Genomic DNA, 53527 nt, shown 5'->3' with positions numbered 1-53527 from the left:
TAACGGGCGACTCGAACACCTCCGCGGCTCAGCACTCGGATTCCGCAACCTAACCAACTACATCGCCAGATCACTACTCGAAGCCGGAGGATTCAGACCCGGATTACACTCTCGATTCCGATGAGCCGGCAAACCATTGACCCCGGCTGCACCCGGGGGTACGAATGAGGGACGCCAACTAGTTGGAGGTATGGCCATGTCGTCCGAGTCGACCAACACATCAGAGATTCCCGGTTACAACTACGGAACCGCCGCACATTCGCCCGTCACGCTGACCGAGTTGGAGGAACTCAAGGCCAGTGTGATGCTCGATGAACGCGATGCGGCGCTGCTGCAACGGGCGGGTGAACTGCTCGATGACCAGGTCGATGACATTCTCGATGTCTGGTACGGCTTCGTCGCCAGCCAACCGCAACTGGTTGCCCACTTTTCCCAGCCCGGCGGCCCACCCATCGATGAATACCTCGCGGCAGTCCGTCCGCGCTTCGGGCAATGGATCCGCGACACGTGTTCCCGCTCCTACGACCAGGAGTGGCTGGATTACCAGAACGAGATCGCGCTCCGGCACACGCCCGCCCACAAGAACGAGACGGACCATGTCGGGTCCACTTCGGTAGTGCCGCTGCGGCACCTCATCGCGTTGACCGGGCCGGTCACGATCACCGTCCGTCCTTTCCTGGCGCGCAAGGAGGACGACGGCGAACAGGTTGACGCCATGATGCAGGCCTGGCTCAAAGCGGTGCTGCTTCAAATTGCCCTTTGGTCGCGGCCGTACACGCGGGAAGGGCAGTGGTAGAGATGGTCAACGAAGCCAAAGATGTGAACAGCGACCAGCAGGCCATTGCCGCCGTCGAGCACCATCACGGACAGATGCTGACCCGGCTGAGCCACTTGACCCGCGCGTTGGTTGACGCCGTGGAAAGCGGAAAGAAGCCGGCCGAACATGACGCACATGCGCTGCTGGTGGAGTGGTGCGAAAACGACCTCATTCCGCACGCCCTCGCAGAAGAATCAGCCCTTTATGAACGTGCCCGTTCCCGGCCGGAGGCGAGCCTCCTCGTTGAGGGCATGCTCGCCGAACACCGGGTGATCACCAATACGCTGGAGGAGCTGCGCGGTGCACAGGGAATCCAGGCCGCGGCGCTGGCCACCGCGATTGAGCGCCTCTTCGCGCAGCATCTGGACAAGGAAAACACGCTGCTGCTGCCCTTCATTGCTTCACAGCCGGATCTGTCCCTGGTCGAGGCAGTCGAAGGGCTGCATGAAATCGTCGGCGAAGCCCATCCCCATGGCGGGGAGCACCTGCACACAACCACCGAATCCCGGCTGACCTGAGAGGACACCTATATGGCTGCATCGTTCAAGACCGGCGACCACGTGCGGTGGAACTCAGAAGCCGGCGAAGTTTCCGGCAAGATCACCAAGATCCACACCAAGGACTTCGAACTCAATGGCCGCACCCGGCACTGCTCGCCGGAGGAACCGCAATTCGAGATCAAGAGCGATAAAACGGATCACGTAGCAGTCCATAAAGGATCGGCGCTGCACAAGATCGGTTGAGCGGGCGTTACTCCCCGGACTGCGGCATCCAAGACATGCAGTAGTTGAGATTAGCGTTGACGGTAGCCACCGCCGCGTCCTCGTCGCCGGCGGCGATGGCGGCAACGAGCGCCTCATGCCCGGCTTCCAGACAGCCGTCGAAACCGTTGCGCAACCGCTGTGCCATTTTCGTGCCGTGGAAGACGTCACCGAAACTGCCGTAGAGCTCATGGAGCAACCGGTTGCCCGAGGATTCTGCCACCTTCAGGTGAAAGTCCCAGTCGGCCGCAATCCACTGTTCCAGATCCTCCGCCGCCCAGGCCTTGCGGCGCTTGGCGAGCATCGTACGCATAGCCGCGATGTCGCCGTCGTTAGCTAATCGGGCTGCCAGACGCGCGGCCTTCGTGTCCAGAGCGAAGCGGACCTGCAGCACATCCTGGTCTTCGTGCTCCCGGTAGGCCTTGCGGGCGGCGCCATGGATTTCGCTGGCCGCACGGACGTAGGTGCCGTTCCCGCGCCGCACCTCCAGCATCCCGGCGTGGGCCAGCGCCTTGATGCCTTCGCGCAGGGTCCCCCTCGAAACGCCGAGTTGCGCCATGAGCTCGGGCTCGGGCGGGATCCGTTCCTGCAGCGGCCATTGGCCGGAGACGATCGCCTCGCGCAGCCGCTCGGTGACTTCGTCGGCCAGTTGCGGGCGGTGGACTGAACCGAGTGTCATGCTTGGCTCCTCTCGCCGCGACGCCCAAGCAAACGCCCACCTCCACCCGAGCGGGCCCGGCCCCGGCCACGCCCACGCCCACCTCCACCAGCGGTGCCGGCGCCGCCACCGGCGCTGAGCCAGTATGCCAGGAACAGTTGCAGCACTGCCACGGCCACCATCAGCTCCAGCGACAGCGTCCACCCACCGGTGGCCGCGTGCAGCAGCCCCAAGCCGAACGGTCCCGCGGTTGCCACGAGATAGCCCACCGACTGGGCAAGAGTGGACATCGCCGTGGTTTCCGCCGCGTTGCTTCCGCTGCGGCTGATCACCACCATGACGATCGGGAACACCGAGAACCCGATGCCGATCAGCAGCACCGGCACAAGGACCAGCTGGTTGGGCATAACCAGCAGGCTCACGTAGCCCAGGAAGCTGGAGCCGGTGGACACCATGAACGCCGGGCGCAGCAGCCGCGGCCTGCTGGCCATCGCCAGCACCAGGACTACGGCGGGAATGCTGATCAATTGCACGGCGCCGAGCATCAATCCCGCGGACGCCGGATCCAGGCCGCGGGCGATAAGGATGGAGGGCAGCCAGCTGATGATCGTATAGACCAGCAGCGCCTGCACGGTGAAGAGACCGGTGATCAGCAGGCCTTTGCGGGTGAGCAGCAACGGCCACGGTGAAACGCTCGCGCCGGTTTCGGCCACCGGGCGCGGCTTGCCAGCCACAGCCAGCGGAAGGAACGCGAGCAGGGCGACGACGGCCAGGAGCGACCACGACGCAAGACCCATAACCGGCGAGTTCAGCTGCATCGCCACCGGCACACTCAGCGCAGCGGCAGTGGTCGCGCCGATCGACATGGTGATGGTGTAGACGCCCGTCATCGTCGAAGTCCGGTGCGCAAAGTGCTTGCGGATGAAGGAAGGCATCGCCACGTTGCAGATGGCCAGCCCGGACATGCTCACCACGGTGCCCAGCAGCAGCATGCCGACCGAATCCACCAAGCGCAGCGCCAGCCCCGCGGTGAGCAGCGTCAAGGCAACAGCAATCGCCCGCTCTAGGCCGACGAGTCTGGTCAGCCAGGATGTGGCGGCACCGGCAACGGCGAAGCAGATGACGGGAATCGACGGCAATGTGGCGGCCACCAGCGGTCCGTACCCCAATAGGAGCTGCAGATCGTGGAACAGGGCGGCGGCACTGGCCACCCCCACGCGCAAGTTCAGACCAATAAGTACGACGGCGGCAATCGCCAAGAAGGCCGCAAGCCTTTTCGTCGGGGCCGGCTTCGGCGCCATCTGCTGTTCGTCCAACTCCGGAGCAAGAGTTTCGTCCAAAACCTCGCCCAAGCTTTCATTCGTAGGTGCATGAGGAGCTTGAGTAATCCGGGACGACATACGTAAACATTAGACGTCTGATGTCTCCGGGGCAAACCTCCTGGACACAACTCGGGACGCACGGCTGCCAAAGCTCTGAGGAAAAGCGGATAAAGATACTGCGGAACGGTCGTCGCCGTTTGGTAGCTGAACTGTCAGAAGTATCCGATAGGTTCGCGTCAGGAACTTTCTCATGAGGGGAAAACACAGACCATGGAATCGAAGGGCACTGAACAATCCACGGCTCGTTCGAACACGACCTTCGAAAAACCGCCTGGACGATCCGCTATGCCTACGTGGTACCCGGATCTATTAGACTCCGTTGCCTCGAGGGTGGCTGCGGGACGCGTCAGAGCAATCAATGCCGCAAACCAGGAACTTGTGCGTACCTATTGGGCCATCGGAAACGACATACTCAATCGTCAGGAACAAGAGGGTTGGGGCGCCAAGGTCATCGACCGACTTTCGGTCGACCTCCGAGACCGCTTTCCCGAGGCAAAGGGGTTTTCTTCCCGCAACCTCAAGTACATGCGGTCGCTGGCTGAGGCCTGGCCGCAGACGGCAATTGTGCAAGCGCCACTTGCACAATTGCCCTGGTATCACCATCTGGCTCTCTTGGACAAAGTTCGGGAACCTGCAACGCGCCTCTGGTATGCCGAGAAGGCGGTCAAGGGCGGCTGGTCCCGCAACGTCCTTACCCACCAGATCGACTCCCGTCTCCATGAGCGGGCGGGGAAGGCTACGTCGAATTTCAAGACGACCCTGCCGCCGTCGGACTCCGACTTGGTGCAGCAGGCGACCAAGGATCCGTACGTCTTCGATTTCGTAGCGATGACCGGTCAACGGAATGAACGCGAACTGGAGTCCCAACTGATCGACCATGTACAGAAGTTCTTACTGGAATTGGGCCAAGGCTTCGCCTTCGTCGGACGGCAGATCCAACTGCACGTTGCTGGCGACGAGTTCTTCGCCGATTTGCTGTTTTACAATTTCAAGCTGCGGCGCTTCGTGGTTATCGAACTCAAGGCCGGGAAGTTCGATCCGGGCTACCTCGGCCAACTCGGCGTATACATGAGCGCGGTGGACGACCTACTGGCGCAGGATGGCGACAAGCCCACAATTGGTCTATTGCTCTGCAAATCAAAAAATGAACTAGTTGCTGAATACGCGTTACGCGGCTACAACTCACCCATCGGCGTCGCGAACTGGGCCGCAGAACTGGAGGAGTCTATGCCCGAGGAATTCGCCGGCGCTTTGCCCACCGTCGATGAGCTTGAGGCCGAGCTAACTGCGGCTACGGACGATAGACCGGTTAGGGACGAAACGAAATGATTTAAACTACAGCCAAAGGCCCGACAACTACTGTTGACTTTCAGAGACCCGCATTCTTCAGCGATTGAATATCGCGGCGGCGTTCACTCTCGATAATTTTCATCATCTGCCGTTGGACCTTGTCCACGGTGTGTCTATCGAGTTCCTTGCGCAGCGCGGCGAGTTCCTCGGAAGCAATCTGCCGACGGATACTGTCGCGCTCTGCGACAGACGAGGCCTGTCCCAGCGCCTTTAGATAGCGCTCTTCCACAACAAGATTTTAGTTCGCGCAGCCCCGCACCGGCCAGAGCCCAGGCTGTAGCCAATTAGGACAGCACGTCTTTGGTAGCGAAGCGGCTGTAGGCGAGCCCGCAGAAGACGACGATGTAGCCGCCTTGCAGCAGGCCGTTGGCGGCGAAGGAGTCCCAGGAGATCGGCTGGCGCAGCAGGTCCGCGAAGCCGAGCCAGTGGTGGCTGAACAGCCAGGGGTGGAGCCATTCGAGCTGCGGTAGGTTGTCGAGGATCTGGGACACGACGGCGAGCACTGCGGTCGCAGCCATGGCACCGACAGGGACCTCGGTCAGGGTGGAAATGAACAGACCAATGGCCGCGAGTCCGAGCAGGGACAGGCCGACGTAGCAGGCCACGAGGAACAGCCGCAGCAGCGACTCCCCTACGCTGATGGTGTCGCCGGAGAGCAGCGTGATCGGCCCTACGTCGAAGAGCGCTGAACCGATCAGTACTCCCGCCGTCGCCACGGAGAGCGCTGCGGCAAGGCAGAAGACGACGGCGGCAGCATACTTCACCGCCAGCAGACGGACCCTGCCTGCTGGCGCCGCCAACAGATACCTCAGGGTTCCGTGGCCTGCCTCGCCCGCGATGGTGTCCCCCGCCGCCACGCTGACAGTCAGCGGCAGGAAGAGCGGGATGGAGACGACCATCCCGGTCAGCGCGATGAACAGTCCGTTCTGGGATACGCGGTCCAAGAACGGCGGACCTTGGCCGGGACCTGGATCGCGCGAGGAAAGCCGGACGGCCAGCGCTATCAGGACCGGGACGGCAGCGAGCGCCGCCAGCATGGCCCAGGTCCGCCAGCGACGGAAGAGAACCTTCAACTCGGATCCTAGGAGTGACCAGCCGGCCGAGGGCCGGGATGCGGCTGCTCGTGACCGGGCGTTCCCAAAGGACGGTCCGGTTGGTGCAGATGCGGGCAGCTTATTGGACAACGTCGAACCCCTCCCCCGTCAATGCCACGAACCGATCCTCGAGACTGCTGCTTTCCACCGCGAAGCCGCGGACGCGGACACCTTCGGCGACGAGAGCGGCGACAATCGATTCCGGTGCCACCGTGTGGTCGGCGAGCGGGGCGCGGACTGTACTGCCGCCGTCGTTGTTTGAATGTGGCGGCTCAGGTGCGAGACCCAACCGCTGGAGGACGCGGCCGGCATCCTCGGTATCGGGAGTCTGGACTTTGACGTGGGCGAGGCCTACCCGCCGGAGTTCGTCGACAGTCCCCTGCGCCACCAGTTTGCCGGCGCTCATGACGGCGGCGTGCGTGCAGATTTGCTCGACCTCCGCGAGCAGATGGCTGGACACGAAAACCGTGGTGCCTTCAGCAGCCAGCGAGCGCACCAGGCTGCGGACCTCCCGCGTACCCTGCGGGTCCAGGCCGTTGGTGGGCTCGTCCAGCACCAGCAGTTCGCGCGGCATCAGCAAGGCGTTGGCGATGCCCAGGCGCTGTTTCATGCCAAGGGAGTAGGCTCGGACTTTCTTGCCGGCGGCGTGGGACAGCCCAACACGGTCCAGCGCCTGGTTAACGCGTGCGCGCCGGGTGGCCGAGGACGCGTGGCGGTCTGCGGTATCGAAGCGCTGCAGGTTGGCGGTCCCGGAGAGGAAGGGGTAAAAGGCCGGCCCTTCGATCAGGGCTCCAACGCGGGGAAGCACGTCGCGCAGACTCGCCGGCATGTCCTGCCCCAATACCCGGACATACCCACTTGTGGCGGCTGCGAGGCCGAGCATGACCCGAATGGTGGTGGTCTTCCCCGAACCGTTCGGACCAAGGAAGCCGAAGACGGAGCCATGCGGAACCGCCAGATCAATGCCGTCGACGGCTGTCTGGTGGCCAAAGCGTTTGGTCAGCCCAGTGGTTTCAATCGCGAGTTCGGTAGCTGGGAGGGCGCCGCTCACCGGCCCTCCGCTGCCGCCTGCAACCGCTCCAACGGCACCGATCCGGCGAACGCCCGGCCATCGTCGGTCACGAGGACGTTCACCAGCGCCGAGGAAAGCAACCGGCCGCCGTCGACCTCTTGGGCGGTTTCGGCGATGAGCGGCGAGTCCATCAATTCCGCAGGCACTTCATCTGCCGGCAGGCCGATCACCGTTTCCCACCCGGATCCGTACTTGGTGTAGTCCTTATCGTGCTTGCCATCGCCCTGGTGGCGGTCGCCATGGTCACCCTGGGCATGCTTTGCGTGATGGTCCTCGACGACGCGCTCCGTGACGGTGGCGCCGGGCGGCGGCGTGAAGTTGAAGAGATCGTCCGACGGCGCTTCAAGGCTCAGCTCCGTGAAGCCAACCTCGAAAGCCGGGGCGTCCTGACCGCGGGCTTGGACGTCCACGCTGAGCGGCAACCCTGTTTCCGAATCCACCGCAATCGAGACGGACCCGACCAGCGTCTCCGAACTATCAGGAGTCAGCACCAGTTCATAAGCCGCACGACCGGCAACCTCCGAGTCCGAGCCCACTGTCACTTCCGTGCTGGGCTCGACCGAGGACAGGAAGTGCTCGCTCAGGCTCTCGGGGGTCCAGGCTTTGTCGCTGTGATGGCCCTCGGACTCCGAGTATTCCGGAAGGATCAGATGGGTGGCGGCATTCTGCTTGGAGCTGTAGAACCAGACGTCCCGGCCGTTGCGGATGACATCCCGCTCGGCGAGCCGGTCCATAACCTGCACCCGTGCCTGTGAATGGCCGTCCAAATAAACGCGTGCAGTGTGGGATCCGCCGAGGAGTTCAAGGGCGGAGGCTACACCGGAAGGAACGCCGGACGAAGCATCAGACTCCGCGGACGGTCCGTCTGTGGGCAACTGCGGCAGGCCCAGCTCGGATGTCTGCTCTACAGTTCCGGACAGCGAACGGACGGAACTGTCCGCTACCATTTCCAGGACTTCCTGCGGCGTCTTATCCGGGAGATCCGTCGCCGCGCCTGCCTGGACGGCGCCCAGCACGGCGCCGCCCGCTATGACCGCAGGAACGACGGCGGCAGGGAGCCAGCGCTTCCATACAGGTGTCATGACAACCTCCGACGTTGCAAGTCTTCTTTCCAGACTACGCTCAATCGATCAGGTGTTCACGGGGCAGTTTCTTCTGCCCCGGGGTCAGGCTGCGGTCTTGAGAACCCGGGACTCCGTATCGAGTTCAAGCAGTCGGCGCGCCTCTTCGAGTGCGGACTTTGAATCCTTCTTATCCATTTGGGCCAGCGTCAGCAGATTAGCGATCCGCTGCTCGCGCCGCATGCCTGAGACTTCGTCGGCGAATTCGATCATGGCGATGACACGCGCATGAGCCCGACGTCCGCGGGCATCGTTGCTCGCGTCGTCGGCCTCGATGTCGCCCAAGATGGCGATAGCTTCCGCCAGTCGCTCGTTCATGTATTTCTCCCCTATATGCGTCTTTGTACAAACAGAAAGGACGTTTCCCCTCGCCGATCCTGTTTGATTGCTTTATCGAACCATAGGCGGTTCAGCCGGAAGTTGGAATAGTGCATTGTAATTTACGTCATAGTGACCTTGATTACAAAACGGAATGTCCTCGCAGGTCACAAAGCTAGGGCCATGTCCGGCGGCTTGGTATCAGGCGAAGCCACACCCCCTTGGCAGAAGCACTGAACTGTGCCACGTTGGAAATTGGATCTACCAACAATTCAAGGAGGGTGATCCTGATGCCCAAGACAGACAAGAGCGGGAAGCCGAAGAAGAGCGAACTGCCCAGCACTCTCAAGCGTTCCGGCAAGAAGGCCCAGGAAACCTTTGCCGAGGCGCATGATTCGGCGGCCGAGAGCTACGGCGACGAGGAGCGCGCACATCGGGTGGCCTACAGTGCCCTAAAGCACACCCATGAAAAGGTCGGCGACCATTGGGAACCCAAGGAAAAGGCCGGCCCCTCGGACAAGCAGGCCAAAGGCGGCAAGGACACTTCCCGAAAGACTGCCGGTGGCGTGGATGCCAACGCATCCAAGGAGCATCTGTACGACCTGGCCAAGAAGCTCGATGTCCCGGGACGCTCCAACATGAACAAGTCCGAATTGGTCGACGCCATACAGAAGGCCAACGACAAGGAGACACGGAAGGCCCGCTAATCCCGCCTGTTATGCCGGCACGATCTTAATGGGGATGGACTCCCAGCCCCGGAGTGTGTTGTGCAGGTAGGGCACTGCGTCACCCGCAGATTCTATGGCTTTGACCCGCGCGGCGAGCGTGGTCAGCAGCACGTCCATTTCCAGCCTGGACATCGGTTGTCCGACGCACTGGTGGATGCCCATGCCGAACCCCAGATGCCCACCGGCCTGGCGTTCGATGTCATACCTGTCGGCATCCTCGCCCCAGTGCCGCGGATCTCGGTTGGCCGCACCGACAAAAACTGCCAGCTTCGAGTCAGCCGGGATCTGCATCCCGTGGAAATCAACATCACGGCTCGTGGTGCGGTAGAAGGACTGGAACGGCGATTCCAGCCGAAACGATTCATCTATGGCGAACTTGGTCAGCCTGGGGTTCACATGCACCTTTGACCACTCGCCGGGGTGTACGGAGAGCAACCGCATGACGTTACCTATCGAGAAGATGGTCGTGTCCAGGCCTGCAGACAACATGGCCCGTACAAGCAGGGCAGCCTGATCGGAACTGATCTCTCCTTTGTCCGCACAGTCCCAGATTTGCTGGCCCAGGCTACCCTCTGCCAGTTTCTCGCGCGCACAATTCGCCATCGCCCAGTCGTTGGTGCCCTGGCCCATGCGGAAGTATTCCTTCGCCCGCTCATCGTCGGGGCCGAAAGTGCTGAAGTTCATTGCACCCAAGGCCAGGAGATTCTCGGCCCGGCCCTCGCGGGGAATGCCTACGGCGTCGCCGAACACCCGCAGCGGGAATACTTCAGCGAAGTCTTTCGCAGCGTCGAATTCCCGCATATCGAGAATGCGATCGACAAGTTCGTCTGCGAACTGCTGAAACTGGTTTCGCAGCGCACGCATGCCGCGCGGCGAGATGACACTTCCCATGGCCTGGCGCATGGTCGTGTGAATCGGCGGGTCGGACTCCATGATCCCTTGGGCACGCCAAGATTTCTCGTGATGCAGATTCTTGGGACCGGCCCCGGCACTGGATATGAACGTGGAGTAGTCCTCGAGAATTTCCTTACATACATCAAAGCGCGTGAAGGCGGGCACTCCGTATCGCTCCAGCCATACCGCCGGGCCCGCGTCGCGCATCCGAGCAAAAAGCGGGTAGGGATCTCTCAAATTGTCGTCAGAATAAGGGTCTTCCGTGAAGACAGGGGCAGTTGCTGTGGACAAATCGAGTGCCATTGGTGCCTCACAAGTCGATGGGGGAGCTGGACTCCAAACAACGTAACGGCGCGGACTCACACGACTAAATTCCATTCTCGCAATGCGAGAATGCGAGTTGTCGTGAATCGAGATTTGGTGGAGCATCGCAGTGTCGCGTAGCTCACACGGGATAAGTCTGGAGGTTGAAAGTGTCATCGTTTGAACGTGGTCTTAAGATTCTTGCTGAAATTGCGACCTGTGGGGACGCAACAGTTGATGTCGTCGCGACCCGTCTCGGCATCCCGCAAAGCACGACATACAGATATTTCAAGACCCTTAAAGAGCATGGCTTCGTTCAAGAAGACGACGGCCGCTACCGGCCGGGCCGTGCCCTGCTGGAAATGAGCGGCCGTAACCATTCACAATCGCTCCTGGCGGATATCGGCACCGCAGTCCTGAAGAGCATTGTTGATGAGGTAGGAGAAACCGCCGTCATGGTAATTCGGGTCGGGACCCAAGGTATGTGCCTGCGCCGTGCGGAACCGGACAAATCGCTGAAATACAGCTTTGCCGTCAACGAACTGCTCCCTCTGCATGCCGGTGCCGGCCAGCGCATCCTGCTTGCATGGGCTCCGGCCGATGTCGTCCGGCAGGTACTCGAGCGCGACCTGCCCCGCTTTACCGACAACACCCTCACGGCTCAACAGATCCAGGCCAGCCTGCCCCAGATACGTTCAGCCGGCCGGCTGATTTCGCGGGGCGAACTGGATGTTGGGTCGATATCCCTTGCCGTGCCTGTTTTCTGCCGCGGCGAAATAGTCTGCTCATTGAATATCGCAGGCCCGGAGACCAGGTGCGGTTCCAAGTCCTGGATAAATTCTGCCTTCAACGCCATGGAGGAGGCGGCTCTGTGCCTAACTTCGTCGCTGGAATCCGCCACGAGTTTCCAATCAAGTAGGGAGATACTGAATGAACACAGTTACGCTGGCTGAGACTCAGACCGTCCTCATCGGCATGGATCCGGCCTCGTTGGAGGACCTGATCCAGGTAGCCCGGCACCGCCGCCCGGTCGCCCTCGACCCTGCCGTCCTTGAACGCATGAAACCGAGCCAGCAGTGGCTGGACGGAGTAGTCGACGGAATGCAGGCGGACACTGATACGCCGCCGATCTATAGCATCAACACCGGCTTCGGGTCGCTGGCAGGCCGCCAGGCCTTCGCCGACCCCTCGGACGCGGCCGAACTGTCACGGCGGCTGGTACTTTCCAACGCCGCCGGCGTTGGCCGCTACGTCGATGAAGAAGTTGTGCGCGCAACCATGTTCATCCGCATCGTCAGCCTGACTCAAGGCTACTCAGGTGTCCGCGGCGACATTGTCACGCTGCTGGTCGACATGCTCAACCACGGCGTCTACCCCGCCATCCCCGAATACGGGTCCCTCGGAGCCTCAGGCGACCTGATCCCACTGGCCCACATCGCCATCGTGATGACCCGTTCGCACACAGGAGATGACGAAGAACTGGATTCCGGCGAAGCGTTCCTCGACGGCAAGATCATCAGTGGAATAGCAGCCATGGCCAGCGCTGGCTTGGACCGACTGCCGCTGGGCGCGAAGGATGGTCTCGCGCTGCTTAACGGAACCTCCTTTTCCTGTGCGCAAGCTGCGCTGGCGCTCTTCGATGCACAGAACCTATTAGAGACGGCACAAGTCACCGCAGCCATGACCATCGAGTCACTCATGGGATTCGGCGATGCATTCATCGCCGAACTGCACGAGGCCCGTGGCCAGAGAGGGCAGATCGCAGTGGCGGCCCGACTGCGCGAACTTCTGGCGGGCAGCACGCTGGTCGACGGCAACGCTTCCACGGACCCCGTCCGCCAGCCGCCGCAGGACGCGTATTCCCTGCGTTGCATACCGCAGGTGTTCGGCCCCATCAAGGAAACGCTGGACTTTGCCGCCGGCATTATCAACAACGAAATTAACGCGGCAACCGACAACCCGCTGATCTTCCCTACGCTCCCGGACACCCGCAAGCTCAAGGCCGTATCCGGCGGAAACTTCCACGCCGAGTACGTCGCCTTCGCAGCGGACTTCATTTCGATCGTTGTTACGGAGATTGGCAACATCACGGAACGCCGCTTATTCCGCTTGGACGACGGCACCCTAAACCGCGGCTTACCTGACATGCTCGTGGCCAGCGAACAGGTCGGCATGGACTGCGGCTACATGCTCCCTCAGTATCTGGCTGCGGCACTGGTTTCGGATTCGAAAACCCTCTCCCATCCGGACAGCGTGGACTCCATCCCAACGTGTGCCAACCAGGAGGACCACGTCTCCATGGCAAATAACGCCGGCCGACATGCCCGGCAAATAGTTGCCAACATCGAGATCGTAGTCGGCATCGAACTGCTAATGGCGGCCCAAGCCATCGAACTGCGGCTGGGTCTGCCCGAAACCGCCGGGACCCCGGGGCCTGCCAGTGCCGCAACCGTCGACCTCCTCCGCAACACTGCATCCGCCGATGGGCGGAGGATTGATCACCTGCGCCGCGATGTGGTGATGTATCCGCGCGTCCGAAAGGCTGTGGAGCTAGTGCACAGCGGAGCCGTCGTCGATACCGCCAATGCTGCCGTCGCCGGGACCTATGAGCGAAATTCGCTCCGATAATTTTCCGAGAAATACCCCAGAGAAGGAATTGCAGGCCGCCCCAAATTCAGATTGAGGCGTATCAGGAAAAAGATATGAGCCTTTCGTAGGCCCCCATTCCGCGGCATCGTCGCCAAAGAATAGTGGTCGCACTTGTGATTTAGCGGAGAGATCCTCACCCGCTAGTGCTTCTTAGCGCCCGAAAATCGCGCGAAATGCGTCGCAGAATTAGTTGGCTAATCAGATATGTCCTTTCCTTGTGAAATCCTCATTTACTTTCTAGGCTGTTCTCACCTCGTTTGAAGAAGACTTTTCAAACGGGCACACGATATAGCTTTATTGTCAGGTTTTTAAACATAGCTAGGAGCAAAAGAAATGATCTCATCAGCTGTTTTTAAACGTACTTTTAACGTTGCCGCCTTCGGGTTGGCTGCTTCCCTCGCACTGGCGGGTTGCTCGGGTTCAGCCGATGCTAAGGCAGAATCCGAAACCAGTGGCTCAGCGGCGGCCGGGGCGAAGGCGCCCTTGTTCTCAGAGCTGCCTCAGTCCGTCCAGGAAGCCGGCACGATCAACGTCGCCAGCAACGTGGAGTATCCGCCATTCGAATCCTTCGACACCGACGGGACCACGATCGTCGGCATTGACCGGGACATCGCAGACGAATTGGAGAATCAGCTCGGAGTGACCCTGGAGTTCAACAACATTGCCTTCGACGCCATCATTCCTGGATTGGACTCCGGTCGCTACGACATGGCGATGTCGGCTATGTCAGACACCGTGGAACGGCAGAAGCAGGTTGACTTCGTCGACTATTTTTCGGCTGGTGGAGGAATCATGACTGGTACGGCCAACGCGGAATCGATCAAAACCTTGGATGACCTATGCGGCAAGGCTGTCGGAATTGTGAAGGGCACTACGGAGGACGCCGACGCCGCCGAGCAGTCGGCCGAATGCGAAGCCGCAGGCAAGGATCCGCTGAAGGTAACGGTGTTCGCTGGCCAGAACCAGGCGGTCCTCGCACTGCAAAGTGCGAGGACCGATGCTTTCTTGGTCGATTCGACGTCAGGATCCGTCATTGCAGCCGGTTCCAAGGGCCAGCTTGTTCAGGGTCCGCGCTACCAGGACCTCGCTTTCGGCATCGTCTTCCCCAAGGAAAGCGACCAGTTGACGGAGGCCGTGCAGCTGGCCATGGGCGAAATCAAAGCGAACGGGGCCTATGACCGGATCCTGGCTGACTACGACATGGCTGACCATAGCGTAGACGATTTCCCGATCAACGGAGTCACCGAATGAACCGGCTCGTAGACGTCGACCGCGCCGATGACCTGCCAATTCTGCCGGCAAGATACACGGGACGGTGGGTAGCTGCCGGGGTGGTCCTGGTCGCCGTCGTTCTGATGGTCTATGCGGCCTTCACAAACGAGCGCTTCCAGTGGAACGTCGTTGGTCAGTACCTCTTTGCACCGCAGGTATTGACCGGCTTGGGCAGGACTCTGATGTTGACAGGCATAGCTATGGCCATCGGTGTGCTGCTTGGCATCCTCGTAGCCGTCTGCAGAATGTCCAGCAATCCCATCCTGTCCTACTCAGCGTGGGCCTATTCCTGGTTCTTCCGGGGCACGCCGCTGATGGTGCAGCTGCTCTTCTGGTTCTTTATGGCTGCGCTCGTTCCCACGATCGCATTCGGCATACCGTTCGGACCAAGCTTTTTCGAGATTGAAACCAACGCCATAATCTCCCCGTTTACGGCAGCATTGCTGGGCTTGAGCCTGAATGAGGGCGCCTACATGGGCGAGATTGTTCGCTCTGGAATCAGGTCCATTCCGAGGGGCCAGACGGAGGCAGCCCAGGCCATCGGCATGTCGCGGGCACAAAACATGCGGCGTGTGGTCCTGCCTCAGGCGATGCGGGTGATCATCCCGCCAACCGGCAATGAGACGATCGGCATGCTCAAATACACGTCGCTGGTCATTGTCATCGGTTACGGGGAACTGCTGACGTCGGTTTCGATCATCTACTCGCGGACATTCGAGACGATCCCGTTGCTGATTGTCGCTGCCATCTGGTACCTCGCCGTCACCGCGGTGTTGTCCATAGGCCAATATTTCGTCGAGCGGCACTTCGAACGAGGGTTCTCCCCCATCCGTCCTGCCAGGGAAGGGCGGATTACAAGCCGCCCGGCTGGCGTGCACGTTTCATCCGGCCACGCCACATTGCCTGCCGCCGTCCCCGCCGTCGAACTGGAGAGACTGAAATGAATGATCCGATCGTCAGTGCCAGGCAAGTGCGCAAGTCTTTTGGCCACGTCGAGGTCCTCAAAGGCATCAGCATGGACGTGAAGGCGGGTGAAGTCGCGTGCCTACTCGGTCCCTCCGGCTCGGGTAAGAGTACCTTCCTGCGCTGTATTAACCATTTGGAAAAGATCGACGGTGGCCAGCTATGGGTGCAGGGTGAACCCATAGGCTACCGCCAGGTCGGCAATCGACTGCGCGAACTAAAGGAGCATGAAACCTCCCGCCAGCGCGCTTCCGTTGGCATGGTCTTCCAGCAGTTCAATCTCTTCCCCCACCGGACCGCCTTGGAAAACGTCGTTGAAGGCCCTACCGTGGTCCAGCGGCGCCGCCGGGCAGCAGCCATCGAGGAGGGCATGGACCTGTTGGAACGGGTCGGCCTGGCGGACAAACGCAATCATTATCCGGGCCAGCTCTCCGGCGGGCAGCAGCAGCGGGTTGCGATTGCCCGGGCCCTCGCGCTCAAGCCTACTGTGATGCTTTTCGATGAGCCGACGTCCGCCTTGGATCCGGAGCTTGTTGGGGAAGTGCTGGACGTCATGGTCTCGCTGGCCGCATCGGGAATGACCATGATCGTCGTGACCCACGAAATGGGCTTCGCCAAAGAAGTGGGTGATGTGGTGCACTTCATGGCTGATGGCTGCCTCGTTGAAAGCGGCGATCCTCGGCAAGTGCTCGAAGACCCGAGGGAGGCCCGTACCCAGGCCTTCCTGTCCAAGGTGTTGGCATGAACCCGGGAAAGGTGTAGAGCCATGATGGTTATAACGCTTGGCTGCGCTGCGGGGGCTGCGGTATGAAACTTGCTCAAGCAGTGAGGCTGATCTCGGTCAACCTCCCCACGGGTTCGTCGGTTGAACGGGCGCTGACCCGGTGCCACACCGTCGAGGACCTGCGGCAGCTGGCAGCGCGAAGCCTGCCACGGCCGGTGATGGAGTACATCGACGGCGGAGCCGACGGCGAACTCAGTGTGGCTAATAATACCGCGGCGTTCGAACGTCACCGCTTCGTTCCCGTTGCACTGGCGGATGTCAGTGCCGCTGATACCAGCTCTGGCATCCTCGGTCGGTGCGCTGCGGCGCCACTGGGCTTTGCACCGACCGGCTACACCCGAATGGTCCATACCGCTGGCGAACCCGCAGTGGCCCGCGCCGCTGCTGCTGCCGGCCTACCCTATGTGCTCTCCACGATGGCCACCACCGCCTTGGAGGAGCTGGCCGTCGGGCCTGCTCCGGAGGCGGAACGCTGGTTCCAGCTCTACGTCTGGAAAGACCGGGCACGGGCCCGCGAGCTGGTCCGCCGCGCGGCGGGTGCGGGTTACCGAGTCCTCGAGATAGCGGTGGATACCGCAGTTCCCGGCAACCGGCTGCGAGACATCCGCAACGGGTTCACGATTCCGCCGCGGCTCACACCAGCAACCTTGCTGGAAATCGGCTCCAAACCCGGATACTGGATGCGGATGCTCCGCGCTCCCGTCTTGGAATTCGCCAATGTCTCCGAAGGTGCACACGGCAATGCCTACACCATTGAGAACATCGGCTCGCAGTTCGACTCAGGCGTGACGTGGAGTGATCTAGCGGAGCTGCGTGCGATCTGGGACGGCGACCTGCTGTTGAAAGGCCCGATTAGCCCGGCCGACGCCGTCCGTGCACGGGATCTCGGAGTTGACGGAGTGCATCTATCCAACCACGGTGGCCGTCAATTGGACCGCACCATTGCCCCCGCCGATCTGATCGCCCCGGTTCGGCGGGCTGTTGGCGACGACTTCACCATTGTCGTTGACTCGGGTATCCGGCATGGTGCAGACATTGCCACCGCGATCGCTCTGGGTGCGGACCTGGCCATGATCGGCCGACCGTATCTGTGGGCGCTGGCAGCCGCCGGTGAACCCGGCGTCGCGCATTTGGCTGACCTCCTTGTTAGCCAATTACGCCGCACTATGCAACTGCTCGGGGTCGCCAGCGTCAGCGAGCTGCGACGCCGCGGCATGCAGCTTCTCGATGAAGAGCACGTGCGTCCCCTGCCCCATGCATCCAGGGAAATCCCCGGATTACTCCTGCCCCAGCCATGACAGCGGAAGGAATAGACATGAGCACGAACATCACCAGTCCCCTGCCGCCTCTGGAACCGTCCGACCATCGGGGCGCAAGCCGGGGTGCAAGCGGCCCATCACCACGGCCAGGCATTGCCACACTGCCTGAGTACTCTCGTTCACAGGGCAAGGCGAGTGTCCGCTGGATTGCCTCGTCGAACGAGCTGCCAGTGCCGCCGTCGCCTGCGGTCCAAGATGCGGTCGCGGCAGCTGCGGCCGATGCCAACCGCTACCCAAGTCTCGCAGGTGACAATCTTGTGGCGACCGTGGCCGGGAGACTAGGACTTGAGCCCGGCCAGGTGGTCGCAGGAGCTGGATCGCTTGCCCTGCTCCAACTGCTGCTCTCCACCTACGCCGCCAGTGGTGATGAAGTCATCTACGCCTGGCGCAGCTACGAGGCGTACCCGATACTTGTCGGAGTCACCGGTGCTGCTGCCGTCGAAGTACCGCTCACCGGCGGTTCCCGGCACGATCTGAAGTCCATGGCCGCCGCTATAACAACAGCCACCCGTGCCGTTATCGTCTGCTCGCCGAACAATCCAACAGGAACAACCGTCGACCACGAAGAGTTGATGGACTTTCTTGACCGAGTACCAGCGCAGGTGCTGGTGATCCTGGACGAGGCATACCGGGAATTCTCCTTGCCCGAGCACGACAGCACGCACCTCCTAAAAAGATTCGCCAACCTAGCTGTCCTGCGTACATTTTCCAAGGCATACGGTTTAGCCGGACTCCGGGCAGGGTATTTGGCAGCCGGCCAGGATATCGCGGCGAACTTGCGGCGTGCCGCTCCACCTTTCCCTGTGAGCCGGGTTGCTGAAGCCGCCGCTATTGCCGCTTGGGACGAACCCGATCTGACCGCGCAGACTATCTCGCGGATCGTGGACGAGCGCCGTTATCTGAGTGCACAGCTGCGCAACCGAGGCATCGAGTTGCCGGCAAGCGGAGGGAACTTCGTGTGGATCCCCGTCGGCGGCCGCGCCCTGGAACTGGAGGCCGCCTGCCTTGCCCAGTCCGTTTCGGTCAGAGCATTCGACGGCGAAGGAGTACGCGTCACTCTTGGCGAACGCGGCGCAACAACGGCAGTACTGGCCGCAGTTGATTCCATGGCGCGGCTGACCATACCACCAGCGGCGCCGATTGCACGCTGACTTAATCACCAGCATCCGGCTGCCAATTTTCTAAGGAGAACGACTTGAATACCCCGATGCATGACGAATTCTTCGATGTAGAGGTCACTGAGACCGATCCGGCGTCCGATTCCGTACTGGCGTTGCGGCTTGAACACCCTCGCGGCGAGGCGCTGCCCCCCTGGGAGGCTGGCGCGCATGTGGACGTCATGCTGCCCAACGGCCTGTTACGCCAATACTCACTCTGTTCCCGGCCAGAGGATAGCTTCTGGCGTCTCGGCGTACTGCGGGAGCCGCAGGGACGCGGCGGATCTGCCTGGATACACAACGAACTGCGTCCCGGTACCAAGTTGCAGGTGCGCGGTCCGCGGAACAACTTCAGTCTGAAGGCTGCACCGCTGTATCTCTTTATTGCCGGCGGCATCGGTATCACCCCGATCCTGCCCATGATCCGGCAAGCCGACGCGACAGATCTGGACTGGAAACTCATCTACCTGGGCAGGAATCGTACGTCCATGGCATTCCTGGAGGAACTCGCCGTTTACGGCGACCGTGTCCACATCCACACAGACGACGTGTCCGGACTTTTCCCCCTTGAACCGCTCCTCGATGGGCTGGATGCATCCACACATGTATACGCCTGCGGGCCGGGACCGCTGCTAAATGCCCTCGAAAAACTGACTGGGGAATGGCCAGGACCTAACCGTTACCATTCCGAGCGGTTCGTCTCCCGCTTGATTACCGATTCCGACTCCGACTCCGACTCCACGACATTGGACACCGAGTTCAGCGTAGAAATTGCAGACGGCACAGAGGTGCTGGTTCCGCCGGGCACCTCCGTTTTGGAGGCGCTGATGGAAAGTGGCATACCCGTTCTTAATTCATGCCGCGAAGGCATCTGCGGCACTTGCGAAACCCCAGTGATCTCCGGGGAGATTGATCACCGGGACACGCTGCTGTCGGAGGAAGAACGCAAGGCAGGGGACACGATGATGATCTGTGTCTCGCGGTGTCTAGGTAAACGACTTGTCCTGGACATTTAGCTGGCTGGGCGAACACCAAGGAGGCGGTGACCCTCAGCGGACTCCGTGCGTCCCCTTGTCGGTTGCGACTTGATCATCGATTCCGCTTCCCCAGCGGTAGAGGCGCATCGCCCAGTAACCCGCCGCGCCCATTACCAGGAAGCCGCCGACACCCACGACGATCAGCTGCGTGGCCACGCCGATGATCAACAAGACCAAACCGACAATCCAGGCAAGCACCGCTAGAACAAGCTGTCCATGGTCGGGTCCCAAAAGGCCGGACCGCATTACCTGGGCCAGCGCCGGGTCCTCGGCGGCCAACTGCAACTCCAGTGCATGAAGCTGCTCCCGCTCCTCATCCGACAGCGGCATAACGCACCCCCTTGATCAGAAGTCCGGAGAAACAAAAGCGCCGACCATGAAGTCCGGGCTTTCGCCGGTATAGCTATCATCCGCTTCTAAATCGGAAATTGCTAGTTTTAGAGCGCGCTTTCCCTACTAGCTGATTTCAGGCAGGTAAAGGCAAACAAAGCAGTACTTTGCGGCACTCTCGGAACCGGCTCCTAGCGGGCAGGGTCCTTGACCGGTTCGGGAGTTTCCGCGGGCTTCGCGACATCCTCGATGTACCGCGGCCGGTTGATCATCACGGCTCCGGTCATCATGACCAGCAGGCAGACGCCGAGCATGGCGAAGGAGGCGTTCCAGCTGCCGGTAGCCTCCTGGACAACGCCGAACAGCAGCGGGGCGATGCCGGCGCCGGCGTAGCCGATGCCCTGGCTGAACCCGGCGAGCACCGAGGCGCCATGCGTGGTCCGTGAGCGCAGGTTCATCATCAGCAGCGCGGTGGCGAAGGTGCCCTGGCCCAGGCCGGCGAGGGTGATCCACCACCAGGTGCCATCCATCGGCGCGAGGAACAGGCCCAGGTGTCCCCCGGCCCAGCACGCCGCGAAGATGCTGATGGCGATGATCGGGTTGCGCATGCGGGGCACGATCAGCGGCACCAGCAAGCTGACCGGCAGGCCGAGGATCGCGAAGTATGCCAGGGCCGATCCGGCTACGGCCGCGTCCACGTTCTGCCCGGTCAGGTACGGCGGAAGCCAGGTGAAGTAGACGTAGGTCTGGGCAGAGTTGCCGGCGAGGAAGATCGCCAGGCCCCAAGCCACCGGCGAGCGCCACGGATTCAGATGCTCCGGGGTGGGCTTGGCCGGCGGCATCTTGACGGAACTCGAAACGGACGTCGAGGCAGGCAGCGAATCCGACGTCGACGGCGCCCCGGGACTTGTGCGAGCGGCCGCGGCGTCGTCGTCGTTCTTCTCGCGTTTTGCCCGCCGGTCGTGCAGCAACTGGGCTGCCCATGGCACCAGGACCAGCGCGCTGATCGAGGCCCAGACGCCGATCGAGACGCGCCAACCGGCAAGGTCCGCTACGGGCACGGCCAGCTGCGGACTGGCCGCGGTTCCCACCGCGAGCAGCGTGACATAGCCGGCCGTGACCACGCCCATTCTGTCCGGGAAGTACTTCTTCACGAGCGGCGGCAGCACCACGTTGCCGATGCCGTAACCGGCCATGACGACGGCGGAGAGGCCCAGGAACGGCCAGACCTCGCCCATGAAGGCGCGCCCGACCTGCCCGGCGACGGCCAGCAGTACCGCGAGGGTGAGGACCTTTTCCAGGCCCAGCCACCGGATCAGGATGGGCGTGCCCAGGCCGCCGGCGGCGAAGATCAGCGGCGGCAGCATCGCCAGCAGGCCGATGGTGGCGGCATCGAAACCGAGCTCCGGGCTGACCGAACCGAGCAGCGGCGGCACCACGGAGACGGCGGCGCGCAGGCTCAGGGCCATGATCAGGATGCCCAGCAGGGCGCCGATCCGGCCACGCCAGGGCTTGCGCAGGAAGTAATTAGTCACCAGCTAACCCTAGCCAACGGCGGAGCCCGGGCGAGTCATAAAACCCACCCGGGCGCCGCCGTCGTTGTTTGAGGTCAGCGGGATTTAGCGCCGGCTTGCAGCGGCAGAACCGGTTCGGCCGGAGCCACGCTTTGGCGGAATTTGAACCGGCTTTCGCCGTTCATCCGGTAGGCGGCGACGATGTACAGAGCCACGATCCAGTCGAAGCTCACGCACGCGATGGCCCAGCTCTCGGGCGCGAACTCGTGCCCCCCGCCGAAGTAGTGGAGCGGGACGTCCCAGATCGGATGCAGCGCCCAGCCCGCGGCGAGCCAGTAGGGCGAACGGCGCAGGCCGATGATGCCCAGCGCGCCGAGCCCCAGCGCCTGCAGGAGTTCCGCGAGGGCCCAGGGTCCGCTGGCCTCGCCCGCGATGGCGAATCCGAGGTAGGCCCCGCCCGCGATGATCAGGAAGATGGCGAGCAGGGACCGCCCGGCGGCGTCTTTCACGAACCGCGACAGCAGGAACGCGATGGCCACCAGGAGCACGGCGTTGATGACGCCGCCCAACAGATAATTGCCGATGATTGTTGAAGTAGTCATGGCAGGAAAATTACCGGGGCGCGGGGTTGCTCGAACCGGTGAAATTACCGGGTTTGGCACCGGAAACTGCGACTAACTACCAACTGCTAACTACCAACGACGACGGCGGGGGTGCGGCCGAGGTGCTGGCGTATCAGTTCGGTGCGGGTACTGATGCCGAGCTTGACGTACACGTTGCGGAGGTGGAAGTCGATGGTGCGCGGGCTGAGGAAGAGGAGGGCTGCGACATCGCGGTTGGTCATGCCCTGCTGGACCAGGCCGGCAACCTGGAGTTCCTGCGGGGTCAGTATTGCAGCGGTGGACGGATCGCGCTTGCGGGCCGTCTTGCCGGAGGCGCGCAGTTCCTGGCCGGCGAGCTCCTCCCAGCGGACGGCGCCGAGGTCCGCGAAGATGTCCATGGCGGCTTGCAGCTGGGCGCGGGCGTCGACCCGGCGGCGCTCGCGGCGCAGGAACCGGCCGTAGGCCAGCTGGGTCCGAGCCCGGTCGAATACTCGGGGCGACGAGCCGTGGTGTTCCAGGGCCAGCTGGTAGAGCTTTTCTGCGTCGGCCTGGTTATCCGCCAGCAGCGCGCGGCCGTGCGCGGTGCTGGCAGCCGCCCATGCGTTGCCCGTGGCTGCGGCAAACTCCTCCAAGTCAGCCAGCCGGTTGGCGGCCTCATCCTGATGTCCGGCCGCGACGGCGGACTCGAAGAAGTCGATGGCGGCCAGCCTGCGCGTCAGCGGCAGTTCCAGCTGGGCCAGATGGTGGTAGGCGGCTTCGGGCTGGCCGCTGTGGACGGCCTTTGCCCACAGCCGTAAGTCGTGGGTCAGGCCGGCGACGATGCCCAACGGATGGTTCGCCGCAACGTCGTCGGCCGCTGCCAGATGACGCGCGTAGCCGTCGTCGTTCTGGAAGGCATCGAGCAGAGCGAGCAGTGTCAGCGGTGAGGCGGTCAGGCCCCGTTGCCCGGTGCCGTTGGCCAATTGCAGGGCTTCGGCCGCGCCGGCCCGCGCCTCGTCCCAGTTGCCGGTGGCCACGTCGGTGATGCTGCGCCGGGTCAGCGAGTAGAGCACCATGATCAGCGCGCCGGTGCCGCGCGCCCGGGCCAGCAGCAGGTTGTGGTACCTCAGCGAGGCCTCGTCATCGCCCAGATGCAGGGCGGCGATGCCCAGGTTGGGCAGCAGATCCTGGTCCGCGTTCTCCAGCGACACCCCGTCTGCGAAGGCCGCCCTGAGCACCGGCACGCCCTGCTCCATCTCGCCGCGGGACACGTGGTGCAGGCCCACCAGCAGGTGCCAGAAGCTGTGCTCCCGGGCGGGCGCGCCGGCCTCCGGAGGGACCGCGACGTCGACGGGAGTGATGCCGATGCCGGAGTCGCCGCCGAAGGAGGCCAGCGCGGCGGCGAACATGGCCATTTCCCGCGCGCGCACCGGATCCGTTTGGGCGACGTCGCGGGCGCCCTGCAGGATCATGTGGTGGCCCAGCTGGAGGGAACCGGTGTTCCACTCGATCCGGGCACGACGGCGGACGGCATCAGCGCGCAGCCCCGGGCTCCCGGCCAGAGCTACCGCGGCATCGCTCAGGGCCCGGGCGCGCGCAGCCTGGCCTGCCAGCCATGCGCTGCCGGCGGCCTCGTACAAGCGCCGGGCCTTGGCTTCGGCGTCGAGGGTTAGCTCGGCGGCGCGCTCCCAGGCAGCGCTGGCGGCCTCGTGCCCGCCGCGGCTGCGCGCCCTTTCGGCCACCTGGTCCAGCTCCGCGGCCACCGCTTCGTCGTCGTCCTCCGCCGCAGCGGCCAGGTGCCAGACCCTGCGGTCAGGGCTGGGTTCCTGCGCAAGCACCTGCGCCAGGGCAGCATGAGCCTGCCGCCGCCGGTAGGCCGTGGCGGCGCCGTAGACGGCCGAGCGCACCAGCGGATGGCGCAGCTTCAGCTTGCCGTCCTCCACCTTCAGCAGGCCGGATTGTTCCACCGCATCCAGCGCATCATCGCCGGCGCCGAGGGATTTCGCAGCCTGCCGCACGGTGGTGAGCTGGCCGGCGTCGTCCGCCGCTGCCACGAGGAGCCAGGTTTGTGCGTGCTCAGGCAGGCGCCGGCAGCGGTCCAGAAACGCGCGCTCCACGCCCGCAGTGAGCGGTAGATGGTGCGGTAGTCCCGACGTGCCGGCCAGCTGTTCGGGCGACAAGGACCCGGCCAGCTCCACGAGGGCCAGCGGGTTGCCGGCAGTGCTGCGCACCAGTTCGCCGGTGACTTCGGCCGGAACAACGACGCCGGAATGCTCTGCCAGCAGTTCCGAAGCGGTCTGTTCATCCACGCCCGCGAGCGCCAGAGCCGGCAGATCGCCGTAGTCGAACTGGCGCTCGTCGCCGTCGCGGGCGGCAAACAGGACGGCAACCCGTTCCGCGTCGAGCCGGCGGGCAACAAACAGCAGCGCCGCGGCCGAGACGTCGTCCAGCCACTGCGCGTCGTCGATGACCGCCAGCACTGGTTGATGCTCGGCGGCCTCGGCCAGCAGGCTCAGCGCCGCGAGGAAGATGAGGAACCGGTCCACGCTCTCGGTGGCGATTTCGCCAAAGGCTGCCTTGAGCGCGTGGGCCTGCGGTTCGGGGAGCCGCTCTGTGTAGGACATGACCGGGCGCAGCAGCCGGTGCAGCGCCGCGAAGGCCAGCGGGGATTCGGACTCGATGCCCCGGGTCCGCAGCACGCGCAGGTCCTCGGCGTCGGCAACGGCGTCGCTGAGCAGCGTCGACTTGCCCACGCCCGGCAAGCCATGGATGACAAGGGCGTTGCCCCGTGAAGCACGGGCTTCTTCGATCAGCCCGGCAATGACCGCGCGCTCCCGCGCCCTCCCCTGAATCACCGCACGATTCTACCAACGTCGGTTGGGAAAACCCGGTGGTTTTACCGGTCCGAAGCACCCCTCCCGAGCCGGAAACTCGACATACCGAAACGCAGAAAACCACAAGTCAAACCTCATTTCCACAAGGAGCCACGATGTCCCTCCGATTCCGCCGCAGCCAACCGGACGAAGTCCAACTGATCCGCACCACGTACCAGGTAGCCGGCATGTCCTGCGGACATTGCGAGACCGCGGTCAAGACCGAGATCGGGAGCCTGGCATCGGTTACCGGCGTCGACGTCGACCTCTCCTCGGGCGCCGTCACCGTTGTAAGCCAGCGTCCGCTCGCCCGCAACGACGTCGCCGCCGCCGTGACCGAGGCCGGCTACACGCTCATCTGACCGCCCGCCCCCTTGCTACTCCCCCTCCTCCCATCCCATCTCCACAACTGAAGGCAAAAACAATGAACAACACTGAACTTCACGCTTCCACTACCGGCACCTCCACCTCCACCTCCACGTCCGCGTCCTCCGCTAGCCGCGGCAGGCGTGTCTGGCTTTTCACCCGGCACTACCTGGAAATGGTGGTCGCCATGATCCTCGGCATGGTCATCCTGGACCCCGTCTGGAACTGGCTGACCGGCACCGCCGGCGTCTCCGCCGTGTTCGACCGGCCGGACGTGGCCTCCCTGGTGATGGCGACGAACATGACGGTGGCGATGGGTGCCTGGATGAAGTTCCGCGGGCACAGCTGGGCACCGATTATCGAGATGGGCGCGGCCATGTACCTGCCGTTCATCGTGCTCTTCGTCCCGCTATGGATGGGCCTGATCGACGGCCACACCGTGATGGCCGCCGGACATCTGCTGATGCTGCCGGCGATGGCCCTCGCGATGCTGCTGCGGCTGGACGAATACACCCAGGACCATGCGCACCACCGCCAGCACTCCGTCGACAAGGCACACGAGCACCACACGCACGAACACGCTTGAGCCGTCTTACCGCTCCCTCGCCGGGCTGCCGCTGCTTACCGAAGTAGCCGCGGCCCGGCGCAACCACTTGAACAAAACAGACGGAAAGGAAAGACCGTGAGCACCTCGGTTCTGGCCGAATGCACGCTCGATATCGGCGGCATGACCTGCGCCTCCTGTGTAGGCCGGGTGGAAAAAGCCCTGACAAAGCTCGACGGCGTGGCCTCCGCCCGCGTCAACCTCGCCACCGAAGCGGCCCGGGTTTCGTACGATCCGGACGCGGTCCGGCCCGAGGACCTCACCGCCGCGGTCACCGCCGCCGGCTACACCGGCAGCCTCCGGCAGGTCGCGCAGACGCCGGCCCCCGACGTACGCAAGGCGGCGGAGCCGCCGTCGTCCGTTGACGATGACCGCGAGGCCCGCCGCGACGCGGAACTGGCCGGGCTCAAACGGAAGTGGCAGGTCGCGCTGGCGGCCGGGCTGTCCCTGATGGCCGTGATGTATGTGCCGCTGCCGATCGACGCGATGGACTGGCTGATGCCGCTGCTGCTGGTGGTAGCCACCGCGGTGCAGTTCTGGGCTGGCCGCGGGATCTACGCCGCAGCGTGGGCCGCCGCCCGGCACGGCAGCACCAACATGAACACGCTTGTGGCCCTCGGAACCGGGGTGGCGTACGGCTACAGCGCTTTCGTCACCCTGTGGCCGGGCGTGGCCGAGGGCTGGGGCCTGCCGCTGCACGTCTACTTCGAGACGTCGCTGGTCATCATCGCGCTGGTGCTGATGGGCAAGTGGCTGGAAGGCCGGGCGAAGAAGCAGACGGCGGCGGCGATCAAGGCGCTGGCCGGGCTGTCGCCCAAAACGGCGCGCGTGATCCGCGGCGGCGTCGAATTGGACGTGCCCGTTGACGACGTCGTCGTTGGTGACCTGGTGCGGGTCCGCCCGGGCGAAAAAGTCCCGGTCGACGGCGTGGTCACCGAGGGCGCGTCCGCGGTGGACGAGAGCATGCTGACCGGCGAGAGCATGCCGGTGGACAAGCGGCCCGGCGACACCGCCATCGGCGCGACCATCAACCGGACCGGCTCCCTGGTACTGCGCGCCACCGCCGTGGGCGCCGACACCGCACTGGCGCAGATCATCCGCCTGGTCGAGGACGCGCAGGGCTCGCGGGCGCCGATGCAACGGCTCGCTGACAAGGTGTCCGCCTGGTTTGTCCCCGCGGTGCTGCTCATCGCCGCCGGCACGTTCGCCGGCTGGGCGCTGTTCGGTCCGGACACCGGCCGGCTGACGCTGGCCATCGGCACCGCGATCGCCGTCCTCATCATCGCCTGCCCGTGCGCGCTGGGCCTCGCCACCCCGACGGCCGTCATGGTGGGCACCGGCAAGGCTGCCGAGCTGGGCATCCTGATCGGCAACGGCGAAGCGCTCGAGCAGGCCCGCCGGCTGACCGCCGTCGTCCTGGATAAAACCGGCACGATTACCACCGGCCGTCCCCGCCTGACCGGAATTACGACGGCGGGGGCTTGGGACGGCGACGAGATCCTCGGCTTGGTGGGGGCTGCCGAGCGCGGCAGCGAACACCCGCTCGGCGAAGCCATTGTTGCCGCCGCCCGCGAGCGCGCGGTGGAGCGCGGCCTGGAGCTGCCGGACGCCGACAAGTTCGAGGCGCTGCCGGGCCATGGGATCGACGCGGAAGTGGCCGGCCGGCACATCCTGATCGGCAACCGGGCGCTGGTGGTTTCGGTCGACCACGCCGGCACCGCGAACGCCCGCCACGATGGTACTGCCACCGCGAATGCCCGGCTCGACGCCGCTGCCACCGCCGCCGCACAGCAAGGCCAGACTCCGGTCTACGTCGCCATCGACGGCGAGCCCGCCGCGGTGCTCGCCGTCGCGGACAGCGTCCGGCCCGAATCCGTGGAGGCGATCGCCCAGCTCAAGGCGCTCGGCATCGAGGTCTGGATACTGACCGGCGACAACACCGCCACGGCCGCCGCGATCGCCCGCTCCGTCGGCATCGAGCACGTGATGGCCGAGGTCCTGCCCGGCGAAAAGGCAGACCGGATCAGCGCCCTGCAGCGCGAGGGCCATGTGGTCGCCATGGCGGGCGACGGCATCAACGACGCGCCCGCGCTGGCGCAGTCCGATCTGGGCATCGCTATCGGCACCGGAACGGACGTCGCCATCGCCGCCTCGGACATCACGCTGGTCGGCGGCGACCTGCGCGGCATCGTGTCCGCGATCGCCCTCTCCCGGCGCACCGTCGCCACCATCAAGCAGGGCCTGTTCTGGGCCTTCGCCTACAACGCTCTGCTCATTCCCGTGGCGGCCGGGGCGCTGTACTTCGCCGGCGGTCTCCTGCTGGACCCCATCCTGGCCTCGGCCGCGATGGCGATGAGTTCGGTCAGCGTGGTCACCAACGCCCTGCGGCTGCGCGGCTTCCGCCGACCGGCCGGCGTGCAGGGGATCCTGCATCCGCCGCTGCGGGCCCGGGTCGGCCAGTACGCGTACCTCGCCGGCGTGGCCGCCGTCGCCGTCGCACTGGGAACCGCCTTCACCCTGCTCAGCCACACCGATGCGGCCCAGCGCGGCATGAACGGCGTGCTCGCCTGGACCCAATCCACCGGCATGCCGATGCGGCCGGCCATGAGCACCATGATGACTACCGACGTCGACCCGCTCCCGGCGGAGGAAGCCAACGTCAACGTCCGGCTAGTCCTGCCCACCGCCACGCGGCCGGGCGAGCCCACGCGGGTACTGGTGGAGCTCACCGACGCCGGAACCGGCGCGCCGATTGACGACCTGGGCCTGAGCCACGAAGTCTGGATGCACCTGATTGTCACCCGCGACGATCTGGGCAGCTTCGCCCACGTCCACCCCGAGCCGACAGGCCAGCCGGGACAGCTCGCCGTCGAGCTCAACTTCCCCACCGCCGGCACCTACCTGGTCAACACCGAGTTCCGCCGGCAGGGCCAGATGCAGGACATCCACGCCGTCCAGCAACTGCGCGTCGGCGCCACCGCCACCCCGAATCCGCAATCCCTCGCCGAAAGCCCGCGCACCCAAAATAACGACGGCGTCCGCGTCACCTTGGACGGCGAGGCTACGGCCGGAGAAACCAGCGAGCTCTCCTTCGCCTTCGCCGATGCCGCCACCGGGCAGCCGCTCAGCAACCTGAAGCCGTATCTGGCAGCCGCCGGGCATGTGGTGATCATGGATGCCGCGGGCAAAGAGTTCGCGCACGAGCACGCCGACGTCGAAGACGCCAACGGCAACCCGGTCTTCGCCCTCCCCGGCCAGCAGTTCGGACCCGAACTCGCCGTCCACGCCCACTTCGACGAGCCGGGCCTGTACCGGCTGTGGGGCCAGTTCCGGCTGGCGGATGACCGCGTGCTCACGGCGCCCTTCACGGTCCAGGTCACCGAGAGCGGCCTTTCTTAAGGAGCGGTTAAGAATTCCTCCGAAAGCTGGCCGTGCCCTGTGACGGGAGACACAGTTGATGGAAACACCAATCAACTGCCCGTCCAGGGCACGAGGAGGAACTCGGATGTCAACGCACACCGCAGCGCCAAACCCACCCAAGTCCCGGGTGGTCAGCAATGTCGTCAAGGGCTGCCTGGGCAACCTGATCGAATGGTTCGACTGGTTCGTCTACGCTTCCTTCAGCATCTACTTTGCCAAGTCGTTCTTCCCGGCGGACGACCTGACGGCGCAGCTGCTGGCGGCGGCATCGATCTTCGCGGTCGGCTTCCTGATGCGCCCGCTGGGCGGCTGGCTGCTGGGCATGTATGCGGACCGGTTCGGCCGCCGCAACGCCCTGGCGGTCTCGGTCCTGCTGATGGGCGCCGGCTCGCTGATGATCGCACTTTCGCCGTCCTACCAGACCATCGGCATCGCAGCCCCGATCATCCTGCTGCTGGCCCGGTTGCTGCAGGGCCTGAGCGTCGGCGGGGAGTTCGGCTCCAGCGCCACCTACCTGTCAGAGATCTCCACCCCGGGACGCCGCGGTTTCTACTCCAGTTTCCAGTACGTCTCCATCATCATGGGCCAGCTGTCGGCCCTGCTGCTGATGATCCTGCTGCAGAACATCCTCACTGAAGAGCAGATGTACGCCTACGGCTGGCGCATTCCGTTCGTCGTCGGCGCCGTCGCCGGCCTGGCCGTGATGTTGCTGCGCCGCGGCATGGACGAGTCCGATCACTACAAGGAGGAGCAGACCCGCGCCAAGGCCGATGGCCAGAAGCAGGTCGGCGGCCTGCGCGCCCTGGCCAAGTACCCGAAGCAGCTCGCCGCCGTCTTCGGCCTGGCGCTGGGCGGCACCGTAGCGTTCTACGTCTACACCAGCTACATGCAGAAGTACATGGTCAACACCTCCGGCATTTCCAAGGAAGATGCGGCCATGATCAGCTTCATCGCCCTGTTCATCTTCATGCTGCTCCAGCCGATCGCCGGCGCACTGTCGGACAAGATCGGCCGCCGCAAGATCATGCTCTTCTTCTCCATCGGCGGCACCATCGCCACCGTCCCGCTGCTGACCATGCTCTCCCACACGTCCAACGTGTTCGCAGCCTTCGGCCTTATGATGGTCGGCCTGGTCTTCGTCACCGGCTACACCTCGCTCAGCGCGATCATCAAGGCGGAGATGTTCCCGACCAAGGTGCGGGCGCTCGGCGTAGGGCTCCCCCACGCGATCGTCGCAGCGTTGTTCGGCGGCACCGCGGAGCCGGTCGCCCTGGCACTGAAGCAGGCCGGCGTCGAGTCGATGTTCTTCTGGTACGTCACCGGCTGCATCGCCTTGACCATGCTCGCCGCCTTCATGGTCAAGGAACCGTCGAAGAACTCCCAGCTGGATCTGCGCAGGCCTTCGGACGCCACCGGCACGACGTCGGACACCGTCGCAGACTCAACCACTGACACCGCTCAGGCCGCTGCTTCCGAGCAGCCGGAGCTGGTCCCAACGAAGTAGACTCAAACCAATATTCCAGCATCGTCGGCGGAGCCCTTGCGGCCCCGCCGACGTTGCCGTGAGCAGCGAAGGAGCAGCATGCGGGTCGGCATTGTCGAGGACGACGACGGCGTGGCGGAAGCCATTGTCGATGGCCTGGCCATGCACCGCATCCCGTCCGTACGGATGAGCCGGGGACTGGACCTGCTGACCCGGCACCAGGATTTCGACGTCGTCCTCCTGGACCTCGGTCTCCCCGATGCCGACGGGATCGACGTGCTTCGCCAACTGCGGCAGGTGAGCCTGGTCCCCGTCGTCGTCCTGACCGCCCGCGACGACGAACGCAGCGTGGTGCGCGCACTTCGCAGCGGCGCGGACGATTACCTGGTCAAACCCGCCCGGATGGCCGAGCTGCTGGCGAGGATCGAGGCGATCGGCCGCCGGCTGGCCCGCACCTCTTCGGTGCCGGCACCGGCGGTATGGAGGTTTGGCGATATCGCCGTCGATCTCGGTTCGCGCAGCGTGACCGTCGACGGCGCACCGGTCCAGTTGACCACCAAGGAGTTCGAACTGCTGGCCATACTGCTGGAGGAACCCGGTGCGGCGGTGAGCCGGCAGCAGCTGATGGACCGCATTTGGGGCGATGCCTTTGTCACCGTCTCGCGCAGCCTGGACGTCCACATGAATGCGTTGCGGTCCAAGCTCGGCCGCAGCGGAGTGATCGAGACGATCCGCGGGTTCGGCTACCGGTGGACAGCCTGAGCAATGCGTAGCCGCCTCTTGCTGGTGCTGGCCGTGCTCGCGACCCTGACCGTGGCGACGTTCGCCGTCCCGCTGGGCGCGTCCGTCGCCGAGGCCCGGACCCGGGAGTTCGTCCTCACCCGCGACGGCGACGTGCAGCGCTTCGCCTCCCTCGCCGAGAACTACGTTACCGGTGAAGGAGCGGGCGCGCTCTTTGACGAGATGGAGGCCTACCACGAGCTGTACGGGGAGGACCTCGCCGTGATCTCAACCCGCGGGGTGCCTGCCCGTTCGCTCGGCGTCGACCTCGATTCTCCGGAAGTATCGCAGGCGGTTTCCAGAGCGTTGCGCAACCAGTCGCCCACAACTCAGGATGCGTTGAAGCCGTGGAGCCAGGACGAGGCGATCTTCGCCAAACCGGTGGGAACCGACGCCCAGGTCAATGGGGCGGTGCTGCTGGTTGCCTCCACTGGTGCCGCCAAGGCAGACATCGTTCGCGCTTGGTTGTACATCCTTCTCGGCGTCGCCGCGGCGCTGGCAGCGTTCGGCGTCCTCGCCCACTCCGTCAGCAACTGGGTGCTGCGCCCGCTGGAGCGCCTGAGCGGACGAGTGCAACAGCTGACCGAGAGCCTTCCCTTCGCCCGCCGGCGCAGAGACGAACCAGAAGCACCGGACCCGGTGTTGCCGCGCCGGGGTCCGCCTGAATTGCGCGAGCTCACCCGGTCCTTCGAGTCGATGTCCGACGACGTTCACCGCTCGGCCGAGGCGCAGCGCCGGCTCGTCGCGGACACGGCCCACCAACTGCGCAACCCGCTGGCTGCCCTGCAACTTCGCCTGGACACGCTGGAACCTGCGGTTTCCGAGATTGGCCGGCGCAGCTACGAGCGGGCCGCGGCGGAATCCCACCGGCTGGCGGGAATTCTGGATGATCTCCTCAAGCTCGCGGCTGCTGAAAGTCCCGGCAGCCGGACGGATGGGCCAACTGCCCGCTGCCTGCCCTTGACTGTCGCGGCCGACCGGGTCGATTTCTGGCAGGGCAGCGCCTCCGAACTCGGAATCGGTCTTGAGCTCCAGACTGCCACAGAAGAACTGGAGGACGCTCTGGAAGAGGTCGAGGCCGCCGTCCCGGCGACCGTCCTGGCCCAGATACTCGACGTATTGATCGACAATGCCTGCAAGTACGCCGCTGGCGCCAGCCTTATCCGGGTCGCCGTCGAGCGCCGGCCCGCTGCCAACGGATACACCCGGATCGGTGTTTCGGTGGCAGACAACGGGCCGGGCGTTCCGGCAGAAGCGCGAAGCAGGCTCACGGAACGCTTCTATCGCGGGTCGGAACTGGCGGACAGGCAAGCCGCTGTGCAGGCCGGGCCGCGACCGCCCGGGGACACCGGACGCAACAGCGCCGCACGGGCGGGCACCGGCCTCGGCCTGGCCATCGCCGCGGCCCTCGCGCAATCCTTCGCTGGCGTCCTGGAATTCTCCGAAACGGAAGGCGGCGGCCTGACCGCCACCGCGGTCTTCCCGCGCTTCACCCCAGTGGAGAGCGGACAGCGGGAGGTCCCCGATGAGGACTGAGACCATCGGCAGCTTGGCCAAGCCGGGACGGCGCACCTTCCTCTCCGCCGCTGCAGCCGGAGCCTTCCTCACCTTGACCGGATGCACAGCGGCGGAAGTCAGGAACTACGAGATCGGAGCCGCCGAGCCCGGCGGCTTCTTCTCAGAATTTTCCGCGTTGCTGGCCGCTGCAGTAGAGCGTTCCGGTGCCGGATTCCGGCTGCTCCCCCGGACCACGAGCGGGACCGTGCAGAACCTCGAGCTGCTGCGTAATGGCACCGTTCCCCTGGCGCTGGCGCTGGCGGACGCCGCCCGCGCGGACCCGGCTGGGCTGTACGCGGTTGGCCGGGTTTACCAAAACTACCTTCAATTCGCCGTCCCGGCCGACTCCAGCGTCCGGAACCTGAATGATCTCAAAGGACGGCGCATCAGCCTCGGCCCCGACGACAGCGGAACGCAGTTTGCCGGTCGCCGCATCCTCTCGGCTGCCAATCTAACGCCGGACGACGTCGATATCCATCCGCTCGCGCTGGCCGAAATTACCGGTGCCTTGGCCGACGGGACTGTCGACGCGGCGCTGTTTGCCGGCGGGTTTCCGGTGGGCGCCATCAGCGCCGGAACAGCTGCCGGTGGCTCTGAGATCCGACTCCTCGAGCTCAATGAAGAACTCGAGATGTTGCAGCGCAGGTACGGCGCCGTCTACAAGGCAGCCCGGATCCCAGCGGGAATCTACGGCTCCGATACCGAAGTGGACACCATCGGCGTCGCCAGCCTGCTGTTGGCCCGCCATGACCTGGCCAACGACGTCGTCGGCAGTCTCGTGGAGATCCTGGTTTCGCAGGCCGCCGAGCTGGTGCCCGCAGAAAGCGTCGGCGCGCAATACCTGGACGCCCGGTCCCTGATCTACACCTCCGGCCTTCCGCTGCACTCCGGCGCTGCCGCAGCCTACCGCAGCCTGCACGGTTAGCCGGCGAACGCCTCCAGGTCGCGCTGGATGGCAAGAGATGCAGTTACACCGGCTGCGCGGCGTCCTCGGGCTTCACCTCGTGCGATGGCGTTTCGGCAGCCATGCGCGAGTCAAAGTGCTCGGCCAGGAGTTCGCCGGCGTGCATGATGTGCTCTTCCATCGCCGTGCGTGCGGCGGCGGCGTCGTTGGCGCGGATGCTTTCCAGCAGGCGGGCGTGGTCCTCCACCGTGGCCTGAGGCCAGCCTGGGATGTTGGAGTAGAACTGGCGAGGTACGTAGCGTGTGACCAGGCCGAGGACCCAGATGATCTTGCGGGAGTCCGCCAGCAGGTTGATTTCGCGGTGGAAGGCATGGTTCTTTTCTTCCAGCAGTGCGACGTTGTTGCGGGCGGCCGCGGCGATCAGCTCATGGTGCAACGCTTCGAGTTCGGCTTTCTCTGCCGAAGTGGCCTTTTCCGCCGCCCGCGCGGCAAGTTCGCCGCCGATCAGCGCCTGGGTGCGGAAGAGGTCGCGGATGTCCTGGCCCGTCAGGGCGGCAACAAGGAAGCCCTTGCGCGGAAGCAGTTCGAGGAAGCCTTCCACCCGCAACGACTGCAGCGCTTCACGCGCCGGCGTCGTCGAAATATCCAGGGCTTCACCGATGGTTTCGGGCCGCACCTGGGTGCCCGGGCGCAGCTCGCCGGACATGATCAGCCCGCGGACATAGGCCGAGGCCTGGTCGCTCAGCTGTGGCGGCCGGGTAGCTCGCGTTTTGTGCTCGCTCATGATTCCGCCGTTTCTTCCGCTCCCATAAATACCTACGATACTGTCTCCGGCAGCTCGCCCGCCGCCGGGACCGGCGCGCCTCCCCTCACGGCCGGATGCCGAGTTCGGCCAGGATCTTTTCCGTGTGTTCGCCGATTTCCGGGATCCGGTCCATTCGCACGGCTGCTTCCCGGGAGGTTACGGGCGGCAGCATGCTGCGCAGCGGGCCCACCGGGGAGTCGACGTCGCGCCAGCGGTTGCGTTCGGCCAGTTGCGGGTGGGCGGAGAGTTCCTGCATGGTCCGCAGTTTTGCGTTGGCGATACCGGCTTCATCCAGCCGGGCCAGCACTTCGTCGGCGGGCAGCGCCGCGAGAACGGCGTTGATGGTTTCGTGCAGTTCCGGTCGGTTGCGCACGCGTGAGGAGTTGCCGGCGAACCGGGCGTCTTCAAAAAGCTCGGGCCGGTGCAGGACGTCCGAGCAGAACACCTTCCACTCGCGTTCGTTCTGGATGCCGAAGAACACTGTTCCGTCGGCGGCAGGGAACGGGCCGTAGGGTGCGATGGAGGCGTGTTCGGCACCGCTGCGGCGCGGCTGTTCCCCACCGTATTCCGCGTAGAAGTACGGCTGGGCTACCCATTCGGCGAGGGCTTCGAGCATGGATACTTCCAGCACGTCGCCGCGTCCCGTCGTCGCGCGTTGGAGCAGCGAGGTCAGGATTCCGGAGTAGGTGTACATGCCGGCGCAGATGTCTGCGATGGAGACTCCGACCTTCGCGGGGTTCTCCGGTGTGCCGGTGACGCTGAGCATGCCGGACTCGCATTGCACCAGCAGGTCGTAGGCCTTCTTGGTGGCGTACGGGCCGCCGCGGCCGTAGCCGGAGATGGAGGCGTGGATCAGCCGCGGGTTCAGGGCGAGGGCTTCGTCCGGTCCCAGACCGAGGCGTTCGACAGCTCCCGGTGCGAGGTTCTGCACCAGGACGTCCGCCTGTTCGACGAGCTTGCGCAGCACGGCGAGGCCGGATTCGGATTTCAGGTCCAGCACGATGGACTCTTTGCTGCGGTTCAGCCAGACAAAGTAGCTGGCCATGCCGTCGACCTTGTCGTCGTAGCCGCGGGCAAAATCGCCGGTATCGCGCTCAACTTTGATGACCCGGGCGCCCAGGTCTGCCAGTTGCCGGGTGGCGAAGGGTGCCGCCACGGCCTGTTCGAGGGAGACAACGGTAATTCCTTGCAGTGGCAATGTCGCCATGATTAATCCTGTCCTGTTGGTTCTGTGCCCGTGCGTTCAATAATGCGCCGGGCCCGGTCGATGACGGGCCGGTCAACCATCTGGCCGTCCATCTGCACCGCTCCCCCGTCGGTGGCGAGGATCTTGCGGGCCCAGGCGATCTCTTCCGGTGACGGAGTGAAGGCCGCTGAAACCGCGGTCAGCTGGGCCGGGTGGATGCATAGCTTGCCGCCGAAGCCGAAGCCCCGGCCCAGTTTGGCCGAGGCGGCAACAGCTGCGGTATCGCGGATGTCGGTTGAGGGCGAGTCAAGTGGCGGGGCGATTCCGGCGGCGCGGGATGCGACCACGAGCTGGGCGCGGGCATGGTCCAGTACGCGGTCGCTGCCGTCGGCATCGATGTCCAGGGCGAAGTCGATGGCGCCGAAGGCCAGACGCTCCACCCCGGGCACCCGTGCAAGTTCGACGGCGTTGACGAGCCCCAGCGCGGACTCCACCAGGGCGACCAACGGAACGGGCAGTTTTGCGGCCAGTTCCGCTACCTGCTCCGGGTCCTCGGCCTTGGGCAGCATGACACCCAGTAAGCCGTGTCCCGGTTGCGAGGCCAGTGCGAGCAGCGCCTGGATGTCGTCGTCGTACTCTGCTGTGTCCTGGGCATTGACCCGGACCAAGGCACGCACGCCCTGGCTGCCCTTGGCGCCGAAAGCGGTGAGCGCGGCCACGGCTTCTTGCCGGGCGCATGCCTTGTCCGCGGCCGCCACGGCGTCTTCCAAGTCGATAATCACGACGTCGGCGCCGGAAGCTGCAGCCTTGGCGAAGCGCTCGGGCCGGTCGCCCGGAACGAACAGCGCCGTCACCGCGCCGCGGACCGTAGCCGCCGCCGTGACGGCCTGCCCGGTGCTGACCTGCACTGTGCCTGCCGGTGCCGTTTGGACCGGGCTCATCGTGCGCCTTCCACGTCCGGCAGCGAGGACTCGTCCGGGCGGGAGGATTCCACACTGGGCAGGAAGCCCTGCCGGTAGACCATGAAGGTGCGCCGGTAGCTGATCACGATGGCGCCGTCCTGGTTGAATCCCTCCGTGGCGACGGTGACCAGCCCCAGGTTCGGACGGGATTTGGATTCGCGCACGGCCAGAACCTTCGAGCGGGAGTAGATGGTGTCGCCTTCATAAACCGGGTTCGGCATCCGCACCTCGTCCCAGCCCATGTTCGCGAACACGTTCATGGACAGGTCGATGGTGGACTGGCCGGTCACGAGCGCCAGCGTGAAGGTCGAGTTCACCAGCGGGCGGCCGAATTCGGTCCCGGCGGCGAAGTTGCTGTCGACGTGGGTCTTCGCAACGTTCTGCGTCATCAGCGTGAAGCTCTGGTTGTCCGACTCGGTGACGGTCTTGCCGAACGGGTGATAGTAAAGGTCCCCGACCGTGAAGTCCTCAAAGAGCCTGCCGGTCCAGCCTTCCACTACCCGTGTGCCCGCTGCCTCGGCCTGCGTTTCCATCTGGTTCATCATGTTCCTTCCATTTCGGCGACGTTTTGGCTCTTCGCCGTCCAATATGTTCTGTATCGTGTCTTAGCTTCCCCTGTTTGTCGGGAAATTTCAAGGCTTTCTGCGCCAGTTCATGATTGCCGCCCAAGCCCTTGTATCGCTTCAATATATTCTGTATCGTCGTGTATCAACCACAAACAGCCGCCGTTAACAAGGAGTCATCATGAGCTCGCAGATCACCGACACCCCGACTATCGCCGCCGGCAAGCAGCTGGATGAACTGCGGGCACGCACCCGCGAACTGTGCGCCCGCTTCCCCGACGAATACTGGCGGGAGACGGACCGCGAACGGCGCTACCCGCAGGAATTCGTCGACAGCCTGACCGAGGCAGGCCTGCTCTCCGCACTGATCCCCACCGAGTACGGCGGCCTGGGCCTCGGACTGACGCAGGCCAGCGTCATCATGGAGGAAATCAACCGCTCGGGCGGGCACTCCGCCGCCTGCCATGCGCAGATGTACACGATGGGCGCGCTGCTGCGCCACGGCAACGATGCACAGAAGGACGCCTACCTGCCGGAAATCGCCGCCGGGCGCCTGCGCCTGCAGGCCTTCTCCATCACCGAGGAGAAAGCCGGCTCGGACACCACCAGCATCGAAACCGCCGCCGTACGGGATGGCGACGACTTCGTGATCACCGGCCACAAGAACTGGACCAGCCGCATCCTCGACACGGACCTGGCCTTCGTGCTAGCCCGCACATCGGAAAAAGGCCAGGACAAGACCCACGGCCTGACCCTCTTCCTGGTCGACCTGCGCCAGGTCCGCGCCGAGCAGCCCGAGACCCTCGAGGTCGTCCCGGTGCGCACCATGTTCAACTACGCCACCAACCAGGTCTTCTACAAGGGCATGCGCGTGCCCGCATCAGCGGTCATCGGCGAGGTCGGCAACGGCTTCCGCTACGTCATCGACGGCTGGAACGCCGAGCGCATCCTGCTGGCCTCCGAAGCCATCGGCGACGGCTACTGGTTCACCCAGCGCTCCACCGACTACGCCAACACCCGCGAGGTCTTCGGCCGCAAGATCGGCTCAAACCAGGGCGTGCAGTTCCCGATCGTCGACGCCTACATGAAGATCCGCGCCGCAGACATGATGCGCTTCGAGGCCGCCCGCCTGTTCGACGCCGGCGAACCCTGCGGCGCGGAGGCCAACATGGCCAAGCACCTCGCCTCCGAGGCCAGCTGGGCCGCCGCCAACGCGGCCGTCGACACCCACGGCGGCTACGGCTTCGTCGACGAGTACGACGTCGAACGCAAGTTCCGCGAAACCCGCATGTTCCAAGTGGCGCCGGTTAACAACAATATGATCAAAGCCTTCGTGGGAACTAAGGTATTGGGACTGCCGCGGTCCTACTAGGACGCCTGCTCAGTTCTGCTAAGTCGCCGAAGTCGAGGGATGATCATGCCAAAGTTCACCTGTCCTGATGGCCTTGATGTTGCCTACCAAACCAGCGGCCAGGGCGCACCTCTCCTGCTGTTGAGCGGCCAGGGGAATGGGATGGGCTGGTGGGATCCGATCGTCGCCGATTTCGAGCCCGACCATCTGGTCATCCGTTTCGACTATCTGGGAACCGGCGGCAGCGACGCGCCGGCATCCGGCTATTCCCTTGGCAGGTTCGCCGATGATGCCGCGGCATTGCTGGACCATCTGGGAATAGAATCAAGCGCCGTCTACGGCACCTCCATGGGCGGAAAGGTGGCGCAGCAACTGGCACTGCGCCACCCTGCGCGCGTCAGCACCCTCGTCATCGGCTGCTCCTCCACCGGAGGAGCAAATACCCTCAGGATGTCCAAAGAGATCAGCTCCCGCATCGCAGATCCGGCGACCAAGGAAGCAGTCCTGACCGAACTCATGTACTCACCCGCATGGACCGCCGAGAACCCCGGGCCCCATGCCACGTTGGGGGAAGCAACCACTCCCCAGGCTCGACTGGGCCACCGGCGGGCAAGCAACGGTCACGATGCGTGGGACCAGTTGGGCGCCATCGCGGTTCCGACGCTGATTCTGCACGGCAGCGATGACCTGATGGTTCCGCCGGGCAATGCCGAGCTCCTGGCCGGGCGGATCCCCAATGCCCAAGTACGGATCATTCCCGGCGGACGCCATGCGTACTTCGAAGAGTGCCGCCAGGTCGCCAGCCCGATCGTCCTGGATTTCCTCGCAGGGGTGCTGTCCGTACCTTCGGGCGACGCAAGATAGGCACCATTGGACTGCCCTACGGCCAGCGTCTAGCGTAAGTCTTATGTCAGGGGAACCCACAGGAAAAGCAACAGCAAAGGCGAACAACAATCCGCTGCTTGTGCTGGGCAAAATCACGTCGATCCTCGATGCCTTCTCGCTGACGCGGCCGGTGCTGACGCTGGCGGATATCCGCGAGGCAACGGGCATGCCGACGTCCACTGTGCAGCGGCTGGTCACCAACCTGACATCCCAGGGCTTCCTCGACCGCGAGGAGGATGCCTACCGGATCGGCCTCAAAATGGCGTACTGGGCGGCGCCGGCAACGCGAGGCAAAGCCGTTCTCGACGTCATCGGTCCGCTGCTGAAGGACCTGCGCGATGCAACGGGTGAGACGGCCTGCTTCTTCCGCGCCGAGCAGCACTACCGCGTCTGCGTAGCCCTGGCGGAAACCCGGCACGCCCTCCGGCGGGAAATGCACCTGGGCAAAATCCTGCCGCTGCATGCCGGATCGGCCGGACGGGTCATTCTCGCCTGGGACCCGGAGCTGCTGGCCGAACTGGTCAAGAACCCGCTGCCGCCGCTCACCGAATCCACGATCACCAGTTCCGAAGACCTCGAGACTGTCGTGAAGCAGACCCGGACCGACGGTTTCGCCATCACCACCGAAGAGCGCGAGTCCGGGGCATCCGGCTTGTCCGCCCCGGTCTTCGACTCCGCAGCCGGCCTGGTCGGCGCCGTGACGATCAGCGGCCCGACCATGCGGATGCCCCGGCAGGTCTGCGAGGACTGGGTCGAGACCCTCCTGCAGACCGCCGAACGCATGACGCGGCTCATCGGCGGACGCTTCCCCGGCGAGCCAAAGGCCTAGTTCTGCAGCATTCCGACGCCGGGTAGCTGGCCGCCGTCGGACAGCGAATTAACGACGACGGCGATGTCCGTGCCCGCTTTGCGCATCGCGGCGGCGTCCGAGGCGACCAGCACGTCGGCGAAGTTCTCCCGGTAGTCACCCAGGTCTGCCGAGACGGAGCCGACGACGGCGAAGACCGGCAGGCTGCGGCCGATCTTCCGCACGCGCTGCAGGATGGCCGAAATGATCTTGCCCTCCGAGGTCTGCGAATCCAGCCGCCCCTCGCCGACCACCACGGCGGTGGCCTGCTCCAGTTCCCGGTCGAACCCCACGGCATCGAGCACCGCGTCGGCGCCGGAGACCAGCTCCGCGCCGAAATGTGCCCACATGCCGCCGGCAAAACCACCGGCCGCACCGCTGCGCGGGACACAGGTCGGGTCGCGCGGGAACTCTGTGGCCTGCCGCGCCAACCGTTCCTCAAGCACTTTCACGGTGGCGGGATCGGCGCCCTTCTGCGGCCCGAAGACCCGTGCCGCGTCCACGAACGTGGTGGTGACATCGGAGAGCACGGTCAGCCGGGCGCCGCGCAGTCCGCCGGCGTCCTGGATTGCCCGCACCGCGCCGGCACCGCCGTCGGTAGTTGCCGAACCGCCCGCAGCGACCAGAATCTTCCGCGCACCGAGGCGCGCGGCCGCGGCGATCATCATCCCGGTTCCGTAGGTGCTGGCGGCCACGGGGTCACGGGCGCCGTTGTGCGTCATGGTGATTCCGCTGGCCTGGGCCAGTTCGACGACGGCGGTGCCGCCGTCCGCCGTGATTCCGATTTCCGCGCGGGCCGGGCTCCCCCCACGGATTCTGTACTTCCACGGGCACTGGCCGGGCACCTAGTCCTCGGCAGAGCGCCTCGAAGGAACCCTCGCCGCCGTCGGCCACGGGTAGCTGGACCGCGTGGCCGCCGGCGTCGGCAACCCCTGAGGCCACGGCGGCCGCGACTTCCGCCGCGGTGTACGTTCCTTTGAAGCTGTCCGGCGCGATCAGGATGCTCATGCCCACGCATCCGGGTTGACGGCATGCGGCGGGACCCGGCCCTCGGCCATGGCCACAGCGTTCAGCGCGCTCAGCCGCGCCATTTCGCTGCGCACCGGAACCGTAGCACTGCCGACATGCGGCAGCAGGACCGTGTTGGGCAGCTCCGCCAGGCCCGGGGCCAGCCGGGGCTCGTCCTCGAAGACGTCGAGGCCGGCGCCGGCGATCGTACCGTTCCGCAGCGCTTCCACGAGCGCGGCTTCGTCCACGATCGGGCCGCGGGCCGTATTGATCAGGATGGCGCCGGGCTTCATCCGCGCCAGCACGTCGGCATCCACCAGGTGCCGGGTCTGCTCATTCAGCGGGACGTGGACGGAGAGGAAGTCGCTGCACTCCACCAACTCGGTCCACGGCACCTGCCGTACCTTACCGGCGAATTCGCCCAGCTCCTCGTCGCTGACCGGCCGGTCCCCCGGCGGCCGTGGCGCGAAGATCACCTCCATGCCGAACCCCATGGCGCGGCGGGCGGTGGCCCGGGCAATCCGGCCGAACCCGGCCAGCCCCAACACGCGGCCGGACACGTCGTGGCCCAGCATCAGTTCGGGCTCCCAGCCGTGGAACTTCCCCTCGCGCACCAACCGGTCCGCCTCCACGACCCGCCGGGCGGTCCCGAGGATCAGCAGCAGGGCGATGTCCGCCGTCGCGTCGGTGAGCACGCCCGGCGTATTGCCCACCATGATGCCGTTGGCGGTGGCAGCGTCCACATCAATATTGTTGTAGCCCACCGCATAGTTGGAGACACCGCGCAGCCGCGCCCGCGACAACAGCGGCGCGTCAACCTGATCACGCAGCTGCGTCAGCACGACGTCGTAATCGCCGGAGGCGCAGAGCTCGCCCAGCGTTTCATAGTCCGGCGGCTCCGGCAGCACGGTGACCTGCCCGGCCGCCTCAAGCAGCTCCAGGCCGGGCGAGGGAACGGGCGTGGTGACGAGGAACCGGGCGCCCATTCAGAGCCCCCTGTCGCAAACGGGTTCGCGGTCAGAGGCGATGACCCACTCGAAGGCTTCCGCCTTGGAGCGGGCGCCCTGGGCCGACTTGGAGCGGTTGGGCTCGCCCAGTTCCGCCAGCAGTTTTTCGGACAGGTCAACCAGTCCGGCGAAGGTGTCCGGTGTGAGCCCCTCGGGCCGGGTGGCGAATAGGATGTCCTCCGTGGAGGTGTTGCCGCTGGCACCCGGGGCGAAGGGGCAGCCGCCCAATCCGCCCAGGGCCCCGTCCACCAGGGTGGCGCCGGCCGCGATGGCTGCCAGCGTGTTGGCCACGCCGAGGCCCCAGGTGTCATGGCCGTGGTAAACGATCCGCCGTGCCGGGGACTCGTCGCGCACGCGGGAGATCAGGCTGGCTACCTGTGCCGGGACCGCTTGGCCCAAAGTGTCACAAATAACGACGTCGCAGGTGCCTTCCGCCCGCGGGTCATTGGCAATCGCGAGCACCCGTTCCTCGGGCACGATCCCCTCGAACGGGCACGTGAAGGAGGTGGCGATGCAGAGCTGGATCTGCCCGTTGACGGCGCGGGCATGTGCCACGGCCTCGGGCAGTGCGGCGAGGCTGGCATCGGTGCTGCGGCCAATGTTGGCCTGGTTGTGGGAGTCCGACGCCGAAAGGCAGTACTGGAAATTCCGCGCTCCGGCCGCCGCGGCCTTGGCCACATGTCCCGGCGTTGCCACCCAGATCCAGCATTTCTGAAGTTCCTCCGCCGTCAGTGCCTGCACCACTTCAAGTGTGTTGGCCATGGTCGGCACCAGATCCGCCCGGGCCATGGAGCCGAGCTCGATGGACGGTACGCCCAGCCGCAGCAGTTCGCGGACGGTCTCGACCTTGCGTTCGGTGGAGAGCATCTTGCCGGTCAGCTGCAGCCCGTCGCGCAGCGTGACGTCCCGCAGTTCCGCGCGGGGTTCCAAGGTGAAACTCATGCCTGCAGTGCCTCCTCGCGGCTCGAGGCCGCATTGATTTGTTCGGTGTCCATGCCCAGCAGTCCGCCGAGAACTTCGTCTGTATTCTCGCCCAGATCCGGGCCGAGGTTGCGGATGGGCAGCGACTGCCCGCCGATCACCGGCACGATCCCCGGGAAGCCGACGTCGGAAAGCACTTCCTCGCCGGTGGACACGTCGAACTTCTGAATCATGTTCCGCGCCGCGTACTGGTCATCGGCGACGATGTCCTCCGCTGTGTAGATGGGGCCGGCCGGCACCCCGGCGGCGTCCAGTGCGGCGAGGGCGTCCGCGGCCGGAAGCCCGGCGGCCCAGTCGCCGATCGCCGCATCCAGTTCCTCACGCCGTGCCCAGCGGAGGGCGTTGGACTGCAGCCCGGGGTCCGAACCCAAGTCCGGGCGACCGATGGTTTCCATGTACCGCAGGAAAATGCCGTCCCCGTTGCCGGCCACCACGATGCTGGCGCCGTCCGCGCAGACGTAGGCGTTGGAGGGCGCGATGCCTTCCATCCGGCCGCCGGTGCGTTCGCGGCGCACGCCGTACGCCTCGTAGTCCGGCACGAGGGATTCCATCATCGAGAACATCGCCTCGTTCAACGCGACGTCGATAATCCGCTCCGGCAACGCAACAGCGGAACCCGAGCTCCGCCGTCGTGCTTCGCGCTGGAAAAGGCTCATCATGGAGCCGAAGGCGGCGTACAGGCCGGCGATCGAATCGCCGATCGAGACACCGACGCGGACGGGGGCGCGGTCCGGATCCCCCACCAGGTTGCGGAAGCCGCTGTAGGCCTCGGCGACCGCGGCGAAGCCGGGGCGTACGGAGAGCGGGCCGGTCTGGCCAAAGGCGGAGACCCTCGTGATGATCAGCTCCGGGTTGGCGTCGTTGAGCACCTCGGGCCCGAGACCCCACTTCTCCAGGGTGCCCGGCCGGAAGTTCTCCAGCAGGATGTCCGACTTCGCCGCCAGTTCCAGCACCGCCTGGCGGCCGGCGTCGGTGCGCAGATCCAGCACCACAGACTTCTTGTTGCGGTTGATGGTCCGGTACAGCATGGACGTGTCGCCCTTGTGCAGGCGCCAGTTCCGCAGCTCGTCGCCGGTGCCCGGGCGCTCCACCTTGATCACCTCGGCGCCGAAATCGGCCAACAGCCGTCCGGCGGTGGGGGCGGCAATGTAGTTGCCCAGTTCAAGAACGCGCACGCCGTCCAGCGGGGCGATGGGTGTCTGTGTCATAACTCTTTCCTCGATAGTGCAGTACGTCTGGCGGCCGCGATCAGGCGGCTAGAAGAGCAGGCTCATGGGCATGATCAGCAAAATTGCGACGACGGAAGCCACCGACACGCCGACCGTCACCGACTTCAGGGCGCCCCGGACGCTCTGGCCGAGCAGCGATTGCAGCAGCCAGAAGGTGTTGCTGGTGACGTGCACCATGAACAGCGAGCCGGCGCCGGCGGCGAGGGCGATCAGGACGGGATCGATGCCGATGGCCGGCGCGATCGGGGCCAGCAGGCCCGCGGCGGTGATGGCCGAGAGGGTCACGGAGCCGACGGCGATGTGCAGCAGGGCGGCAATGCCCCAGACCACGAGCAGCGGAGCCACCGTGCTGGCGGAGAAGAAGCCGCCGAGGATGTCGCCCAGTCCCGCGGCGCCTACTGTCGCGGCGAGCGAACCACCGACGCCGGTCAGGATGAGGATCTGTCCGCTTTCCTTGAAGCCCGTGGCGATGGCGGTTTCCACCCGCTTCTGGCCCACCGTGTAACGGCCCATGACGCCGGTGCCGATCAGGCCGATCAGCAGGGCGATGACGGGCTCGCCCAGCAGCTGCAGCCAGGCCATCTCGATCTTCAGGATTTCCAGGATCGCGCCGGCGCCGATGAGCAGCAGCGAGACCAGCAGCGGGGCGAAGAGCACCAGCAGCGGAGCTTCGCGTTCCTTGTCCGCCTCGGCCACGGCGACCGAAGCGCCGGCCGGAACAGGTTCAGTTACGGCACCGTCACCGTTGGAGCGGCCCGAGTGGCCCGGAGCGCCCGTGCCGTTGCCGGTGCTGCCGCTGCCGGCACCGGTATCTGTACCGGCCGCAATCGTCTCGGTCCCTGCGGCGGAGGTATCGTCGTCGTCCTCCTCGAGGTAGATGTGGTCCTCATCCTTCTCTTCGTTCCAGAAGCCCCTGCGGAACAGGAACGTCATGATGGCGATCGAGATGATGATGGTGGGGACGATCAGGATCAGGCCGAAGATCATCATCTTGCCCAGCGGCACGCTCAGCAGGCCGGCCAGGGCCAGCGCCGCGACGCCCGGAACCATGAAGACAATGCCGCATTCGAGTGCGATGGCCATGGCCGTGGCCATCCGCGCCGTGCCCAGCTTGCCGATCCTCGGCGCGAGCTTGCGGGCCAGCGGCGCGGAAATCACCAGCAGCACGTCCAGGAAGATGGACTGCAGCGCGGTGCCGAGGGCCAGACCCATTGTGTAGGGCAGCCGCTTGGGGCCGAAGACGTGTAGCAGGTGCTCCACCAGGCGGCGGATTGCTCCGGTCTCGTTGAGGATAGAGCCCATTAGCACGCCGAAGGCAATCAGCAGGCCGACCTCGACCATGATTTCGCCGAAGCCGCCGGTGATCGTCTCCACCGTCTTGGTTACGCCAAGCCCGGCCGAGAGCCCCAGGTAGACGGAGCCGATGACCAGGGAAATAACGGGGTTGACCTTGAACCTGACAATCAGCACCACGGTGGCAAGCACAGCCACCGCAGTGTTGATCAAGATAGCCATATCGGACATGGGAAGAATCCATTCAGTCGAGCCTTCAGCACTGGAGGCTGCGTACGAGTTTAGCTGTGACGGGAAGCACAGCAATCATCCCATATTATGGGTTCTGACTCACATTGCAAGACTTAGGGCGAAGAATTACGACATCGACGACGTCCCGCACTCTGATTTGCTGTAGAGCCTGACCCATCCAGCGTTCATAGCCCGCGGAACATGTACCCCGCCTCAGCCAGGTGTCGCAGCGCTTCCAAGGACTCGTTGGCCTCGTCGACGTCAAGCTAGCCGATGAGGAAGGACGCATCGTACTCACCAAAGATCGCAACTTCCGCGACGGCCACCTCTTGCGGGGCTCCCCGCGGCTGTCGCCACCGGCAACATCACCAACTCCGCGCTTCTGTCACTTTTCGAGGTGAATCTGCCGGCTATTACCGCTGTTCTTGACGAGTCTGACTACATCGAGTTGGGTCCGCAATTCTTGGCCGTGCACCGTCGCCGCGAAGACGGCCATGCTCCATGACCCACGGACCATCCTCAACTCCGGCGGGCAATCGAGCGCGAATGATGCAACTGCCCGAACGGCCACCTACCGGTCTGCCGCGGCCCGGGGTCATTATTTGGTCAGCAGCAGCGCTTCGAGGGACTCGTTGACCTCGTCGACGTCGAATTCCTTCGGGTCGATGATTTCGCCGCGCTGTAGCCCCAACCACTCGCACACCTCCGCGTGCTCCGGGTGCTGCGCGTCGTTGGCAGCCTCCATCATGGCCATCCAGCCCCAAACTCCCCCGCTGTCCTCGCGCGGCGCCTGCCCGCGGCCGCCGGTACAGCGCGGGAGTTGGTCGCCTTCGGACGGGTCCAGTACCTTTTCCAGCGTGATGACGTGCTCCCAGTCGTCGCCGAAGTCATACGTGTAGACGAACTTGTCCCCCTCGGCCTCAAGGATTTCATGCAGCGAAACGGTCCGCTCGTCGATTTCCGAGTCGCCGAAGGGCTCCGGATCCACCGGTCCGTAGAGCGTTCCCGGCCAGTCGCCCTCACGGAAGTTGTGCAAGTGGTAGTCCATCCATTCGAACGACGCCTGGATGGTGTTGTGCAGTTCGTCCAGCCGGACGGAGGACGGGACCAGGAGTCGGCGCCAGATTGGCGGCTTGGAGTTCCTGAGCATGATCTTCAGCTGATAAACGGACGACGGCGGCGCCTCCTTCCGCGTTTCGGTGGAGGTTTTATTCTGGCTGGCTGGACGGCTGGCGGGAGCTGGTTTTCGCTTCACCGCTCCCTGCTCGCGCTCCGCGGCTTGGTCGGCGGCCCAGGCCGCTCGCGCAGCCACCATATCGGGGTGATCTTCCGGATAGACAACGTCCAGGTCGAACTCGTCCTCAAAGGCCTCCGCGACGCACTGGATCAGCGGTGCCGGAACCCGAATGTGGGTGTCGATCTCGAGGAGCCCGAGCTCGGCCAGCGCCTTTAGCCGGGTCAAGGACATCCGTGTAACGTGGCCGGCCATGGCCTTTTCGTCTTCCGGCGCATAGTCCTCCGCCGCCAGGAGCCGGTCGACCTCTGGCGGATCATCCGTGGTCGCGGCGGCCAATGCTGCTACCTGGAGGATGGCTGACGACTCTTCCCAAGGCCCGAAACCTTCCGATTCCAGGACAGCGTTGCGCAGGAACTCGCCGATAAAGAAGCGGTAATCATCTGCCATTTCCGATGGGCTGCCGCCCAGGAAGGCATTCGGATCCTTGTGCGGCACGGCTTTTGTGGACAGGACCTCAATCACCTCGGTGTCAATGAGCGTCTTCCAGATCCGGCTCAGCAATCGGATCTCATGCATCGATTGCACGATCATTGTCGCGGAGGAGGGCTGTTCTACGGCGACATCAGCCAGACCTGGAATGACGTCTTCAGCAACAGACGACTGTTTCCTGGCGCCGCGGGCAGATACCCCCACGCAGGCGGCAGCCGCCTCAATGTCCTTCAGCCGCAGCACCCCCGTAGCCGTGACAGGTTTCCCCTCGCCAAGCCACTCCACCAAGGCACGGGCACGCTGGATCAAGGGCAGCGACTCCAGAGCGTTTGCGGCTTCCTCCTCCGACAACTCGGGCACGGTTATCACCGGCTGCTCCGGCGGGGTGTTCGCGTCTTCTCGCACCAAGGCATGCACGGCTTCGTAGTCCGCCTCGGTTCCGCTCCAGTTGCCCGATTCGCGCAGGAAATCGATGAACATGTGTAGAACAGTGGTAATCATCAACGCACGGCTTGGCTCCGCTTCCTCCACAATTTCCAAGAGCGTGCCAATGGCCTCGGGCTCGAAAGCAGTGGCAGAAGCGACGCCTGTAACCTCGAAATAGGCCCCCACCGCTGACGTAATGACGTCGATACAGACCAGTGCCTCTTCCGCCGGACCGAAGGAACCGCCAAACCAGTCGACGAAACCGGGAACCAGTGGGGACAGTTCCCGTTCGGCCCTGTAACGGCTCAGCGAGACGGCAGGGGAACCCGACGACGCCGGAGAGTGCCCGGACTTGGGACGCCGGGTGGTTTTCTTGGCCGAGCGGTTCTTGTTCTTCTTCGCCACTGACAATGCCCTTCGCGAGTGGATGTGCCTCCCCAGTACGCTACGGGGCGCATGCCCGCTGCTTCAACTGCTAGCGCTGCGCCAGAACTTCCGGGTCTTCGGCAGCCAGGGCGCTGACCGTCTCGTCATAGAGGGGTGCCGGGCCTTCGGCGGTCACCGGGCCAGCCGACGGCGTCCGCTGCGGCATGGTCGCCGCAACCCGAGGCGGGGCAACAGGAGCGGCAGGAACGGCAGGAGCGGCAGCCTGCATCATTTCTTCAGCCGACCAATCGCCGTCGTACTCGTGGGAGTAGTAGCCGTGGGCAGCGGCTTCGGCCTCGGCGATCGCCTCTTCCTCGGCCCGCTGCTGGGCGACTTCGGCGCGCTTCTGGTACATGTGCACGGTCAGGTGGGTGATGGCCAGCAGCACCACCGGCGGCATCGCGGCCACCAGCGCGGAGACGATCGGCGGAATGCCCGAGGCCATCTTGTCCACGGTGAGGATCGCGTGTACGGAGTTGGCGGCGGTGGAGACGATCGCGCCGAAGAAGAGGAGTGACCAGGGGTAGATCATGGCGCGGCGGCCGTGGCCATTCAGCGCGACTATGGCCACTGTGGAGGCGACGATCATGCCGTCCACGATGATCGGCCAGATCCAGGCCAGGCGCGGTTCGATGCCGGAGCGCTGCGCCAGATCGGTCAGGGCGGCGAAGGAGAGTACAAAGGCACCGATCGCGATCAAAACCGTGGCGCCGACGGCGGTCCTCAGGACGGCCTTGTGCGGCTCGTTGGGAATCTTGTTGGCCATGTCCGTGGCTGCCTTCTGCTTGAACCGTGCCGGCGGACCGGCAGGGACGCTGAGGGCCCCGGAAGATTCTACTGTGGCAACACGAAGGTGCGGTGCATTTGGGCGAACGACGTCGGGTGCCCGGCTCCTTGTGAGCCAGGCACCCGACGTCGTTGTTTAGGAAAGACCTTAAGAGAGCTTGGACGCCACCAGCGAGGTCAGGTCCACGAGGCGGTTGGAGTAGGCCCACTCGTTGTCGTACCAGGCGACCACCTTGACCTGGTTGCCGATGACCTTGGTCAGGCCGGAGTCGAAGATGGCCGAGGCCGGATCGGTGACGATGTCCGAGGAGACGATCGGTTCATCGGTGTAGGTCAGGATGCCGGCCCACTGCTCTTCGGCCGCGGCGGCCTGGTAGGCGGCGTTGACTTCCTCGGCGGTGACCTCGCGGCCCACGGTGACGGTCAGGTCAGTGGCGGAGCCGGTGGGAACGGGGACGCGGATGGCAAAGCCGTCCAGCTTGCCCTTCAGCTCCGGCAGCACCAGGCCGATCGCCTTGGCGGCGCCGGTGGAGGTGGGCACCATGTTCAGCGCGGCGGCACGGGCCCGGCGCAGGTCCTTGTGCGGGCCGTCCTGCAGGTTCTGGTCCGCGGTGTAGGCGTGGATGGTGGTCATGAGGCCGTGCTCGATGCCGAAGTTGTCGTTCAGCACCTTGGCCAGCGGGCCCAGGCAGTTGGTGGTGCAGGAGGCGTTGGAAATGATGTTGTGCGCGGCGTCGTCGTACAGTCCGTCGTTGACGCCCATGACCACGGTGAGATCCTCGCCGGAGGCCGGGGCGGAGATCAGGACCTTGCGGGCGCCGGCGACCAGGTGCTTCTCCGCATCCGCTGCGTTAGTGAAGAAGCCGGTGGACTCGATCACGATGTCCACGCCCAGCTCGCGCCAGGGCAGGTTGCCCGGATCGCGCTCAGCCAGCACCTTGACGGTCTTGCCGTCGACCACCAGGTTGCCGTCCTCCACCCGGACCTCGGCGGCGAGCCGGCCGGTGACCGAATCGTACTTGAGCAGGTGGGCCAGCGTCTCGGGGCTGGTGAGGTCATTGACCGCTACGATCTCGAGGTCCGCGCCCAGCTTGCCCTGCTGCAGAGCGGCGCGGAAGAAATTGCGGCCGATGCGTCCGAAACCGTTGATTCCAATACGAGTGCTCATGTGGAGGTTCTCCTTCAGCGCAACAGCGCCATTTGATTTAGTGTCTAAATTTAAACTCCATTACTATTGTCTAGAACAACCGGCCCGACGTCAAGAGGAACTTTCGTGGACAAGACAGCCAGCACCCCGCAGGCCTTGCGGCGGACCAACCTGAAGGCCGTCCTGGAGGTCATGCGCGACGCCGGAGCCATGACGGGAACGGACTTGATCGAGGCAACAGGACTGACCCGGGCCACCGTGATCGCGGTCTGCGACGACCTGATCCGTCGTGGCTGGGTGCGCGAGCTGGAGGGCGAACGGAGCTCCGGCACGCAGAAGGGCCGGCCGGCACGACGCTTTGAGTTCAACGCTTCCGCAGGGTGCGTCCTGGGGCTCGACGTCGGCCTGGCCACCGTCACCGTCCTGGTCGCCGGGCTCACCGGGCAGATACTCGGCCGGGCCGCGGAGCGCTTCAGCAAGACCGCCGATGAAGCCGGGCGGCGTACCACCATAGCTCGGACCACGGATCGGGCCCTGGCGGAGGCGGGCCTGCCGCATTCGGCCGTGCTCGCCGTCGGGATCGGGCTGTCCACTGCAGTGGACCGCCACGGCAACATCACCAAGGGCCTGCAGCTGAGTGAGCATTTCGACATCGGCCTGCAGACCGAGCTGTGGCAAGAGCACGGCTGGCCGGTCCTGCTGGAGAACGATGCGAACCTGGCCGCCCTCGGCGAGCACTGGTGCGGCGTCGGCGCCGGAGTCGACGACCTTGCCGTGATGCTGGCCGGCGAGCGGCTTGGCACGGGTCTGCTCGAATCCGGCCGGCTGCTCCACGGCAGCAACGGCGGCGCCGGCGAAGTAGGCACGCTGGAACTCGTCGACGGCGTCGGCAGCCAGGACGGCATCGCCCGGCTGGCCCGGCACTGGGGCACCGCCGCGCTGGCCGAGGGCAAGCCGACGCTTATCCGGGACCTGGTGGGCCCGCACACCGCGCGTGTCTCCGCGAGGTTTGTGTTCGAGGCAGCGGCCAAAGATGACCCCGTCGCGCAGGAGATCCTGGAGCGCATCGGCCGCCGCATGGCGCGCGTGATCTCCCTGCTCGGCACGTTCCTGAACCCGGAACTGGTGGTCATCGGCGGGGCCGTCTCCGCCTCGGCCACCGCCCTGCTGCCGACCATCAACGCGGAACTTCCGAGGTTGACCGGAACCCCGCCGCGAGTTGCCGTCTCCGAGCTGGGCGACGCGATTGTCGCGACGGGTGCCGTCCGGCTCGCCCTGGCTTACGTGGAAGACAACGCGCTGGCGCTCACACCGGCCGGCGCCGGGCAGGGCGCCGGCTTGTAAGACATTTGCCCGCGGCAACGGCTTTTTTCGTGCAAAACGTCTGCTGACGGACCGCGGCTCTGGCAGATCCGCGGGCGGTCGATTAGGTTCGAATTCGGCCATTGGTTTTTCCCAACCAATGGCCTCGCGCTGCCCGGCCCCAACCGGCGGCGCGATCATTCGCCTAACCTTTGGAGGACATGCAGTGACGCACTACCCCCAGCCCCAGTCCGGCTCCCGGCCCAAGCGGTACCGCACTCTCGCAGCCGCCGCAGCCATCGCCGTCGTACTCCCCTTTGGTTCGCTTGCCCCCGCGGCGGCCGACGCGAACTTCCCCTCGCCCGAGGGGCAGACCAACATTTCGAGCATCCTCACGTACTCGGACGTGGTGGCCGAGCTGCAGAAGCTCGAGCAGACCAGCCGCTACGATGTGGACGCCTTCACGCTGGAAGAAGCCGGCACGCAGGTCAGCACCTCGGAGCAGGGCCGCGACCTGTACGTGGCCACGGTCGGCAGCGGCGAGGAACATGTGTGGGTGCAGGGCCGGATCCACGGCAACGAACCCTACGGCACGGACTCCATCCTGACGCTGCTCAAGGACCTTGGCAGCAACGGCTCCTCAGACTATTCGCTGCTGCGCGAGAAGTTCACCTTCCACTTCATCCCCATGTACAACCCGGACGGGTCGGAGGCGAACATCCGTCACACGGTCCTCTGGGATCAGGAGACGGACGCGCCTGAGCTGGGCTCGGACGGCAAGCAGCAGCGGATCGACCTGAACCGGGACTGGACTACGGACGGTTTTGTCGCGGACGAGTCGCTGGCGTTCTACGAGTACTGGGCAACGGTCAAGCCGGACTTCGGGATCGACATCCACCACCAGGGCCTGAAAAAGGAGTGGGGAACCGGCGATGAAGTCACACTCTCGCTCGGCATCTCGCTGGCGCCCGGCGGCCCCACGCTGCCCGGGATCGAGAACGGCGCGTACGACGTGCTGACCCGCCAGATGCACGTCTACGTCTACGACCAGCTGGCCAAGTACGGCTCCATCAACATGGACCGCTACCAGGTGGGCAACGGGCTGGAGATCGACATTAAGGGCGGCGTGGTTTCGGCCATGATGCTCGGCCTCAACTACCAGAACCTCAACCCCGAGGGCCACTCCAACCCGGTGGTGTTCTTCGAGACGTCCGGCAATACCTCCGACGGCAGCCTCGGCCAGAAGGCGCGCGGCAAGTCCATCCGGCAGAACGT

The 53527-nt window shown here is 64.9% G+C and carries 49 protein-coding genes and 1 pseudogene (1 of these 50 running past the window's edge); 25 read left to right on the top strand and 25 right to left on the bottom strand.

From position 1 onward, the window contains the following. Positions 1-196: 196 nt before the first annotated feature. The 3 genes from HGO92_RS18445 to HGO92_RS18435 are packed head-to-tail and all read left to right on the top strand — an operon-like array spanning position 197 to position 1560. A complete protein-coding gene (locus HGO92_RS18445; protein WP_169997413.1) occupies positions 197-796 on the top strand; it encodes a protoglobin domain-containing protein in 600 nt (199 codons plus the stop codon). Between the two features lie 2 nt (positions 797-798). Next, positions 799-1335 (top strand): hemerythrin domain-containing protein, encoded by a 537-nt coding sequence (locus tag HGO92_RS18440; RefSeq protein ID WP_169997438.1) that lies wholly within the window; start codon positions 799-801, stop codon positions 1333-1335. A 12-nt stretch (positions 1336-1347) separates the two neighbouring features. Further along, positions 1348-1560 (top strand): hypervirulence associated TUDOR domain-containing protein, encoded by a 213-nt coding sequence (locus HGO92_RS18435; protein ID WP_169997411.1) that lies wholly within the window; start codon positions 1348-1350, stop codon positions 1558-1560. A gap of 7 nt (positions 1561-1567) precedes the next feature. On the opposite strand, the gene HGO92_RS18430 is transcribed toward HGO92_RS18435, so the two are convergent. Next, positions 1568-2257 (bottom strand): FadR/GntR family transcriptional regulator, encoded by a 690-nt coding sequence (locus tag HGO92_RS18430; protein WP_169997409.1) that lies wholly within the window; start codon positions 2255-2257, stop codon positions 1568-1570. Next, positions 2254-3588, bottom strand: coding sequence for an MFS transporter (locus tag HGO92_RS18425; RefSeq protein WP_240974747.1), 1335 nt, complete (start codon positions 3586-3588; stop codon positions 2254-2256). The genes HGO92_RS18430 and HGO92_RS18425 overlap by 4 nt, the downstream gene beginning before the upstream one ends. A gap of 240 nt (positions 3589-3828) precedes the next feature. On the opposite strand from HGO92_RS18425, the gene HGO92_RS18420 reads away from it, so the two are divergent. After that, entirely contained in the window at positions 3829-4947 is a 1119-nt protein-coding gene (locus HGO92_RS18420; protein ID WP_169997407.1) for a PDDEXK nuclease domain-containing protein, read from the top strand. 40 nt (positions 4948-4987) lie between these two features. Here the strand turns inward: HGO92_RS18420 and HGO92_RS18415 are convergent, their stop codons facing one another. The 5 genes from HGO92_RS18415 to HGO92_RS18395 all read right to left on the bottom strand — a co-directional run bounded on the left by HGO92_RS18415 (position 4988) and on the right by HGO92_RS18395 (position 8573). After that, on the bottom strand, positions 4988-5197 hold the full coding sequence (locus tag HGO92_RS18415) for a hypothetical protein (protein WP_169997405.1): 210 nt from the start codon (positions 5195-5197) through the stop codon (positions 4988-4990). A 55-nt stretch (positions 5198-5252) separates the two neighbouring features. Continuing rightward, the gene (locus tag HGO92_RS18410; RefSeq protein WP_169997434.1) at positions 5253-6140 is read right to left on the bottom strand and encodes an ABC transporter permease; all 888 of its coding nucleotides are present in this window, start codon (positions 6138-6140) and stop codon (positions 5253-5255) included. A 1-nt stretch (position 6141) separates the two neighbouring features. Beyond that, a complete protein-coding gene (locus HGO92_RS18405) occupies positions 6142-7113 on the bottom strand; it encodes an ATP-binding cassette domain-containing protein (protein ID WP_169997403.1) in 972 nt (323 codons plus the stop codon). Next, positions 7110-8216, bottom strand: coding sequence for a LolA family protein (locus tag HGO92_RS18400; RefSeq protein WP_169997401.1), 1107 nt, complete (start codon positions 8214-8216; stop codon positions 7110-7112). The genes HGO92_RS18405 and HGO92_RS18400 overlap by 4 nt, the downstream gene beginning before the upstream one ends. Positions 8217-8300: 84 nt before the next feature. Further along, complete coding sequence (locus tag HGO92_RS18395) at positions 8301-8573, bottom strand: hypothetical protein (RefSeq protein WP_169997399.1); 273 nt, start codon at positions 8571-8573, stop codon at positions 8301-8303. A 290-nt stretch (positions 8574-8863) separates the two neighbouring features. Here HGO92_RS18395 and HGO92_RS18390 point away from each other — a divergent pair, with 290 nt between their 5' ends. Next, complete coding sequence (locus HGO92_RS18390) at positions 8864-9280, top strand: ChaB family protein (protein ID WP_169997397.1); 417 nt, start codon at positions 8864-8866, stop codon at positions 9278-9280. A gap of 9 nt (positions 9281-9289) precedes the next feature. Here HGO92_RS18390 and HGO92_RS18385 read toward each other — a convergent pair whose 3' ends face one another. Further along, complete coding sequence (locus tag HGO92_RS18385) at positions 9290-10498, bottom strand: cytochrome P450 (protein WP_169997395.1); 1209 nt, start codon at positions 10496-10498, stop codon at positions 9290-9292. Between the two features lie 170 nt (positions 10499-10668). Between HGO92_RS18385 and HGO92_RS18380 the strand changes: the two genes are divergently transcribed. The 8 genes from HGO92_RS18380 (at position 10669) to HGO92_RS18345 (ending at position 19658) form a co-directional block, all read left to right on the top strand. Continuing rightward, the gene (locus HGO92_RS18380) at positions 10669-11451 is read left to right on the top strand and encodes an IclR family transcriptional regulator domain-containing protein (protein ID WP_169997393.1); all 783 of its coding nucleotides are present in this window, start codon (positions 10669-10671) and stop codon (positions 11449-11451) included. Beyond that, positions 11429-13126 carry an HAL/PAL/TAL family ammonia-lyase gene (locus HGO92_RS18375; RefSeq protein ID WP_169997391.1) on the top strand — a complete coding sequence of 566 codons (1698 nt, stop codon included), beginning with the start codon at positions 11429-11431 and terminating at the stop codon, positions 13124-13126. Before HGO92_RS18380 ends, HGO92_RS18375 begins: the two co-directional genes overlap by 23 nt. 504 nt (positions 13127-13630) lie before the next feature. Next, on the top strand, positions 13631-14398 hold the full coding sequence (locus tag HGO92_RS18370) for an ABC transporter substrate-binding protein (protein ID WP_169997389.1): 768 nt from the start codon (positions 13631-13633) through the stop codon (positions 14396-14398). Then, a complete protein-coding gene (locus tag HGO92_RS18365) occupies positions 14395-15363 on the top strand; it encodes an amino acid ABC transporter permease (RefSeq protein WP_169997388.1) in 969 nt (322 codons plus the stop codon). The genes HGO92_RS18370 and HGO92_RS18365 overlap by 4 nt, the downstream gene beginning before the upstream one ends. Further along, the gene (locus HGO92_RS18360; RefSeq protein WP_205834678.1) at positions 15360-16127 is read left to right on the top strand and encodes an amino acid ABC transporter ATP-binding protein; all 768 of its coding nucleotides are present in this window, start codon (positions 15360-15362) and stop codon (positions 16125-16127) included. The genes HGO92_RS18365 and HGO92_RS18360 overlap by 4 nt, the downstream gene beginning before the upstream one ends. Before the next feature lie 62 nt (positions 16128-16189). Beyond that, positions 16190-17464, top strand: coding sequence for an alpha-hydroxy acid oxidase (locus tag HGO92_RS18355; RefSeq protein WP_169997386.1), 1275 nt, complete (start codon positions 16190-16192; stop codon positions 17462-17464). Between the two features lie 17 nt (positions 17465-17481). After that, the gene (locus HGO92_RS18350) at positions 17482-18636 is read left to right on the top strand and encodes a histidinol-phosphate transaminase (protein WP_169997384.1); all 1155 of its coding nucleotides are present in this window, start codon (positions 17482-17484) and stop codon (positions 18634-18636) included. A 44-nt stretch (positions 18637-18680) separates the two neighbouring features. Then, positions 18681-19658: a PDR/VanB family oxidoreductase gene (locus HGO92_RS18345; RefSeq protein WP_240974745.1), complete on the top strand. Its 978-nt coding sequence runs from the start codon at positions 18681-18683 to the stop codon at positions 19656-19658. A 33-nt stretch (positions 19659-19691) separates the two neighbouring features. Here HGO92_RS18345 and HGO92_RS18340 read toward each other — a convergent pair whose 3' ends face one another. The 4 genes from HGO92_RS18340 to HGO92_RS24545 all read right to left on the bottom strand — a co-directional run bounded on the left by HGO92_RS18340 (position 19692) and on the right by HGO92_RS24545 (position 24959). Then, positions 19692-20009, bottom strand: coding sequence for a DUF3040 domain-containing protein (locus HGO92_RS18340; protein ID WP_169997382.1), 318 nt, complete (start codon positions 20007-20009; stop codon positions 19692-19694). Positions 20010-20200: 191 nt separating this feature from the next. Beyond that, complete coding sequence (locus HGO92_RS18335; protein ID WP_346769015.1) at positions 20201-21544, bottom strand: MFS transporter; 1344 nt, start codon at positions 21542-21544, stop codon at positions 20201-20203. A gap of 74 nt (positions 21545-21618) precedes the next feature. Next, positions 21619-22125, bottom strand: coding sequence for a DUF6010 family protein (locus tag HGO92_RS18330; RefSeq protein WP_169997380.1), 507 nt, complete (start codon positions 22123-22125; stop codon positions 21619-21621). A gap of 86 nt (positions 22126-22211) precedes the next feature. Beyond that, positions 22212-24959, bottom strand: a complete 2748-nt coding sequence (locus HGO92_RS24545; RefSeq protein ID WP_169997378.1) for an AAA family ATPase — start codon at positions 24957-24959, stop codon at positions 22212-22214. A gap of 134 nt (positions 24960-25093) precedes the next feature. Here HGO92_RS24545 and HGO92_RS18320 point away from each other — a divergent pair, with 134 nt between their 5' ends. From HGO92_RS18320 to HGO92_RS18290, 7 genes are all read left to right on the top strand, one after another. Next, a complete protein-coding gene (locus HGO92_RS18320; RefSeq protein ID WP_205834677.1) occupies positions 25094-25339 on the top strand; it encodes a heavy-metal-associated domain-containing protein in 246 nt (81 codons plus the stop codon). Between the two features lie 62 nt (positions 25340-25401). Continuing rightward, on the top strand, positions 25402-25929 hold the full coding sequence (locus HGO92_RS18315; RefSeq protein WP_169997376.1) for a hypothetical protein: 528 nt from the start codon (positions 25402-25404) through the stop codon (positions 25927-25929). Between the two features lie 96 nt (positions 25930-26025). Beyond that, positions 26026-29346 (top strand): heavy metal translocating P-type ATPase, encoded by a 3321-nt coding sequence (locus HGO92_RS18310; RefSeq protein WP_169997374.1) that lies wholly within the window; start codon positions 26026-26028, stop codon positions 29344-29346. A gap of 106 nt (positions 29347-29452) precedes the next feature. After that, complete coding sequence (locus HGO92_RS18305) at positions 29453-30871, top strand: MFS transporter (protein WP_205834676.1); 1419 nt, start codon at positions 29453-29455, stop codon at positions 30869-30871. Between the two features lie 78 nt (positions 30872-30949). After that, the gene (locus tag HGO92_RS18300) at positions 30950-31612 is read left to right on the top strand and encodes a response regulator transcription factor (protein WP_169997370.1); all 663 of its coding nucleotides are present in this window, start codon (positions 30950-30952) and stop codon (positions 31610-31612) included. A gap of 3 nt (positions 31613-31615) precedes the next feature. After that, on the top strand, positions 31616-33166 hold the full coding sequence (locus HGO92_RS18295; RefSeq protein ID WP_169997368.1) for a sensor histidine kinase: 1551 nt from the start codon (positions 31616-31618) through the stop codon (positions 33164-33166). After that, on the top strand, positions 33156-34112 hold the full coding sequence (locus HGO92_RS18290; RefSeq protein ID WP_169997366.1) for a TAXI family TRAP transporter solute-binding subunit: 957 nt from the start codon (positions 33156-33158) through the stop codon (positions 34110-34112). Before HGO92_RS18295 ends, HGO92_RS18290 begins: the two co-directional genes overlap by 11 nt. Before the next feature lie 43 nt (positions 34113-34155). Here HGO92_RS18290 and HGO92_RS18285 read toward each other — a convergent pair whose 3' ends face one another. The 4 genes from HGO92_RS18285 to HGO92_RS18270 form a co-directional block, all read right to left on the bottom strand. After that, the gene (locus tag HGO92_RS18285; protein ID WP_169997364.1) at positions 34156-34875 is read right to left on the bottom strand and encodes a GntR family transcriptional regulator; all 720 of its coding nucleotides are present in this window, start codon (positions 34873-34875) and stop codon (positions 34156-34158) included. Between the two features lie 85 nt (positions 34876-34960). After that, entirely contained in the window at positions 34961-36103 is a 1143-nt protein-coding gene (locus HGO92_RS18280) for a CaiB/BaiF CoA transferase family protein (RefSeq protein ID WP_169997362.1), read from the bottom strand. Positions 36104-36105: 2 nt separating this feature from the next. Beyond that, positions 36106-37023, bottom strand: a complete 918-nt coding sequence (locus HGO92_RS18275) for an HpcH/HpaI aldolase/citrate lyase family protein (protein WP_169997360.1) — start codon at positions 37021-37023, stop codon at positions 36106-36108. After that, positions 37020-37589, bottom strand: coding sequence for a MaoC family dehydratase (locus tag HGO92_RS18270; RefSeq protein ID WP_240974744.1), 570 nt, complete (start codon positions 37587-37589; stop codon positions 37020-37022). Before HGO92_RS18270 ends, HGO92_RS18275 begins: the two co-directional genes overlap by 4 nt. A gap of 199 nt (positions 37590-37788) precedes the next feature. Here HGO92_RS18270 and HGO92_RS18265 point away from each other — a divergent pair, with 199 nt between their 5' ends. From HGO92_RS18265 to HGO92_RS18255, 3 genes are read left to right on the top strand one after another with little or no spacing between them, the layout of a single operon-like run. Then, positions 37789-38979, top strand: a complete 1191-nt coding sequence (locus HGO92_RS18265; protein WP_169997358.1) for an acyl-CoA dehydrogenase family protein — start codon at positions 37789-37791, stop codon at positions 38977-38979. Between the two features lie 45 nt (positions 38980-39024). After that, positions 39025-39822 carry an alpha/beta fold hydrolase gene (locus HGO92_RS18260; RefSeq protein WP_169997356.1) on the top strand — a complete coding sequence of 266 codons (798 nt, stop codon included), beginning with the start codon at positions 39025-39027 and terminating at the stop codon, positions 39820-39822. A 43-nt stretch (positions 39823-39865) separates the two neighbouring features. After that, the gene (locus HGO92_RS18255; protein WP_169997354.1) at positions 39866-40672 is read left to right on the top strand and encodes an IclR family transcriptional regulator; all 807 of its coding nucleotides are present in this window, start codon (positions 39866-39868) and stop codon (positions 40670-40672) included. Here HGO92_RS18255 and HGO92_RS18250 read toward each other — a convergent pair. From HGO92_RS18250 to gap, 9 genes and pseudogenes are all read right to left on the bottom strand, one after another. Next, the gene (locus tag HGO92_RS18250; protein WP_346769014.1) at positions 40669-41535 is read right to left on the bottom strand and encodes a glycerate kinase; all 867 of its coding nucleotides are present in this window, start codon (positions 41533-41535) and stop codon (positions 40669-40671) included. The two genes, HGO92_RS18255 and HGO92_RS18250, sit on opposite strands and share 4 nt — an antisense overlap. Before the next feature lie 22 nt (positions 41536-41557). Further along, positions 41558-41698 (bottom strand): annotated as a pseudogene (locus HGO92_RS24540) (glycerate kinase); the annotation flags it as partial. Next, entirely contained in the window at positions 41695-42684 is a 990-nt protein-coding gene (locus HGO92_RS18245) for a 2-hydroxyacid dehydrogenase (protein WP_169997352.1), read from the bottom strand. The pseudogene HGO92_RS24540 and the gene HGO92_RS18245, both read right to left, overlap by 4 nt. Further along, positions 42685-43647, bottom strand: a complete 963-nt coding sequence (locus HGO92_RS18240) for a hydroxymethylglutaryl-CoA lyase-like TIM-barrel protein (RefSeq protein WP_169997351.1) — start codon at positions 43645-43647, stop codon at positions 42685-42687. Then, positions 43644-44894: a CaiB/BaiF CoA transferase family protein gene (locus HGO92_RS18235; protein ID WP_169997349.1), complete on the bottom strand. Its 1251-nt coding sequence runs from the start codon at positions 44892-44894 to the stop codon at positions 43644-43646. Before HGO92_RS18235 ends, HGO92_RS18240 begins: the two co-directional genes overlap by 4 nt. Before the next feature lie 48 nt (positions 44895-44942). After that, a complete protein-coding gene (locus tag HGO92_RS18230) occupies positions 44943-46439 on the bottom strand; it encodes a GntP family permease (RefSeq protein ID WP_169997348.1) in 1497 nt (498 codons plus the stop codon). A 598-nt stretch (positions 46440-47037) separates the two neighbouring features. Beyond that, entirely contained in the window at positions 47038-48996 is a 1959-nt protein-coding gene (locus HGO92_RS24535) for an IS1096 element passenger TnpR family protein (RefSeq protein WP_169997346.1), read from the bottom strand. Between the two features lie 70 nt (positions 48997-49066). After that, complete coding sequence (locus HGO92_RS23880) at positions 49067-49783, bottom strand: DUF2637 domain-containing protein (RefSeq protein ID WP_240974743.1); 717 nt, start codon at positions 49781-49783, stop codon at positions 49067-49069. Between the two features lie 168 nt (positions 49784-49951). After that, positions 49952-50971, bottom strand: coding sequence for a type I glyceraldehyde-3-phosphate dehydrogenase (gap, locus tag HGO92_RS18215; protein WP_169997344.1), 1020 nt, complete (start codon positions 50969-50971; stop codon positions 49952-49954). A gap of 105 nt (positions 50972-51076) precedes the next feature. On the opposite strand from gap, the gene HGO92_RS18210 reads away from it, so the two are divergent. Together HGO92_RS18210 and HGO92_RS18205 are read left to right on the top strand one after the other, a co-directional pair. After that, positions 51077-52294 carry an ROK family transcriptional regulator gene (locus HGO92_RS18210; protein WP_346769013.1) on the top strand — a complete coding sequence of 406 codons (1218 nt, stop codon included), beginning with the start codon at positions 51077-51079 and terminating at the stop codon, positions 52292-52294. A gap of 184 nt (positions 52295-52478) precedes the next feature. Next, a protein-coding gene (locus tag HGO92_RS18205; RefSeq protein WP_346769012.1) for a M14 family zinc carboxypeptidase crosses the window boundary here: on the top strand, positions 52479-53527 show its 5' portion. The gene runs 139 nt beyond the window's last position; 1049 of the gene's 1188 nt are visible here — the first part of the coding sequence; its start codon is at positions 52479-52481; the stop codon falls past the right edge of the window.

The sequence above is a fragment of the Crystallibacter degradans genome, from assembly GCF_012952295.1.
GTDB lineage: Bacteria > Actinomycetota > Actinomycetes > Actinomycetales > Micrococcaceae > Crystallibacter > Crystallibacter degradans.
The sequence above is the reverse complement of the archived record's forward strand: the minus strand, read 5'-3'. Positions and strand labels throughout refer to the sequence as shown.

What these genes read in the sequence shown, in the direction of transcription:
- HGO92_RS18445 (WP_169997413.1), top strand. Translation starts at nt 197, where the DNA reads ATGTCGTCCGAGTCGACCAACACATCAGAGATTCCCGGTTACAACTAC.
- HGO92_RS18440 (WP_169997438.1), top strand. Translation starts at nt 799, where the DNA reads ATGGTCAACGAAGCCAAAGATGTGAACAGCGACCAGCAGGCCATTGCC.
- HGO92_RS18435 (WP_169997411.1), top strand. Translation starts at nt 1,348, where the DNA reads ATGGCTGCATCGTTCAAGACCGGCGACCACGTGCGGTGGAACTCAGAA.
- HGO92_RS18430 (WP_169997409.1), bottom strand. Translation starts at nt 2,257, where the DNA reads ATGACACTCGGTTCAGTCCACCGCCCGCAACTGGCCGACGAAGTCACC.
- HGO92_RS18420 (WP_169997407.1), top strand. Translation starts at nt 3,829, where the DNA reads ATGGAATCGAAGGGCACTGAACAATCCACGGCTCGTTCGAACACGACC.
- HGO92_RS18400 (WP_169997401.1), bottom strand. Translation starts at nt 8,216, where the DNA reads ATGACACCTGTATGGAAGCGCTGGCTCCCTGCCGCCGTCGTTCCTGCG.
- HGO92_RS18395 (WP_169997399.1), bottom strand. Translation starts at nt 8,573, where the DNA reads ATGAACGAGCGACTGGCGGAAGCTATCGCCATCTTGGGCGACATCGAG.
- HGO92_RS18390 (WP_169997397.1), top strand. Translation starts at nt 8,864, where the DNA reads ATGCCCAAGACAGACAAGAGCGGGAAGCCGAAGAAGAGCGAACTGCCC.
- HGO92_RS18385 (WP_169997395.1), bottom strand. Translation starts at nt 10,498, where the DNA reads ATGGCACTCGATTTGTCCACAGCAACTGCCCCTGTCTTCACGGAAGAC.
- HGO92_RS18375 (WP_169997391.1), top strand. Translation starts at nt 11,429, where the DNA reads ATGAACACAGTTACGCTGGCTGAGACTCAGACCGTCCTCATCGGCATG.
- HGO92_RS18365 (WP_169997388.1), top strand. Translation starts at nt 14,395, where the DNA reads ATGAACCGGCTCGTAGACGTCGACCGCGCCGATGACCTGCCAATTCTG.
- HGO92_RS18360 (WP_205834678.1), top strand. Translation starts at nt 15,360, where the DNA reads ATGAATGATCCGATCGTCAGTGCCAGGCAAGTGCGCAAGTCTTTTGGC.
- HGO92_RS18355 (WP_169997386.1), top strand. Translation starts at nt 16,190, where the DNA reads ATGAAACTTGCTCAAGCAGTGAGGCTGATCTCGGTCAACCTCCCCACG.
- HGO92_RS18350 (WP_169997384.1), top strand. Translation starts at nt 17,482, where the DNA reads ATGAGCACGAACATCACCAGTCCCCTGCCGCCTCTGGAACCGTCCGAC.
- HGO92_RS18340 (WP_169997382.1), bottom strand. Translation starts at nt 20,009, where the DNA reads ATGCCGCTGTCGGATGAGGAGCGGGAGCAGCTTCATGCACTGGAGTTG.
- HGO92_RS18330 (WP_169997380.1), bottom strand. Translation starts at nt 22,125, where the DNA reads ATGACTACTTCAACAATCATCGGCAATTATCTGTTGGGCGGCGTCATC.
- HGO92_RS18320 (WP_205834677.1), top strand. Translation starts at nt 25,094, where the DNA reads ATGTCCCTCCGATTCCGCCGCAGCCAACCGGACGAAGTCCAACTGATC.
- HGO92_RS18315 (WP_169997376.1), top strand. Translation starts at nt 25,402, where the DNA reads ATGAACAACACTGAACTTCACGCTTCCACTACCGGCACCTCCACCTCC.
- HGO92_RS18305 (WP_205834676.1), top strand. Translation starts at nt 29,453, where the DNA reads ATGTCAACGCACACCGCAGCGCCAAACCCACCCAAGTCCCGGGTGGTC.
- HGO92_RS18300 (WP_169997370.1), top strand. Translation starts at nt 30,950, where the DNA reads ATGCGGGTCGGCATTGTCGAGGACGACGACGGCGTGGCGGAAGCCATT.
- HGO92_RS18295 (WP_169997368.1), top strand. Translation starts at nt 31,616, where the DNA reads ATGCGTAGCCGCCTCTTGCTGGTGCTGGCCGTGCTCGCGACCCTGACC.
- HGO92_RS18290 (WP_169997366.1), top strand. Translation starts at nt 33,156, where the DNA reads ATGAGGACTGAGACCATCGGCAGCTTGGCCAAGCCGGGACGGCGCACC.
- HGO92_RS18285 (WP_169997364.1), bottom strand. Translation starts at nt 34,875, where the DNA reads ATGAGCGAGCACAAAACGCGAGCTACCCGGCCGCCACAGCTGAGCGAC.
- HGO92_RS18280 (WP_169997362.1), bottom strand. Translation starts at nt 36,103, where the DNA reads ATGGCGACATTGCCACTGCAAGGAATTACCGTTGTCTCCCTCGAACAG.
- HGO92_RS18275 (WP_169997360.1), bottom strand. Translation starts at nt 37,023, where the DNA reads ATGAGCCCGGTCCAAACGGCACCGGCAGGCACAGTGCAGGTCAGCACC.
- HGO92_RS18270 (WP_240974744.1), bottom strand. Translation starts at nt 37,589, where the DNA reads ATGATGAACCAGATGGAAACGCAGGCCGAGGCAGCGGGCACACGGGTA.
- HGO92_RS18265 (WP_169997358.1), top strand. Translation starts at nt 37,789, where the DNA reads ATGAGCTCGCAGATCACCGACACCCCGACTATCGCCGCCGGCAAGCAG.
- HGO92_RS18260 (WP_169997356.1), top strand. Translation starts at nt 39,025, where the DNA reads ATGCCAAAGTTCACCTGTCCTGATGGCCTTGATGTTGCCTACCAAACC.
- HGO92_RS18255 (WP_169997354.1), top strand. Translation starts at nt 39,866, where the DNA reads ATGTCAGGGGAACCCACAGGAAAAGCAACAGCAAAGGCGAACAACAAT.
- HGO92_RS18245 (WP_169997352.1), bottom strand. Translation starts at nt 42,684, where the DNA reads ATGGGCGCCCGGTTCCTCGTCACCACGCCCGTTCCCTCGCCCGGCCTG.
- HGO92_RS18240 (WP_169997351.1), bottom strand. Translation starts at nt 43,647, where the DNA reads ATGAGTTTCACCTTGGAACCCCGCGCGGAACTGCGGGACGTCACGCTG.
- HGO92_RS18235 (WP_169997349.1), bottom strand. Translation starts at nt 44,894, where the DNA reads ATGACACAGACACCCATCGCCCCGCTGGACGGCGTGCGCGTTCTTGAA.
- HGO92_RS18230 (WP_169997348.1), bottom strand. Translation starts at nt 46,439, where the DNA reads ATGTCCGATATGGCTATCTTGATCAACACTGCGGTGGCTGTGCTTGCC.
- HGO92_RS23880 (WP_240974743.1), bottom strand. Translation starts at nt 49,783, where the DNA reads ATGGCCAACAAGATTCCCAACGAGCCGCACAAGGCCGTCCTGAGGACC.
- gap (WP_169997344.1), bottom strand. Translation starts at nt 50,971, where the DNA reads ATGAGCACTCGTATTGGAATCAACGGTTTCGGACGCATCGGCCGCAAT.